The organism is Hydrogenophaga sp., assembly GCF_050182545.1.
GTDB lineage: Bacteria > Pseudomonadota > Gammaproteobacteria > Burkholderiales > Burkholderiaceae_C > Hydrogenophaga.
Map to the genome: position 1 here is coordinate 111687 of NZ_JBFXCD010000002.1, position 54553 is coordinate 166239.

At 67.0% G+C, this 54553-nt stretch carries 59 protein-coding genes and 1 tRNA gene (2 of these 60 only partly in view); 29 read left to right on the plus strand and 31 right to left on the minus strand.

Going from position 1 to position 54553, the window contains the following annotated elements:
• The 5 genes from AB7P10_RS02575 to AB7P10_RS02595 all read left to right on the plus strand — a co-directional run.
• Positions 1-359, plus strand: partial view of a DUF3034 family protein gene (locus tag AB7P10_RS02575; protein WP_428292281.1) — the 3' portion only. It extends 553 nt beyond the left edge of the window; 359 of the gene's 912 nt are visible here — the last part of the coding sequence; its start codon lies off the left edge, out of view; the stop codon is at positions 357-359.
• 20 nt (positions 360-379) lie between these two features.
• Complete coding sequence (locus tag AB7P10_RS02580; RefSeq protein ID WP_428292282.1) at positions 380-850, plus strand: group I truncated hemoglobin; 471 nt, start codon at positions 380-382, stop codon at positions 848-850.
• Between the two features lie 22 nt (positions 851-872).
• Positions 873-1532 (plus strand): cupredoxin domain-containing protein, encoded by a 660-nt coding sequence (locus AB7P10_RS02585; RefSeq protein ID WP_428292283.1) that lies wholly within the window; start codon positions 873-875, stop codon positions 1530-1532.
• Positions 1533-1636: 104 nt separating this feature from the next.
• Positions 1637-2236, plus strand: coding sequence for an RNA polymerase sigma factor (locus AB7P10_RS02590; protein ID WP_428292515.1), 600 nt, complete (start codon positions 1637-1639; stop codon positions 2234-2236).
• 10 nt (positions 2237-2246) lie between these two features.
• Positions 2247-3026, plus strand: a complete 780-nt coding sequence (locus AB7P10_RS02595) for an anti-sigma factor (RefSeq protein WP_428292284.1) — start codon at positions 2247-2249, stop codon at positions 3024-3026.
• A gap of 21 nt (positions 3027-3047) precedes the next feature.
• On the opposite strand, the gene queF is transcribed toward AB7P10_RS02595, so the two are convergent.
• From queF to yaaA, 3 genes are read right to left on the minus strand one after another with little or no spacing between them, the layout of a single operon-like run.
• Positions 3048-3893 (minus strand): NADPH-dependent 7-cyano-7-deazaguanine reductase QueF, encoded by an 846-nt coding sequence (queF, locus tag AB7P10_RS02600; RefSeq protein WP_428292285.1) that lies wholly within the window; start codon positions 3891-3893, stop codon positions 3048-3050.
• Complete coding sequence (locus tag AB7P10_RS02605) at positions 3890-4786, minus strand: 2OG-Fe(II) oxygenase (RefSeq protein ID WP_428292286.1); 897 nt, start codon at positions 4784-4786, stop codon at positions 3890-3892. The genes queF and AB7P10_RS02605 overlap by 4 nt, the downstream gene beginning before the upstream one ends.
• Positions 4783-5568: a peroxide stress protein YaaA gene (gene yaaA, locus AB7P10_RS02610; RefSeq protein ID WP_428292287.1), complete on the minus strand. Its 786-nt coding sequence runs from the start codon at positions 5566-5568 to the stop codon at positions 4783-4785. Before yaaA ends, AB7P10_RS02605 begins: the two co-directional genes overlap by 4 nt.
• A gap of 242 nt (positions 5569-5810) precedes the next feature.
• Between yaaA and AB7P10_RS02615 the strand changes: the two genes are divergently transcribed.
• The 4 genes from AB7P10_RS02615 to AB7P10_RS02630 all read left to right on the plus strand — a co-directional run bounded on the left by AB7P10_RS02615 (position 5811) and on the right by AB7P10_RS02630 (position 11351).
• Positions 5811-6425: a VOC family protein gene (locus tag AB7P10_RS02615; protein WP_428292288.1), complete on the plus strand. Its 615-nt coding sequence runs from the start codon at positions 5811-5813 to the stop codon at positions 6423-6425.
• A 13-nt stretch (positions 6426-6438) separates the two neighbouring features.
• A complete protein-coding gene (locus AB7P10_RS02620; RefSeq protein ID WP_428292289.1) occupies positions 6439-8172 on the plus strand; it encodes an FAD-dependent oxidoreductase in 1734 nt (577 codons plus the stop codon).
• Complete coding sequence (locus AB7P10_RS02625; RefSeq protein WP_428292290.1) at positions 8169-8366, plus strand: DUF2783 domain-containing protein; 198 nt, start codon at positions 8169-8171, stop codon at positions 8364-8366. Before AB7P10_RS02620 ends, AB7P10_RS02625 begins: the two co-directional genes overlap by 4 nt.
• An 81-nt stretch (positions 8367-8447) precedes the next feature.
• On the plus strand, positions 8448-11351 hold the full coding sequence (locus tag AB7P10_RS02630) for a valine--tRNA ligase (protein ID WP_428292291.1): 2904 nt from the start codon (positions 8448-8450) through the stop codon (positions 11349-11351).
• Between the two features lie 7 nt (positions 11352-11358).
• On the opposite strand, the gene AB7P10_RS02635 is transcribed toward AB7P10_RS02630, so the two are convergent.
• The 4 genes from AB7P10_RS02635 to cysM form a co-directional block, all read right to left on the minus strand.
• Positions 11359-12399, minus strand: coding sequence for an NAD(P)-dependent oxidoreductase (locus AB7P10_RS02635; RefSeq protein ID WP_428292292.1), 1041 nt, complete (start codon positions 12397-12399; stop codon positions 11359-11361).
• A 49-nt stretch (positions 12400-12448) separates the two neighbouring features.
• On the minus strand, positions 12449-12676 hold the full coding sequence (locus AB7P10_RS02640) for a sulfurtransferase TusA family protein (protein WP_428292293.1): 228 nt from the start codon (positions 12674-12676) through the stop codon (positions 12449-12451).
• Between the two features lie 90 nt (positions 12677-12766).
• Positions 12767-13327 (minus strand): NUDIX domain-containing protein, encoded by a 561-nt coding sequence (locus AB7P10_RS02645; protein WP_428292294.1) that lies wholly within the window; start codon positions 13325-13327, stop codon positions 12767-12769.
• A 14-nt stretch (positions 13328-13341) separates the two neighbouring features.
• A complete protein-coding gene (cysM, locus tag AB7P10_RS02650) occupies positions 13342-14244 on the minus strand; it encodes a cysteine synthase CysM (RefSeq protein WP_428292295.1) in 903 nt (300 codons plus the stop codon).
• A gap of 40 nt (positions 14245-14284) precedes the next feature.
• Here cysM and AB7P10_RS02655 point away from each other — a divergent pair.
• Both AB7P10_RS02655 and AB7P10_RS02660 read left to right on the plus strand, forming a co-directional pair.
• A tRNA-Leu gene (locus AB7P10_RS02655) sits at positions 14285-14369 on the plus strand.
• A 61-nt stretch (positions 14370-14430) separates the two neighbouring features.
• The gene (locus AB7P10_RS02660) at positions 14431-15408 is read left to right on the plus strand and encodes a calcium/sodium antiporter (RefSeq protein ID WP_428292296.1); all 978 of its coding nucleotides are present in this window, start codon (positions 14431-14433) and stop codon (positions 15406-15408) included.
• On the opposite strand, the gene AB7P10_RS02665 is transcribed toward AB7P10_RS02660, so the two are convergent.
• The gene (locus AB7P10_RS02665) at positions 15392-16318 is read right to left on the minus strand and encodes an SDR family oxidoreductase (protein WP_428292297.1); all 927 of its coding nucleotides are present in this window, start codon (positions 16316-16318) and stop codon (positions 15392-15394) included. The two genes, AB7P10_RS02660 and AB7P10_RS02665, sit on opposite strands and share 17 nt — an antisense overlap.
• Positions 16319-16401: 83 nt before the next feature.
• Between AB7P10_RS02665 and AB7P10_RS02670 the strand changes: the two genes are divergently transcribed.
• Both AB7P10_RS02670 and AB7P10_RS02675 read left to right on the plus strand, forming a co-directional pair.
• Positions 16402-17433 (plus strand): CDP-6-deoxy-delta-3,4-glucoseen reductase, encoded by a 1032-nt coding sequence (locus AB7P10_RS02670; protein ID WP_428292298.1) that lies wholly within the window; start codon positions 16402-16404, stop codon positions 17431-17433.
• 153 nt (positions 17434-17586) lie between these two features.
• On the plus strand, positions 17587-18567 hold the full coding sequence (locus tag AB7P10_RS02675) for a Bug family tripartite tricarboxylate transporter substrate binding protein (protein WP_428292299.1): 981 nt from the start codon (positions 17587-17589) through the stop codon (positions 18565-18567).
• A gap of 71 nt (positions 18568-18638) precedes the next feature.
• Here AB7P10_RS02675 and AB7P10_RS02680 read toward each other — a convergent pair whose 3' ends face one another.
• From AB7P10_RS02680 to AB7P10_RS02715, 8 genes are all read right to left on the minus strand, one after another.
• Positions 18639-20120, minus strand: coding sequence for a Do family serine endopeptidase (locus tag AB7P10_RS02680; RefSeq protein ID WP_428292300.1), 1482 nt, complete (start codon positions 20118-20120; stop codon positions 18639-18641).
• 69 nt (positions 20121-20189) lie between these two features.
• Positions 20190-21536 (minus strand): ATP-binding protein, encoded by a 1347-nt coding sequence (locus AB7P10_RS02685; RefSeq protein ID WP_428292301.1) that lies wholly within the window; start codon positions 21534-21536, stop codon positions 20190-20192.
• Positions 21533-22201, minus strand: coding sequence for a response regulator transcription factor (locus AB7P10_RS02690; protein ID WP_428292302.1), 669 nt, complete (start codon positions 22199-22201; stop codon positions 21533-21535). The genes AB7P10_RS02685 and AB7P10_RS02690 overlap by 4 nt, the downstream gene beginning before the upstream one ends.
• Positions 22202-22298: 97 nt before the next feature.
• The gene (locus AB7P10_RS02695) at positions 22299-22907 is read right to left on the minus strand and encodes an SCO family protein (protein ID WP_428292303.1); all 609 of its coding nucleotides are present in this window, start codon (positions 22905-22907) and stop codon (positions 22299-22301) included.
• 5 nt (positions 22908-22912) lie between these two features.
• On the minus strand, positions 22913-23818 hold the full coding sequence (gene cyoE / locus AB7P10_RS02700; protein WP_428292304.1) for a heme o synthase: 906 nt from the start codon (positions 23816-23818) through the stop codon (positions 22913-22915).
• Positions 23815-24984: a COX15/CtaA family protein gene (locus tag AB7P10_RS02705; RefSeq protein WP_428292305.1), complete on the minus strand. Its 1170-nt coding sequence runs from the start codon at positions 24982-24984 to the stop codon at positions 23815-23817. The genes cyoE and AB7P10_RS02705 overlap by 4 nt, the downstream gene beginning before the upstream one ends.
• Before the next feature lie 87 nt (positions 24985-25071).
• Positions 25072-25749: an SCO family protein gene (locus AB7P10_RS02710; protein WP_428292306.1), complete on the minus strand. Its 678-nt coding sequence runs from the start codon at positions 25747-25749 to the stop codon at positions 25072-25074.
• Positions 25733-26470 (minus strand): SURF1 family protein, encoded by a 738-nt coding sequence (locus AB7P10_RS02715; RefSeq protein WP_428292307.1) that lies wholly within the window; start codon positions 26468-26470, stop codon positions 25733-25735. Before AB7P10_RS02715 ends, AB7P10_RS02710 begins: the two co-directional genes overlap by 17 nt.
• A gap of 41 nt (positions 26471-26511) precedes the next feature.
• Here AB7P10_RS02715 and AB7P10_RS02720 point away from each other — a divergent pair, with 41 nt between their 5' ends.
• Positions 26512-26748 carry a twin transmembrane helix small protein gene (locus tag AB7P10_RS02720; RefSeq protein WP_428292308.1) on the plus strand — a complete coding sequence of 79 codons (237 nt, stop codon included), beginning with the start codon at positions 26512-26514 and terminating at the stop codon, positions 26746-26748.
• Positions 26749-26836: 88 nt separating this feature from the next.
• Here the strand turns inward: AB7P10_RS02720 and AB7P10_RS02725 are convergent, their stop codons facing one another.
• From AB7P10_RS02725 to AB7P10_RS02760, 8 genes are all read right to left on the minus strand, one after another.
• Entirely contained in the window at positions 26837-27718 is an 882-nt protein-coding gene (locus AB7P10_RS02725) for a cytochrome c oxidase subunit 3 (protein ID WP_428292309.1), read from the minus strand.
• 69 nt (positions 27719-27787) lie between these two features.
• Entirely contained in the window at positions 27788-27994 is a 207-nt protein-coding gene (locus AB7P10_RS02730) for a DUF2970 domain-containing protein (protein ID WP_428292310.1), read from the minus strand.
• Positions 27991-28611, minus strand: a complete 621-nt coding sequence (locus tag AB7P10_RS02735; RefSeq protein ID WP_428292311.1) for a cytochrome c oxidase assembly protein — start codon at positions 28609-28611, stop codon at positions 27991-27993. Before AB7P10_RS02735 ends, AB7P10_RS02730 begins: the two co-directional genes overlap by 4 nt.
• A gap of 32 nt (positions 28612-28643) precedes the next feature.
• Positions 28644-28757: a cytochrome oxidase small assembly protein gene (locus AB7P10_RS02740; RefSeq protein WP_428292312.1), complete on the minus strand. Its 114-nt coding sequence runs from the start codon at positions 28755-28757 to the stop codon at positions 28644-28646.
• 25 nt (positions 28758-28782) lie between these two features.
• Positions 28783-30402, minus strand: coding sequence for a cytochrome c oxidase subunit I (gene ctaD, locus AB7P10_RS02745; RefSeq protein ID WP_428292313.1), 1620 nt, complete (start codon positions 30400-30402; stop codon positions 28783-28785).
• 41 nt (positions 30403-30443) lie between these two features.
• On the minus strand, positions 30444-31601 hold the full coding sequence (gene coxB, locus AB7P10_RS02750; protein WP_428292314.1) for a cytochrome c oxidase subunit II: 1158 nt from the start codon (positions 31599-31601) through the stop codon (positions 30444-30446).
• A 132-nt stretch (positions 31602-31733) separates the two neighbouring features.
• Positions 31734-32165, minus strand: coding sequence for a DUF2244 domain-containing protein (locus tag AB7P10_RS02755; protein ID WP_428292516.1), 432 nt, complete (start codon positions 32163-32165; stop codon positions 31734-31736).
• Positions 32166-32405: 240 nt separating this feature from the next.
• The gene (locus AB7P10_RS02760) at positions 32406-33290 is read right to left on the minus strand and encodes a biotin synthase (RefSeq protein ID WP_428292517.1); all 885 of its coding nucleotides are present in this window, start codon (positions 33288-33290) and stop codon (positions 32406-32408) included.
• Positions 33291-33525: 235 nt separating this feature from the next.
• Here AB7P10_RS02760 and AB7P10_RS02765 point away from each other — a divergent pair, with 235 nt between their 5' ends.
• The 3 genes from AB7P10_RS02765 (at position 33526) to AB7P10_RS02775 (ending at position 35089) form a co-directional block, all read left to right on the plus strand.
• Positions 33526-34110 carry a ComF family protein gene (locus tag AB7P10_RS02765; RefSeq protein ID WP_428292315.1) on the plus strand — a complete coding sequence of 195 codons (585 nt, stop codon included), beginning with the start codon at positions 33526-33528 and terminating at the stop codon, positions 34108-34110.
• A 33-nt stretch (positions 34111-34143) separates the two neighbouring features.
• On the plus strand, positions 34144-34617 hold the full coding sequence (gene trmL, locus AB7P10_RS02770) for a tRNA (uridine(34)/cytosine(34)/5-carboxymethylaminomethyluridine(34)-2'-O)-methyltransferase TrmL (RefSeq protein WP_428292316.1): 474 nt from the start codon (positions 34144-34146) through the stop codon (positions 34615-34617).
• Between the two features lie 148 nt (positions 34618-34765).
• Complete coding sequence (locus tag AB7P10_RS02775) at positions 34766-35089, plus strand: hypothetical protein (RefSeq protein ID WP_428292317.1); 324 nt, start codon at positions 34766-34768, stop codon at positions 35087-35089.
• Here AB7P10_RS02775 and AB7P10_RS02780 read toward each other — a convergent pair.
• From AB7P10_RS02780 to AB7P10_RS02790, 3 genes are all read right to left on the minus strand, one after another.
• Complete coding sequence (locus AB7P10_RS02780; RefSeq protein ID WP_428292318.1) at positions 35086-35541, minus strand: MaoC family dehydratase; 456 nt, start codon at positions 35539-35541, stop codon at positions 35086-35088. The genes AB7P10_RS02775 and AB7P10_RS02780 overlap by 4 nt on opposite strands.
• A gap of 63 nt (positions 35542-35604) precedes the next feature.
• The gene (locus AB7P10_RS02785) at positions 35605-36222 is read right to left on the minus strand and encodes an AAA family ATPase (protein WP_428292319.1); all 618 of its coding nucleotides are present in this window, start codon (positions 36220-36222) and stop codon (positions 35605-35607) included.
• 64 nt (positions 36223-36286) lie between these two features.
• A complete protein-coding gene (locus tag AB7P10_RS02790) occupies positions 36287-37042 on the minus strand; it encodes a sulfite exporter TauE/SafE family protein (protein WP_428292320.1) in 756 nt (251 codons plus the stop codon).
• 17 nt (positions 37043-37059) lie between these two features.
• Between AB7P10_RS02790 and AB7P10_RS02795 the strand changes: the two genes are divergently transcribed.
• On the plus strand, positions 37060-37698 hold the full coding sequence (locus AB7P10_RS02795) for a trimeric intracellular cation channel family protein (protein WP_428292321.1): 639 nt from the start codon (positions 37060-37062) through the stop codon (positions 37696-37698).
• A gap of 6 nt (positions 37699-37704) precedes the next feature.
• On the opposite strand, the gene pcaF is transcribed toward AB7P10_RS02795, so the two are convergent.
• Positions 37705-38907, minus strand: coding sequence for a 3-oxoadipyl-CoA thiolase (gene pcaF / locus AB7P10_RS02800; protein ID WP_428292322.1), 1203 nt, complete (start codon positions 38905-38907; stop codon positions 37705-37707).
• Between the two features lie 81 nt (positions 38908-38988).
• Here pcaF and AB7P10_RS02805 point away from each other — a divergent pair, with 81 nt between their 5' ends.
• On the plus strand, positions 38989-39423 hold the full coding sequence (locus AB7P10_RS02805; RefSeq protein ID WP_428292323.1) for a DUF1841 family protein: 435 nt from the start codon (positions 38989-38991) through the stop codon (positions 39421-39423).
• Between the two features lie 56 nt (positions 39424-39479).
• On the opposite strand, the gene AB7P10_RS02810 is transcribed toward AB7P10_RS02805, so the two are convergent.
• A complete protein-coding gene (locus tag AB7P10_RS02810; RefSeq protein WP_428292324.1) occupies positions 39480-40148 on the minus strand; it encodes a c-type cytochrome in 669 nt (222 codons plus the stop codon).
• Positions 40149-40303: 155 nt separating this feature from the next.
• Here AB7P10_RS02810 and AB7P10_RS02815 point away from each other — a divergent pair, with 155 nt between their 5' ends.
• From AB7P10_RS02815 to AB7P10_RS02835, 5 genes are read left to right on the plus strand one after another with little or no spacing between them, the layout of a single operon-like run.
• Positions 40304-41146, plus strand: a complete 843-nt coding sequence (locus AB7P10_RS02815) for an AAA family ATPase (RefSeq protein WP_428292325.1) — start codon at positions 40304-40306, stop codon at positions 41144-41146.
• Positions 41147-41157: 11 nt separating this feature from the next.
• Entirely contained in the window at positions 41158-41751 is a 594-nt protein-coding gene (locus tag AB7P10_RS02820) for a GNAT family N-acetyltransferase (protein WP_428292326.1), read from the plus strand.
• Between the two features lie 18 nt (positions 41752-41769).
• Complete coding sequence (locus AB7P10_RS02825) at positions 41770-42957, plus strand: vWA domain-containing protein (protein WP_428292327.1); 1188 nt, start codon at positions 41770-41772, stop codon at positions 42955-42957.
• 7 nt (positions 42958-42964) lie between these two features.
• A complete protein-coding gene (locus AB7P10_RS02830) occupies positions 42965-44992 on the plus strand; it encodes an autotransporter assembly complex protein TamA (RefSeq protein ID WP_428292328.1) in 2028 nt (675 codons plus the stop codon).
• Positions 44993-44999: 7 nt separating this feature from the next.
• Positions 45000-49157: a translocation/assembly module TamB domain-containing protein gene (locus AB7P10_RS02835; protein ID WP_428292329.1), complete on the plus strand. Its 4158-nt coding sequence runs from the start codon at positions 45000-45002 to the stop codon at positions 49155-49157.
• Positions 49158-49277: 120 nt separating this feature from the next.
• Here AB7P10_RS02835 and AB7P10_RS02840 read toward each other — a convergent pair whose 3' ends face one another.
• Positions 49278-49922: an FMN-dependent NADH-azoreductase gene (locus tag AB7P10_RS02840; protein ID WP_428292330.1), complete on the minus strand. Its 645-nt coding sequence runs from the start codon at positions 49920-49922 to the stop codon at positions 49278-49280.
• Positions 49923-50043: 121 nt separating this feature from the next.
• On the opposite strand from AB7P10_RS02840, the gene AB7P10_RS02845 reads away from it, so the two are divergent.
• Positions 50044-50970, plus strand: coding sequence for a LysR family transcriptional regulator (locus AB7P10_RS02845; RefSeq protein WP_428292331.1), 927 nt, complete (start codon positions 50044-50046; stop codon positions 50968-50970).
• A 6-nt stretch (positions 50971-50976) separates the two neighbouring features.
• Here AB7P10_RS02845 and AB7P10_RS02850 read toward each other — a convergent pair whose 3' ends face one another.
• Positions 50977-51777, minus strand: a complete 801-nt coding sequence (locus tag AB7P10_RS02850) for an IclR family transcriptional regulator domain-containing protein (RefSeq protein WP_428292332.1) — start codon at positions 51775-51777, stop codon at positions 50977-50979.
• 77 nt (positions 51778-51854) lie between these two features.
• On the opposite strand from AB7P10_RS02850, the gene AB7P10_RS02855 reads away from it, so the two are divergent.
• The 4 genes in view from AB7P10_RS02855 to AB7P10_RS02870 are tightly spaced (at most 13 nt apart) and all read left to right on the plus strand, a layout consistent with a single transcriptional unit that may run on beyond the window.
• Entirely contained in the window at positions 51855-52826 is a 972-nt protein-coding gene (locus AB7P10_RS02855) for a Bug family tripartite tricarboxylate transporter substrate binding protein (RefSeq protein ID WP_428292333.1), read from the plus strand.
• Between the two features lie 13 nt (positions 52827-52839).
• Complete coding sequence (locus AB7P10_RS02860) at positions 52840-54072, plus strand: aromatic ring-hydroxylating dioxygenase subunit alpha (protein ID WP_428292334.1); 1233 nt, start codon at positions 52840-52842, stop codon at positions 54070-54072.
• 2 nt (positions 54073-54074) lie between these two features.
• Positions 54075-54539 (plus strand): aromatic-ring-hydroxylating dioxygenase subunit beta, encoded by a 465-nt coding sequence (locus AB7P10_RS02865; RefSeq protein WP_428292335.1) that lies wholly within the window; start codon positions 54075-54077, stop codon positions 54537-54539.
• Positions 54536-54553: the 5' portion of a PdxA family dehydrogenase gene (locus tag AB7P10_RS02870; protein ID WP_428292336.1), read on the plus strand. The gene runs 957 nt beyond the window's last position; only the first 18 of its 975 coding nucleotides appear in the window; its start codon is at positions 54536-54538; its stop codon lies beyond the right edge, outside the window. The genes AB7P10_RS02865 and AB7P10_RS02870 overlap by 4 nt, the downstream gene beginning before the upstream one ends.

Consider the following 54553-nt stretch of genomic DNA (forward strand, 5'->3'; position numbering starts at 1 on the left):
CGCTGCGCGCCACGCAGGCCAACCAGGGCGGCCTGCTGGGCTTTGGCGCACGTCTCGGCGGCGCCCGCAACGGCCACGAGCTCCAGCCCGAAATTTCGGTGGCGTATCTCATCAGCAGCAGGCTGGCGGTGGGTGTCGAATACCGCGCCATGCCCAACAAGCTGCAACGCGCTGGCGCGGCCGCGGGCCTGGGCGATGGCCTGCGCGCCGACGACTGGATGGACATCTTCATCGCCTGGGCGCCGACCAGGAACGTCTCCCTGACCGCTGCCTATGTGGACCTGGGCCGCATCGTGCCCGCCACCACCCAGCGGCGCAAACAAACCGGCGTCTACCTCTCGGCCCAGGTCGCGTTCTGAACTCCCCAACAGGCTCCACCATGAAACACCTCATCACCGCCACCGCCCTCACCCTGATCGCGCTCTCCAGTGGCGCCCTGCTGGCCCAGACCCCTGCGCCCAGTGCCGCCAGCGCCCACCCCGTCACACCCGCCCCCGGTCTGTATCAGGCCTTCGGCGAGCAGGCTGGCATCCGCAGCCTCATGGACGACTTCGTGCAACGCCTGCGCGCCGACGCCCGCATCGGTGACCAGTTCAAGGACACCAACCTCGCCAACCTGGCGACATCGCTCGGCGACCAGCTCTGTCAGCTCTCGGGTGGCCCCTGTATCTACAAGGGACCGGACATGAAGACCGCGCACCAGGACCGCGACATCACCAAGGCGCATTTCAACGCCCTCGTGGAAGTCCTGCAGCAGAGCATGGAGGCGCGGGGCATTCCCTTCACGCGGCAAAACCAGATGCTGGCGCTACTCGCTCCCATGCACCGCGACACCATCACCGTGCGCTGAGGCCACCACAGGACGCACCCGCATGACCCGACACTTCGCCCTTGCCGCCCTGCTGGCGTCGTCCTTGATGGCGCCGCTGGCCGTGCATGCCGCCACCGTGCAGCTGACCGTGCTCGCTCGCGACGGGCAGCCGCTCGTCGACGCCGTGGTGGTGGTCGAACCGATTTCGGGCATTGCACCTGTCGCACCCGCGCCCGTGCACGCCACGATCCAGCAGCTCAAGATGCAGTTCGTACCCGGTACCAGCGTGTTGCCGGTGGGTTCGCGCGTGAGTTTCGTCAACCTCGACAGCTGGGACCACCATGTGCGGGGCGTGCCCGCTGGTCTGAGCGGTCTCAACGCGGCACCGGACGCGGGCTTCGAACTGCGGCTGGACGGCAAAGCCACCAGCAAGGACGCGGCGGTGGCCGATGTGACACTGACCAGGGCCGGCGCCGTGCAACTGGGCTGCCACCTGCACAGTTCCATGCGCGGCTTCATCTTTGTGACCGACTCGCCGTGGGCGGTCAAGACCGACGCGCAAGGCATGGCGATGCTGCAGGACGTGCCCGAAGGCGCGGCACGCCTGCGCGTGTGGCACGGCGAACAGATCATCGAACCCGCGCCCGGCACGCTCACGGTCACCCGCGTCACGGCGCTGACCGTGCCCACCCAGGTCCAGCCGCGCCGGAGGCGGCCATGAAACACCCTGTTCGACAAGCCGACGACCGCGCCCGGGTGGCGCGCGGTTCGGCCACGCTGCACCTGGTGTGGAGCCGCGCCACGCAGGGCCGTGCCCAGGCAGACATGGCGGGTCTGCCGCACAATGCCGCCATGACACACAGCCCAGACGACGCCCTCATCGCCCTGATCGACCGCGTGGCACAACGCGATGAGGCAGCCCTGAAGGCGCTGTACGACCTGGTGTCCTCCAAGCTCTACGGGCTCTCGCTGCGCGTGGTGGGCAAGCACGAGTGGGCCGAGGATGTGTTGCAGGAGACCTTCCTGCAGATCTGGCGCGCGGCAGGTGACTACCGCGCCAGTCTGAGCCCGCCCATGGCCTGGCTGGGCCTCATCGTGCGCAGCCGCTCGCTGGACTGCCTTCGCCGGCGAAGCGCCGAGCGCGCCCACCTCACGGACGAGATCGACGACGCCATGGCCGACACGATGGAGGGCCAATCGCCCAACCCCATGGACGTGAGCCTGGCCAGCCAGCAGGCCTGGGCATTGCACCAGTGCCTGGGAAAGCTGGAGAACCGCCAGCGCGAGGTGGTCAGCCTGGCCTATCTGCGCGACCTCAGCCACAGCGAACTGGCTGAACAACTCAAACTGCCGCTGGGCACCGTCAAGACCTGGATCCGCCGCGGGCTGGAGCAGTTGCGCACCTGCATGGCGCGCTTCGCGTGAAGACATCGTCATGAACCTGATTCAACACCCCGAACTGCTGGACAAACTTGCCGCCGCCCACGCCCTGGGCACGCTGCGCGGCGGCGCGCGCCGCCGCTTCGAAGCCCTGGCGCGCGAGCAGGCGCCAGTGCGCGCGGCCGCGCTGGTGTGGCAAAGCCGCGTGGCCAGCATGAACGAACTGCAGACCGCGAGCGAGCCTGCCCCCGCCGTCTGGACGCGCATTGAGAACCTGGTGCGCGCCGACAGCGAGCAGCAGGCCATGGCCGCCGCGCGCGTGACGCCGACCGCACCGCGGGCCGGAGGCTGGTGGCGCAGCCTGCCACTGTGGCGCGGCACAACGGCCGCGGGCGCACTGGCCACCCTGCTGGCCGTGGTCACCGCCGTCGGCCTGCGCGACGACCTCGGCACCCGCATTGGCGAACTGCAGGCGCAGCTGGAGGCCACGCCCCAGGTGGAGTACGTGGCCGTGCTCAACGACGAGCAGGCCAGCGCTTCCATGCTGGTGACCTTCGACCCGAAGAACCGCAAGCTGACGCTTCAGCGCGTGGGGGGTTTCCAGGAAGCGGGCGACAAGTCGCTGCAGCTCTGGGCGTTGCCACCCTCGGGTGGTCCGCGCTCGCTGGGTGTGCTCGGTCAGGACCGTGTGCTGCAGCTCGCGGCGGGCGAGGCCGACGTGCGCGAGGTGCCGGCGCTGGCGATCAGCCTGGAACCCAAGGGCGGCGTGCCCAGCGAACGCGGCCCGACCGGGCCGGTGCTGTTCAAGGGCGCTCTGATCCAGAAAATGCTGTGAACCCGGCGCCCGCGCGGGCGTTCACTGCCGCGCGGTGCGCACGTTGCCTGGCGGCGATTGTGGATGGCTGCTGCGCCAGGGGTTGATGTCCAGCCCGCCCCGGCGCGTGTAGCGCGCGTACACCGCGAGCTTGGCGGGCTTGCAGCGCTGCCAGATGTCCATGTAGATGCGCTCGACGCACTGTTCGTGGAATTCGTTGTGGTTGCGGAAACTCACGATGTATTGCAGCAGGCCTGCCTGGTGGATCTGCGGGCCGCTGTAGGCGATCTGCACGCTGCCCCAGTCGGGCTGGCCTGTGACGAGGCAGTTGCTCTTGAGCAGGTGGCTCACCAGGGTCTCCTCGACCGGCTTTTCATCGAAGGCCGCCGTGAGCAACTCGGGTGCGGGCTGGTAGCGCGTGCATTCGACATCAAGCCGATCCAGCAGCAGGCCGCTGAGTTCGTGCACCGGCTCGCGGTCGAATTGATCGGGCAGCAGCAACCTCACGCCCGCGCTGGCGCGCACCGGGCCACCCTGCCAGATGGCCGCGCTCACGTCGTCGCGGATGCGCTCGCGCACCGCGTCGGCGCTGGCAAACGGCGTGTTGTTGAAGCTGTTGAGGTAGAGCTTGAACGATTTGCTCTCGACGATGTGCGTGCTCTCGGCGGGCACCGTGATGTGCGCCAGCGCCACCTGTGGCTTGCCGCGCGGGTTGAGCCAACTAAGCTCGAAGGCGGTCCACAGGTCCGCGCCCAGGAAGGGCACGCTGCCGGTGATGCCGATCTCGCGCCGCTTGGTTTCGCGCGGGAGGGGAAACAGCAGCGAGGCGTCGTACTGGTCGATGTAGGCCGAGGTCTTGCCCAGCTGGGACAATTCGGGCGTGTTCACACGAACTCCCGTTCTCTGAGCCACTTGGTGGCGACCCACTTCTCGCCCTCGATCACCGGTGCTCCGCCGTGCAGCGTGCGGGTCGAAGGGTGGGCGCGGTCGTAGCTGAAGAACACGGCGTTGCCGCGCACGGGGGCCACCTCCAGGCCCACGTCGGGGAAGGTGGTGCCACCGCCGCGCGCGGGTTCGTTGAGATACATCACCAGCGTGGCCACGCGCTGGCCACCCCGCTTGAGGATGGTCGGCGTGCCGGGCTCGGCGGGATCGAAGTAGTCGTAATGCGGCTTGTACTCGGCGCCCGGTTTGTAGTTCAGCACCTGAAAGCCTTCGCCGTTTTCCAGCGGCCAGTTCAGCAAGCGCGCGATGCGTGCCTCGACGCGGGCCACCTCGGGCGTCTGCCCGCGCGTGAAGAACATGCCGCTGCTGGTGCGGTCGGGGTTGAGTTCCTCGCCACCGGTCTTGGTCTCCACCGTGAGCGAGCGCGCCAGATGCGGGCGCGCGGACGCGATCAATGCCTCGCACTCCTCGGCACTCAGCAGGTTGCCCAGCACCACCACGCGCGGATGGTTCATTGTGGCGATCACGTCCACCATCCGGTCACCCGCGTCGATCTGGCGTGGCGCGCGGCTCAGGTCCAGGTCGGGCACCGGCACCGCCGCTTCAGCAAGCGTCTCGGCCACCGCAGGGCTCAGCGCTGTGGGCGCCGCCTGCACCGGTTGGGCGGCGGCCTGATGGCGCAGGTGCTCGCGCAGCGTGCTCTCCAGCGCGGCCACGGCCACGGGCTCCTGCCAGCCGGACGCCAGCATGGACGCCAGCACGACCTCTGGTGTGAAGCCGGCGGACGCCTGCTCAATGATCCAGCGGCGCAATTCGGGGGTGACGTTCTGGCTCATGGTGTGTTTGAGGCCTGTTCGCGGCGGAACACCAGCCGGTCGGGCGACGACGCGGCGGGGACGAATCGGTAGCCCTCGAGGTCGAAGCCCTTGAGCTGTTCGGGGGTGGTGGCGCGGTGCGTGACAGCGTAGCGCACCATGAGGCCGCGCGCACGCTTGGCCATGAAGCTGATGACCTTGTAGCCATCGGCCTTGCGCTCCTCGAAGGCGCAGGTGACCACGCGCGGCAGCAGCGCCTTGCGGTCCACGGCCTTGAAGTACTCCTCGCTCGCGAGGTTGATCACCACCGGGCTCAGGTCGGCTTTTGCGCGCTTGTTGAGGTACTCGGCAATCTGGCTGCCCCAGAATTCGTAAAGGTTTTTACCGGCCGCGGTTTTCAGCCTCGTGCCCATTTCGAGCCGGTAGGGCTGCATGCGGTCGAGCGGCCGCAGCACGCCATACAAGCCGCTGAGGATGCACAGGTGCTGCTGCAACCAGTCGAGATCGCCTTCACCCAGGGTCTTCGCGTCCAGCCCGCCATACACGTCACCGTCGAAAGCCAGCACCGCCTGTCGGGAATTCTTCTCCGTGAACCGGGGCCGCCAAGCCTGGTAGCGCGCGACGTTCAGGCCCGAGAGCGCGTCCGACAGGTTCATCAGCTCGGCGATCTGCCTGGGCGATTTCTGGCGCAGCACCTCGATAAGCGCAGCCGACTGCTTCACGAACAGGGGTTGCGTGTGGGTGTCGACGTGGCGCGGCGTCTCGTAGTCGAGCGCCTTGGCGGGCGAGATCAGGAAAAGCATCTTGAAGTGGCAACTGAGCAGGGGCGGGACATCCCCACAAGGCAGGGATTCCCGGGGAAGGCTTTCGATTATCGCCAACGCTCAGGAACGCCGCTGGGCCCGGCCTGACGTCGACAGCCCTGGGGGAAAGCATCAAACTGGAGTGCGCAGCAGGCCTATTGAATTACGATAAGAGAAATGCGTTGCATAATGGTGAACGTCCACCGCCAACGCCTGCATCCGACGACTTTCAGGAGACCGACATGCCGACCCCCACCCAATTGCCCGCCCCGGCCCCCATCCAGCAGTTGCACCACTACGCCTACCGCGCCAGGGACGCGGAAGAAACACGCCGGTTCTACGAAGACATCCTCGGCCTGCCGCTGTACCACATCATCCAGAGCGACCATGTGCCCAGCACGGGGGAATACTGCCCCTACACGCACTTCTTCTTCCGCCTGCAGGATGGCTCCTTCATCGCGTTCTTCGACCTCGGCGACGACGAGGCCGCGCTGCCCAGCCCCAACACGCCGAAATGGGTGAACCACATCAGCTTCCGCGTGAACACCGAGCAGGAGCTGGAGAACACCAAGGCGCGGCTGGAGGCCAGCGGCATCGAGGTGCTGGGCGTGACCGATCACCACATCTTCAAGAGCATCTATTTCTTCGACCCGAACGGCATTCGCCTCGAACTCACGGCCCAGCTGGCCGACGAGTTCGAGATGCTTGAAGAAAGCAAGACCGCGCACGCACGCCTGGCCGAATGGACCGCGCGCAAGGAGGTGTGGCGCCGCGAGCGCGCCGAGGGCAAAGACACCGCGCCCCTCAAGCCGCAGCGCAACGACCGCCCCGAAGTGGTGGCGCGCTCACAGTCCTGAGCGGAGCCGTCACATGCCCTTTTCGGCCTATCGCGACACCGCCCTCACGAACAACTACGAGTTCACCAGTGGCGCCGGCTATGTGCTGCCGGAATACGCCTTCGTTCCACCGCCCGAACTGCAGGAAGGAACCCGCGTGCGCCACCCCATCGTCATCGTGGGCGGTGGCATCACCGGCCTCACGCTGGCGTGCTCACTGGCCCGACTGGGCGTGCGCGCCGTGCTGATCGACGAGGACAACACCGTCGGCGTGAAGGGCGCGTCCTCCCGCGGCATCTGCTACACGCAGAAGTCGCTGGAGATCTTCGAGCGGCTGGGCATTTTCGAACGCATCGCGGCCAAAGGCACGCAGTGGAGCGTGGGGCGCACCTTCGCAGGCGAAGACGAGGTCTACAGCTTCGACCTGCGACAGCAGGGCAACTTCCATCTTTCCAGCCAGCCGCCCTTCATCAACATCCAGCAGTTCTACATCGAGGCCTTTCTGGTCGACCGCATCCAGGAACTGGGCGGTGTGGAGTTGCGCTGGCAGAACCGGTTGACCGCGTTCGAGCAGAACGCCGACTTCGCCACGCTCACGGTCGAGACCCCCGCTGGCAGCTATTCGCTGGAGGCCGAGCACGTGATCGACGCCACGGGATCGAACAGCCCCTTGCGCAAATGGCTGAACGTGCCTTTCGACTCGCGCCGCGGCGACGACCGCTGGTGCATTGCCGACGTGCGCTTCACCACCCAGCCGCCAGCGGAGCGCCACACCTGGATCGAGGCCCCCTTCAACGAAAACCGCGCGGTCTGGCAGCATCTGATGGCCGACGATGTCTGGCGCATCGACTACCAGATGGCGCCCAACGCCGACCCGGCCTACGTGAGCCGCGAAGACGTGGTGCGCGAGCGCCTGGCACGCCAGTTCGGCAAGGAGGTGGAGGTGGAGATCGTCTGGGTCGGCCCTTACGCCTACCGCAGCGAATGCGTGCACGCCATGCGCCACGGTCGGGTGTTCCTGATGGGCGATTCGGCCAAGGTGGTCAGCCCCTTCGGCGCGCGCGGCGGCAACACCGGCGTGGCAGACGCAGACAACCTGGCCTGGAAACTCGCCGCGGTGCAACGGGGCAAGGCCGATGCGGCCCTGCTGCGCAGCTACGACGAGGAGCGCCTGGAGGCGGCGCAGCAGAATGTGTGCGTGACCAACCGCACCGCGCGCTTTCTGCGCCCGGCCGACGGCAGCGAGCGCCTGTTCCGCCAGGCGGCCATCGGCCTGGCGCGTCAGTACCCGTTCGCGCGCAGCTTCATCAACACCGGTCGCATGGCCGTCGCCAACCCCTACAGCCGCTCCTCGGCATGCGTCTATGCGCCGGGCAGCGCGGCGGGCCAGTCGGTGCAGAACGTGCAATTCCAGTGGGCCGATGGCGGTCGCGGCCAGGTCAATGACCTGCTGACCTGGGCCGGTGGCGACTTGCTGCTGCTGGTGTTCGGCGACTTGCCGGCCGCGGCGCTGCAACGCCTGCGCCGCCTTGGACTGGACGCGCCGGTGCGCAGCGTGCAGGTACTGGGCACCGATGCGCCCGCGCAGGCGATCGAACACGTCCGCGACCCCCGGGGCCACCTGCGGGGTGCGTGCCACGTGTCGGGCCACACCTGGGCGCTGGTGCGCCCCGACGGCTACCTCGCCGCCAGTGGCGAAACCATCAACGCCCAACTGGTCGCGGCCATCGAGCGCTCGCTCGGCCTGCGCGGAGACAAACAACCATGAAACTCACGCCCCACCTCCAGGACGCCGATGCCTTCTACGAGCAGTTGCTCGATGCCCATGCCGGACTGAGCCGCGAGGATGCCGAGCTGTTCAACGCACGGCTGATCCTGTTGCTGGCCAATCAGATCGGTGACGCGCGGGTGCTGGCCGACTGCATCGCCGCCGCCCGCGAGCTGCCGGTCGCGGCCACCTGAGGAGGTGGTCGAATAAAATCGACGACTTCCCTGCCCCCTTGACGGCATCCTGCGGGATGCCGTTTCCATTTTTGGCATCCCATGACCGACACCCTGCACCAGCCCGGCCTGCAATCCCTGGCGAAATCCTTTGAACCCGCCCCGCTTGAAGCCCATTGGGGCCCGGAATGGGAACGCCGGGGCTATGGTGCGGCGGGATTCCGCGGCACGGGAGTGCCCCAGGCCGGCGCGCCCTCGTTTGCGATCCAGCTGCCGCCACCGAACGTCACTGGCACCCTGCACATGGGGCACGCGTTCAACCAGACCATCATGGACAGCCTCACGCGCTACCACCGCATGGCGGGCGCGAACACGGTCTGGGTGCCCGGCACCGACCACGCGGGCATCGCCACGCAGATCGTCGTGGAGCGGCAACTGCAGGGCCAGGGCATCAGCCGCCACGACATGGGCCCGACGCCGGCAGAGGCGCGCAAGAACTTTGTCGCCAAGGTCTGGGAGTGGAAGGAGCAGAGCGGCAACACCATCACCACGCAGATGCGTCGCATGGGTGACAGCGTGGACTGGGGCCGCGAGTACTTCACCATGGACGAAAAGCTCTCGACCGTGGTCACCGAAACCTTTGTGCGCCTGTATGAACAGGGCCTGATCTACCGGGGCAAGCGCCTGGTGAACTGGGACCCGGTGCTCAAGACCGCCGTGTCCGACCTGGAGGTGGAGAGCGAGGAGGAGGACGGCTTCCTCTGGCACATCGCCTACCCGTTGACCGACGGCAGCGGCTCGCTCACCGTGGCCACCACACGGCCCGAGACCATGCTGGGTGACGTGGCGGTGATGGTGCACCCGGAAGACGAGCGCTACACCCACCTGATCGGCAAAACCGTGAAGCTGCCGCTGTGCGAACGCGACATCCCGGTGATTGCCGATGCCTACGTCGACCGCGCATTCGGCACCGGCGTCGTCAAGGTCACGCCCGCGCACGACACCAACGACTATGCGGTGGGCCAGCGCCATCAGTTGCCGATCATCGGTGTGCTCACGCTGGACGCCGCCATCAACGACAACGCGCCAGCGAAGTACCGGGGCATGGACCGTTTCGTCGCGCGCAAGGCCGTGGTGGCCGACCTCGAAGCCGCGGGCCTGCTCGTGGAAACGAAAAAGCACAAGCTCATGGTGCCGCGCTGCGCGCGCACGGGCCAGGTGGTCGAACCCATGCTGACCGACCAGTGGTTCGTGGCCATGCAGTCCAGGGGCAACGAGAAGAACACCAGCGGCACCTCCATCGCCGACAAGGCCATTGCGGCCGTGCAGTCGGGCGAGGTGAGGTTCGTCCCGGAAAACTGGGTCAACACCTATAACCAGTGGATGAACAACATCCAGGACTGGTGTATCAGCCGCCAGCTCTGGTGGGGCCACCAGATACCCGCCTGGTACGACGAATCGGGCAACGTGATCGTGGCGCGCAACGAGGCCGAAGCCCAGGCGAAGGCGCCGGGCAAAGCGCTCACGCGCGACCCCGACGTGCTCGACACGTGGTATTCCTCTGCCCTGGTGCCGTTCAGCACCATGGGCTGGCCCAGCCAGAAGGACGGCGCCACCGAGGACTACACCCTCTACCTGCCCAGCAGCGTGCTCGTGACCGGCTACGACATCATCTTCTTCTGGGTCGCCCGGATGATCATGATGACGACGCACTTCACCGGGCGCGTGCCGTTCAGGCACGTCTACATCCACGGCCTGGTGCGCGACGCGCAGGGCCACAAGATGAGCAAGAGCGAGGGCAACGTGCTTGACCCGGTGGACCTGATCGACGGCATCGCGCTCGCGCCCCTGCTGGAGAAGCGCACCACCGGCCTGCGCAAACCCGAGACCGCGCCCAAGGTGCGCAAGCAGACCGAGAAGGAATTTCCGGAAGGCATTCCCGCCTATGGCGCAGATGCACTGCGCTTCACCTTTGCCGCGCTGGCCTCGCTGGGCCGCAGCATCAATTTCGACAGCAAGCGCTGCGAGGGCTACCGCAACTTCTGCAACAAGCTCTGGAACGCCACGCGCTTTGTGCTGATGAACTGCGAGGGCCACGACTGCGGGCTGCAGGAACACACCAAGGCCGAATGCGCCGTGGGCCAACCTTTCCACGACTACCTGAGCTTCAGCCAGGCCGACCGCTGGATCAGCTCGGTGCTGCAGAAGGTCGAGGCCGAGGTGGCCAAGGGCTTTGCAGAGTACCGGCTGGACAACGTGGCCAACGCCATCTACGACTTCGTCTGGAACGAGTTCTGCGACTGGTACCTGGAAATCGCCAAGGTGCAGATCCAGACCGGCGACGCCTCGCAACAGCGGGCCACGCGCCGCACGCTGATCCGCACACTCGAGGCCATCCTGCGCCTGGCGCACCCGGTCATTCCGTTCATCACCGAGGAGCTCTGGCAGAAGGTTGCACCCGTGGCCGGGCTGCCCGGCGAGTCGGTCAGCATCGCGCGCTACCCCGAGAGCCAGCCCAACAAGATCGACGAAGCAGCGATCGCGCACGTCGGCAAGCTGAAGTCGCTGGTCGACGCCTGCCGCACCCTGCGCGGCGAGATGAGCGTTTCACCGGCCACGCGCCTGCCGCTGTATGTGACGGGTGACACGGCCTTCATGCGCGCTGCGGGCCCGGTGCTGCAGGCCCTGGCCAAGCTGGGCGAGGTGCGGGTGTTCGAGGACGAGGCCGTGTGGGCCGCTGCCGCCCAGAGCGCACCGGTGGCGGTGGTGGGAGAAGCCCGCCTGTGCCTGTTCATGGAAATCGACGTGGCCGCCGAAAAGACACGCCTGGGCAAGGAAGCCACGCGCCTGGAGGGCGAGATCACCAAGGCCAACGGCAAACTGTCCAACGAGGCCTTCGTGGCCAAGGCGCCGCCGGCGGTGATCGATCAGGAGAAGAAGCGCGTGGCCGACTTCAGCGCAACGCTCGCCAGGGTGCGCGAGCAACTGGCCCGCTTGAGCGCCTGAGCGGCGCTCAGTTCCGGTGCATCGCGATCGAACTCCACTGCGATGGCGACACCGCCTGCGGATCGCTGGTTTCCTGGTAGTCGAGGTTGTCCAGCACCGAGAAATCGCTCACGCGGGATTCGCCCTGCGTGGCGGCCGGCGACAGGGTCTCGTGCATGCGGTGCGCCACGTACCAGCTCGCGCGCAACTTGGCTTCACGCGTGTGCGAACCCAGGCGCGGCGTGAGGTGCAAGTTGGGAATGCCGTGCAGCGGCGTGCCTTCGGCCGCGAATTGGGGGTTGGCACCGTCCAGCAGGCAGGCGTCGATGCGACCGTCGCACAAGGCCAGAGCCAGGGCCTCGGCGTCGAACAGTGAGCTTCGGCTCACGCCCACCCAGAGCTGTCCAGGCTTGCAGTGATTGAGCATGCGCTCGTTGATCCAGCCGCGAAAGCGCGAGGCGTACACCATCTGCAGCGAGATCGCATCGGAATGCGCCAGCAGGTCCTGCAGCGTGACGGGCTCGACCTTGAGCTTGTCCCAGATGTCGGCGGCATGGTGCACGGCGGGGTCGTAGCCCAGCAGGCGCACGCCCAGGCTGCGCAGCATGGGCGCCAGCGTGTGGGCCACCGGCGCGAGGCCCAGCAGGCCCACCGTGCTGCCAGAGAGTTCGCGCCCCATGCGCACCTGTGAAATCTTGCGCCCAAGCAGCGCGCTGATCATGCCGCGCCGGTACAGCATCAGCAGGCCGTAGAGCAGGTACTCGGCGTTGGAGCGCACGGTGGCACTGCGCGCCTGCAGCACGCGCACGTTGCGCCGCGCGCAAGCATCGAGATCGGTGTTGTCGCTGGAAATCTGCATGCGCGCCACGATCTCGAGCTTGGGCGCGAAATCCAGGAATTCGCCCGACACCACCACGTGTGGGGGCAGCACGATGGCACGGCTCTTGTAGGTACTCTTGCGCAGCTCGGCGGGGTCGTCGGCGAGTTCGGGGCGAAAACTCACTTCATGCCGCTCCTGCAGCCAGGCCAGCGCCTCGGGCACAAGGGGATCGAGCAGCAAGACTTCCATGGTGGGCAGGGCGTGGAGGTGAGAGATTCCTGGATGCGCCTGCCTGGAATCAGCGGCGCTTGAGCACAGAGATGTGGTCGCCGCCCACGGTCTCCTGGTGCATCAGCACATTCCCCGTCTGTTTGGCAAAGGCCTGGAAATCGCGCACGGAGCCGGCGTCCGTCGAGATCACCTTCAACGTCTGGCCACTGTGCATGTCGGCCAGGGCCTTCTTCGCCTTGAGGATCGGCAGTGGGCAATTCAGGCCGCGGGCGTCGAGTTCTTTGTCGGCAGTCATGGTACGAGGGTGTTCCTGGGTAATCCGCATTCTAAGCGTCGGTTCGCGCCGACGCGGACTGGAAACGGCACGGGCTTGCGCCCGATGCCGCTAGCCGGCACCCCGCGCCGGACCCGCGGCGGGTTTCTGTGGCAAATCTTCCATGAAGACCGGCTCGTGCCCCTGCTGCCGCAGCCATTGCGCCAGCGCCATCCCCGTGCCGGCCCGCCAGCAGCGCAGCTGTTCGGGCCGCAATAGCTTGTAGTCCACCAGTTCGGGGGAAAGACGCACCTCGCCATGCGCGCGCGCGTGGTAAGTGATGATGACCTGGTTCATGCGCTGAAAGTCGTGCACACCCACCAACGCGAGCGCGTCCACCGTCAGCGACGTTTCTTCCGCGATCTCGCGGCGGATGCCGTCTTCCGGCGTTTCGCCCGCCTCCATGAAGCCGGTGATGAGCCCGTACATCTTGCCCGGCCAGGCGGCGTTGCGCGCCAGCATGACCAGGCCGTCCACCTCGACAATCGCCGCCAGCACCGGGGTGGGGTTGTTCCAGTGCGTGAATTCGCAGGCTGGACAGCGCAGGCGCTGCACCAGGCCACTGTCTTCTTCCTGTGCGATCTGGGCCAGCGGCGTGGCGCATGCTGGACAGAACCGGAACTCGGCACTCATGGTCGTTCGGTCCGTCAGGCCGGGAACACGCCGGTGGACAGGTAGCGGTCGCCCCGGTCGCAAACCACGAAGACGATGGTGGCGTTCTCCACCGTGCGCGCGATCTGCTGCGCCACCCAGCATGCGCCAGCGGCCGAGATGCCGGCGAAGATGCCCTCCTCGCGCGCGAGCTGGCGGCACATGGCCTCGGCGTCACCCTGGCTGACGTACACGAGTTCGTCCACCCGGCTCGGATCGTAGATCCGGGGCAGGTACTCGGTAGGCCACTTGCGGATACCGGGAATGCGCGAGCCTTCGCTGGGCTGGGCACCGATGATGCGCACGGCAGGGTTCTGTTCCTTCAGATAGCGCGAGACACCGGTGATGGTGCCGGTGGTGCCCATCGCGCTCACGAAGTGCGTGATGCGCCCACCGGTCTGCTGCCAGATCTCGGGACCGGTGGTCTCGTAGTGCACGCGCGGGTTGTCCTCGTTGGCAAACTGGTCGAGCACGCGGCCCTTGCCCTCGGCCTGCATCTTCTCGGCCAGGTCGCGCGCCGACTCCATGCCGCCGCTCTTGGGCGTGAGAATGAGTTCCGCACCAAAGGCCTTCATCGTCTGGGCGCGCTCGATGGACAGGTCCTCCGGCATGATCAGCACCATGCGGTAACCCTTGATGGCCGCGGCCATGGCCAGCGCGATGCCGGTGTTGCCCGATGTGGCCTCGATCAACGTGTCCCCCGGCCTGATGTCGCCGCGCTCCTCGGCGCGCCGGATCATCGAGACCGCAGGACGGTCTTTCACCGAGCCGGCCGGGTTGTTGCCTTCGAGCTTGCCCAGAATCACATTGCCGCGCGGCCCGTTGTCCGCCGCGCCAATCCGTTGCAGCGCCACCAGGGGCGTGTTGCCGATGGCGTCCTCAATCGTCGGGTAGTTCATGCCCAGCACTGTGCCATAATTTCCGACTTCGTTCTTCCAAGCCCGGGTGGTGAAATTGGTAGACGCGCCGGACTCAAAATCCGGTTCCGAAAGGAGTGTCGGTTCGATTCCGACCCCGGGCACCAGATACGCCAAGGCCATGCAGCATGCGTTGCATGGCCTTTTTCATTCAGGAGGCGCCACGCCATGCTCATGCCCGTTCTCGCGCTGTTGGGTGGACTGATCCTGCTGGTCTGGAGCGCCGACCGGTTTGTTGAAGGCGCCTCCACCACCGCGGGGCACTTTCAGGTGCCACCGCTGCTGGTGGGCATGGTGATCGTCGGTTTCGGCACCTCGGCACCCGAGATGGTGGTGTCCACGCTGGCCGCCTCGCAGGGCACCCCAGGGCTGGCGCTGGGCAACGCCTGGGGTTCCAACATCGTCAACATCGCGCTGATCCTGGGTGTGACGGCAATGGTCGCGCCGATCGCGGTGAAATCCGTCATCCTGCGCAAGGAACTCCCCCTGGTGACAGCCGTGACGCTGCTGGCCGGCTGGCTGGCCTGGGATGGCGAGTTGGGTCATGCAGACGCCTGGCTGTTGCTCGGGGTGTTTGCCGCCGTGACCGCCTGGTCAATCATCGAAGGCCTGCGCGGCAGCGACGATGCGCTGGCCACGGAGACCGCCGCCGAGCTGCAGGCGCATGCCATGCCGCTGCCGCGCTCGCTGATGTGGGTGGCCGTCGGGCTGGTGGTGCTCGTCGGCAGCTCGCAGTTGCTGGTATGGGGCGCGGTGCAGATCGCGCAGTCGCTCGGCGTGAGCGATCTGGTCATCGGCCTGACGGTGGTGGCCATCGGCACCTCGCTGCCCGAGCTCGCCTCGTGCGTGGCCGCGGCGCGCAAGGGCGAGCACGACATCGCGCTGGGCAACGTGCTGGGCTCCAACCTGTTCAATTCGCTCGCGGTGGTCGGTATCGCGGGTGCCATTTCGCCAGTGGCCATCGAGCCCGAGGTGCTGACACGGGACTTCCCCGTGATGCTGGGCCTGACCATCATCCTGTTCGCCATGGGCTGGGGCTTTCGCGGCCGCAAGGGGCGCATCAACCGCTTCGAGGCGCTGGCCCTGCTGGCGGTGTACGTGGGCTACACCGGCTGGCTGTTCACGACGCTCAAACCGGCGGCCTGAGGCCATCGGCCACCGTGGGGTGGCACAGGCGCAGGCGCAGCTCTTCCTTCATGCGCTGGTTGCGCAACCGGCGCGACTCGCTCATGAAGCTCAACAGCATCAGCGGCAGGGAGTCGCCCGCGGCATCGCGCGCCACGCGCGGCGGACGAGGCAACCCATAGAGGTCGGCCGCGAGGTCGAAGTAGTCACCCATTTTGAGCTCGGTGTCGTCCACCACGTTCACATTGCGCTGTGGCCGCCCACGCCACAGCGCCAGCGCGCAGGCGCGCGCCAGGTCGTTGGCGTGGATGTGGTTGGTGTAGACGTCGTCCTCCGCGCGCAGCACCGGCGTGCCGCGAATGAGCCGTTCGCGCGGCGTGCCGCCTTCGCGATCGGGGGCGTAGATGCCCGGGATGCGCAGCGCGGTGGTGCGCACGCCGGTGGCGCGGCCCAGCCAGTGCAGCATGGCCTCGGCATCGACCCGGCGCCAGGCGCGCGGCGTGAGTGGCTGAACTGGCGTGGCCTCGTCGGTCCATCGCCCCTCCCGGTCACCATAGACACCGGTCGTGGAACCGTACACCAGCGCCTGCGGCATCGAGCGCTGCGCGAGCGCGCGCGCCAGTGCGCGGGTGCGGGGGTCGAGCCGCCAGTCAGCGAGCTCACCCGACGGGGGCGGCGCCAGGTGCAGCACGCGCGTGGCCAGGCCCGCAAGGCGGCGAAGGCTGCGCGGGTCGTCCAGGTTGCCCTGCAGGGGCGTGATGCCCTGTGCACGCAGCAGCGGCGCGCGCTCCGGGTTGGAAGTCAGCGCCAGCAGGCGCACGCGCTGACCGCTGCCCAGGGCCCGTGCGGCACGCAGACCCACGTCACCACAACCCACGATAAGAACCCGTTCACGCCGAAAGCGTGCGGGCAAAGCGCCAAGAAGGCTCATGCGGAATCCGGATTTGAGACAATGGCCGGTTGCTGCGTGCGCGGGTGCGCGCGCGCCGGCCCTTTCTTTTCAACCTTGCCAGTATGACATTCACGATCACCGTCGAGCCCAGTGGGCGCACCTTCACCGCCGAGCCCGACGAGGCCATGCTCGCCGCCGGCATCCGCCAGGGCATTGGACTGCCGTATGGCTGCAAGGACGGCGCCTGCGGCTCCTGCAAATGCAAGCTGGTATCGGGCCGCGTGGTGCATGGCCCGCACCAGCCCAAGGCATTGAATGCCGAGGAAGAAGCCGCCGGCTATGTGCTCACCTGTTGCGGCGTGGCGCACAGCGACGTGGTGCTCGAATCGCGCCAGGTCACCGAAGCCGGTGCCTTCCCGATCAAGAAGATGCCTGTGCGCGTGAGCACACTGGAACGCGCCTCGCACGACGTGATCGTGCTGCGCCTGCAGCTGCCCGCCAGCGACACCTTCCAGTACCACGCCGGCCAGTATGTCGAATTCCTGCTGCGCGATGGCGATCGCCGCAGCTACTCGATGGCCAACGCCCCGCACACCCAGGCCACGCAGCCCTCGCTGGAACTGCACCTGCGCCACATGCCCGGCGGCAAGTTCACCGACCATGTCTTCAGTGCCATGAAGGAGAAGGACATCCTGCGCATCGAGGGCCCTTACGGCAGCTTCTTCCTGCGCGAGGACAGCGACAAGCCCATCGTGCTGCTCGCCTCGGGCACCGGCTTCGCGCCCATCAAGGCGGTGATCGAACACATGCAGCACAAGGGCATCAACCGCCCCGCCACGCTGTACTGGGGTGGTCGGCGCCCGTCCGATCTGTACCAGCGCGAGTGGATCGAGGCCCGCCTGGCCGAGATGCCCAACCTGCGCTACGTGCCCGTGGTCTCCGACGCCTTGCCCGAGGACGCCTGGACGGGCCGCACCGGCTTCGTGCACCAGGCGGTGCTGCAGGACTTCCCCGACCTCTCGGGCCACGAGGTCTATGCCTGCGGCGCCCCCATCGTGGTCGAATCGGCCCACCGCGACTATGTCGCCCTGGCCGGTTTGCCCGACGAGGCCTTCTTCGCCGACTCCTTCACCAGCGCCGCCGATAAGCTGTGATCACCCCCGTTGCTTGCTCACTGCGTGTAGCCGCATCCCCCCTCCAGGGGGCAGCACCAGAGGCCCGGCAAAGCCGGCTCCTCGGTGCTTCTGGACGGCGCCCGCTCTAGCGCCCGGACACATTCTCAACACACCTACATTGGAGACCACCCCATGCTGAACCGCCGCCAACTGATCGCTTCTTCCGCCCTGGCCCCGGTCGGCCTCGCCCTGCCCGGCGTGGCCCTGGCCCAGGCAACGAACACCACGCGCATCGTCGTCCCCTTCGCCGCTGGCGGCCCCATCGACGTGACCGCGCGCATCCTGGCCGACGCGGTCAAGGGCACGCTGGGCACGGTGATCGTGGAAAACCGGCCCGGCGCGGGCGGCAACATCGGCGTGAGCCAGGTCGCCAAGTCCGCGCCCGATGGCCTCACGCTGGGCATTGCCACCACCGCCTCGCATGGCATCAACCCCTGGCTGTTCAGCAAGCTGCCCTACGACCCGAACAAGGACTTTGCCCCCATCACCCAGATGCTGCGCGTGCCCAATGTGCTGGTGATGAACGCCGAGACCGCCGCGCGCCTGAACATCAACAGCCTGGTCGACCTGATCGCCTATGGCAAGGCCAACCCCGGCAAGCTCAACTACGGTTCGGGCGGCAACGGCAGCGCGGGCCACCTCGCGGGCGAGCTGTTCAAGAACCAGGCCGGCATCTTCGCGGTGCACATCCCCTACAACGGCGGCAACCCGGCACAGCTGGGCCTGCTCTCGGGCCAGGTCGATTTCAACTTCGACAACCTCGCCACCGCCGCGGCCAACATCCGTTCGGGCAAGCTCAAGGCGCTCGCGGTCACCACCCCCCAGCGCAGCAGCGTGGTGCCCGACGTGCCCACGGTCGCGGCGACCCTGCCCGGCTTCGAGATCGACACCTGGTGGGGCCTGGTCGCGCCCGCCGGTACGCCGCCCGAGACGGTGCGCAAACTCAACACGGCGTTCACCGATGCGCTGAAGTCGCCTGAGGTCAAGAGCCGTTTCGCGCAACTGCTTGCCGAACCGGCGCCCAACACGCCCGAACAGTTCGACGCGTTCATGAAGAGCGAGCGCGCCAAGTACGAACGCATGGTCAAGCTCTCGGGGGCCAAGGTGGACTGAGCGCCTCCAACCATTGAACAAAAAAGAGCCCCGCCATGGCGGGGCTCTTCTTGTTGGGCGAGATGCCGGCTTCAGCCCAGGCGCACGGGCACGAAGATCTGGTCGCCATCGCGCTGGATCAGCAGGGCCAGTGATTTGCCGGACTTGTCCAGCAGCGTGCGCACCTGCTCGACGCTGTCCACCTTGGCACCATTGACGGCGAGCAACACGTCGCCCTGTTGCACGCCGGCCAGCGCGGCGGGGCCTTGCGCGTCCTCCACCACGAGGCCACCGTCCGCCACGCCGACCGCGCGCCGCTCTTGCGGCGCCAGCGGGCGCAGCGCCAGGCCAAGGCGCCCCTGGTCAGTGGCCTTGTCGCCATCGGCCGTCTTCACCATCCTGGCCGCGGCATCGCCCAACTGTGCCGACAGCGTCACAGCCTTGCCCTGGCGCCAGACATTCAGCCGCACCTTGTCGCCGGGCAAGGCCTGACCGATGTAAGCCGGCAAATCGCCCGAGCCGACGATGGCATGCCCGTCGACCTCGCGAATCACGTCACCCACCTTCAGGCCGGCCTTGTCGGCCGGGCCACCGGGCTCCACGCTGGAGACCAGCGCACCCGCCGGCTTGTCCAGACGGAAGGATTCGGCCAGCGTCTGATTGACCTCCTGCACCGACACACCCAGGCGCGCGTGCCGGGCCTCGCCATGGGCCACGATCTGGTCTTTGACCTTGAGCACGGTCTCCATCGGTATCGCGAACGACAGGCCCTGGTAACCGCCGGTGCGGCTGTAGATCTGCGAGTTGATGCCCACCACCTCGCCACGCGTGTTGAACAACGGGCCACCCGAGTTGCCCGGGTTGACTGCCACGTCGGTCTGGATGAAAGGCACGAAGCTGTCGTCCGGCAACGAGCGGCCCTTGGCGCTGACCACGCCGGCGGTCACGCTGTTCTCGAAGCCGAAGGGCGAGCCGATGGCCAGCACCCATTCGCCCACGTTCAGGTCGCGCGCGCTGCCCAGGGGCACCACCGGCAGGTCTTTCGCGTCGATGCGCAGCACGGCCACGTCGGTTCGGGGGTCGGAACCCAGCACCTTGGCCACGAACTCGCGCCGGTCGGTGAGCTTGACGGTGACGCGCTGCGCGTTGCGCACCACGTGCGCATTGGTCAGCACGAGGCCATCGTCGCTGATGATGAAGCCCGACCCCTGCCCACGCGCCGGCATCTCGCGTCCGCCACCGGGCGCGCCCGGTACCTGGAAGCGCTTGAAGAACTCGAAAAACGGATCGTCTGGGTCGATGCCGGGCAATCGGTTCGCGGCCGCCTGCTGCTCTTCGTCCGGGCTGCTCTTGCCGACCACGCTGATGTTGACCACGGCGGCGCCATGGCGTTGCGCGATCTGGGCAAAGTCGGGCAATGGGGTGCCCGACTGCGTGGACGTCTGCTGGATCGCAACCGGCGCGGCCGCCGTGGCGAGGCTGCCGGACACCAGGCCGACGCTGGCGCCGCCGACGATGCCCGCGGCCGCCAGGGACAGCACCAGACGCGATGCGGTGAGGGACAGGGTTTTCATGAGAGCTCCTTTTTCAACAGGGATGGTTGAAACACACCCTCACTGTGAACCCCCAGAGTTAGACGGTGCTTAAGACGGCAGTGCCGGCAGCCGCAGCGCGATGCGCAGGCCCCCGAGCCGCTGAGAGCGCCCCAGTTCCAGCGCGGCGCCGTGCGCCTGCGCAATGGCGCTCGCAATGGCCAGGCCCAGTCCGCTGCCGGTGGCGGTCGAACCCGGGACGCGGTAGAAGCGGTCGAGCACACGCGCACGGTCGGCCTCAGCAATACCCGGCCCACTGTCTTCCACCGACAGCACGAGCGCGCCCGCGTCACGTTGCACCGCCACGTCCACCGTGCCGCCCTCGGGGGTGTACTTCAGCGCGTTGTCCACCAGGTTGGCGAGCAGGATGCGCAGCGACTCGTCGTGTCCGGCCACGCGGCCCGGGTCGGCACGCCCCAGGCCGAGGTCGATCCGCTTCGCCGACGCCTGTACGGCGGCGTCGGCCACCACCTGCGCGGCGAGAGCCGCCAGCTCGACAGGCTGCGGCCGCGCCTGTGCGGCATCGGGGAGGGCCTGTTGCCGCGCGAGCACCAGCAGTTGCTCGACGAGGCGCGTGGCACGGTCGATGCCGGCCAGCAGACGATCCACCGCCAGCGAGCGCGTGGCGTCGTCCCGGGCGCGCTGCAAGCCTTGCGCCTGCAGCCTCAGGGCGGCCAGCGGAGAACGCAACTCGTGCGCCGCCTCCGCCACGAAGTGCTTCTGCGCGTCGAAGGCCTGGCGCACGCGCCCGAACAACAGGTTGAGCTCGTGCACCAGCGGGCGGATCTCGTCGGGCAGGCCCTGCTCGCTCACCTCGGCCAGTTCATCGGCACCGCGCGCGGCCACCTGGCGACGCACGCGCGCCACCGGCGCGAGCGAGGCGCTCACCACGCCCCAGGCCACCAGCATCAGCAGCGGTGCGATCCAGGCGATCGGCAGCACGGTGCGCCAGGCCAGCGCGCGCGCCATGGCCTGGCGCGGCCGCATGTCCTGCGCGACCTGGATCACCTGGGCGCGCGAGCGCATCGAGTACACCCGGAACGGCCGACCATCGACGTCGATGTTGGAGAACCCTAGCACCGCGCGCTGCGGCAAATCAGCGCTGTTGCCGGACTGGAACACGCGCAGGCCGTCACTGGTCCAGACCTGCACAAAGAAGTCAACATCCCCCAGCGGCAAGGGCTCCTCGCCCAGGGGCGACGGCAGGCCGGGCAATGGCACGCCCACGCGCAGGGCCTGCGCCATCTGTTCCATGTGGTAGTCGAAGATGCCGTCGGCCTCTGCGCGTGCCTGGCGGTACACCACCAGCGCCTGAACACCGGCAGCGAGCACGATGGCCAGCAGCAGCAGCCCGATCAGGCGTGTGCGCAGCGAACCCAGGGACAGCAGCCGCATCATGCGCCCGCCACCCTGGGCACCATGTAGCCCACGCCACGCACGTTCTGGATCAGGCCGGCGCCGAGCTTCTTGCGCACGCCGTGGATGTAGACCTCGACCGCGTTGCTGCTCACGTCGTCCTTCCAGCCGTAGAGCTTTTCCTCGAGCTGCGCGCGCGAGAGCACACGCCCCGGGCGCGCGATCAGCGGCTCGAGCACGGCCCATTCGCGCGCCGACAGCACCACCGGTTCACCCTGGACCGTGACCTCGCGTGTGGCGGTGTTGATGCTCACCCCCATGTGTTCATACGTTGGTTCGGCGCGCCCTGACGCGCGGCGCAGCAGGGCCCGGATGCGCGCGAGCAGTTCGTCCAGGTCGTAGGGTTTGAGGATGTAGTCGTCCGCACCCGCATCCAGCCCCTGGACGCGCTGCTGCACCGCGTCGCGCGCGGTGGTCACCAGCACGGGCACGCGGTCCTTGCGGGCACGCAGTTCCTTGAGCACTTCCAGTCCATCGCGGCGCGGCAGGCCCAAGTCGAGCAGGATCAGGTCGTAGCTGTGGGCGCGCGCGGCGGTCGCCGCCATCTCGCCGTCGCGCACCCAGTCCACGGCGTAGTGCTCGGCGCGCAGCAGGTCCAGCACGGCCTCGCCGATCATGGTGTCGTCCTCGACCAGCAACAGCCTCATGGTGCACGTTCTCCTGGCCCGCGTGCCGGGCATCCTGCATTCATCTTGCAGGGGTTCGCTTAGGCGGGACTTAGTGCCTGCCGGCCCACCGCAGGCCTTACCCCTCGGCCAGCAACCGCTTGAGATCGCCCGCGAGCGCGGCCGGTCCCGTGCCGTAGCGGTGGTACAGACGAATGCGGCCCTGCGGGTCGTACACGTAGCTGCCAGCGGAATGGTCCATGGTGTAGCTGGTCGGCGTGGGGCCATCGACCTTCTTGTAGTAGACCTTGTAGCTCTTGGCCAGCGCGGGCAACGCATCGGGCGCGGCGTACAGGGCCAGAAAACTGGGGTCGAAGCTCGCCATGTACTGCTTCATGATCTCGGGCGTGTCGCGCTCGGGGTCGACGCTGATGAACAGACCCTGCAGGCGCTCGCCATCGGGCCCCAGCAGGCGCTTGGCTTCGGCCAGTTCGCTCATGGAGGTGGGACACACATCGGGGCACTGGGTGAAGCCGAAGAACACCACCACCACCTTGCCCTTGAAGTCGGCCAGCGTGCGCGGCTGGCCGTTGTGGTCGGTGAGCGAGAAGGCGGTGGCGTAGTCGGCGCCGGTGATGTCGATGCCCGAGAACGGTTCGACCTTCTCGGAACAACCCAGCATCAGCAGGGTGGCGGAGCCGAACGCGGCAGCCAACAGGGCACGGCGGGTGGGTGGAGTGTGGAGCATGGCGGTCACAGATAGTGGTCGATCAGCAGCGCCGCGAAAAGCGCGGCCAGGTGAATCAGCGAGAAGCGGAAGGTCTTGCGCGCCAGGGCGTCGGAATAGTTGCGCCACAGCGCGATGGCATAGCCGCAGAAGCCGATGCTCAAAGCGACCGCCGCCACCAGGTAGATCCAGCCGCTCATGCGCATCACGAATGGCATGAGGCAGGCCGCGAACAGCACGAACGTGTAGAGCACGATCTGCAGGCGCGTGAATTCGGAACCATGCGTGACCGGCAACATGGGCAGGCCGGACTTGCGGTAGTCCTCCACCCGGTACAGCGCCAGTGCCCAGAAATGCGGCGGCGTCCAGAGAAAGATGATCAGGAACAGGATCAACGCCTCGGGCGCGACCACCCCGGTCATCGCAGCCCAGCCCAGCACCGGCGGCATGGCGCCAGAGGCGCCGCCGATCACGATGTTCTGCGGCGTGAGCGGCTTGAGGATCACGGTGTAGACCACCGCATAACCGACGAAGGTGGCGAAGGTCAGCCACATGGTCAGGGGGTTGACCAGGAAGTACAGCACCGCCGAGCCAGCGCCGCAGAGCACGGCAGAGAAAGTGAGCGTCTTCGCGTTGGTAAGCTGGCCCTTGGCCGTGGGACGCCAGGCGGTGCGCTTCATCTTTGCGTCGATCTGCTGCTCGACCACGCAGTTGAACGCCGCTGCCGCCCCCGCCACCAGCCAGATGCCAAAGCAGGCGGTGGCCGCGAGCCTGACTTGCTCCCAGCTGGGCACCCCCGGCACGGCCAGCACCATGCCGATCAGGGCGCAGAACACGATGAGCTGGATCACCCGCGGCTTGGTCAGCGCGTGGTACTGGCGCCAGACCGAAGGCATGGTCGCGGCTACGGAAGGGGTGGACGCGGTGCTCATCGGATCGGCATGGACAAGGGCAAAGGGGAAGACACAGGCGCAGCCGCACCCGCCGGACGGGCGCGGCGCGTGCCGGTCAGCGCACCGGTGAGCACGATCACCAGCGCGGCCGCGCCGCCGGTATGGCCCACGGCAGCCAGAAGCGGCCAGTCGAGCACCACGTTGCTCAGACCGCTCGCAAACTGCCAGGCGGCCAGCACCAGCAACGCGCGCGCAACCGGGCGCATGCCCATCACGCGCCACAGGCGCCAGGCGAGCCACAGCATCGCGGCCAGCACCGCGTAGGCCATGAGACGGTGCACGTAGTGGATGGCAGTGAGTGCCGGGAAGGTGATGGCCTCGCCCACGTGGTTGCGGCCGAGCTCGCGCCAGAGCGTGAAGCCTTCGCGCATTTCCATGGGTGGCCACCAACTGCCTTGGCAGGTGGGAAAGTCGCGGCAGGCCAGCACGGCGTAGTTGGTGCTGACCCAGCCCCCCAGCGCGATCTGCAGCCACAGCAAGGCAAATACGCCCACCAGGGTCCAGCGCAGGCGACCGGGCAGTTTCACGGGGCCCGGATGGCCTGGCGCCGCCAGCGCGTACCCACTGGACTGGGCGCGCAGCAGGGCCAGCAGGCCCAGCCCGCCGAGCAGGTGCAGGGTGACGATGGCGGGGAACAGCTTCATCGTGACCGTGAGCGCACCGAAAGCCCCCTGCACGCAGACCCACACGAGAGTGACCAGCGGCCACAGGTACGACACGCTCAACCGTTTGCGCTCAACCCAGCTCACCAGGGCGAGAACGAGGATCAGCACACCCACCGCCGTGGCGAGGTAGCGGTGGATCATCTCGATCCAGGCCTTGGAGAAAGTGACCGGGCCAGAGGGCATGGCGCTTTGCGCCTCCGCAATCGCCTCACTCGCGCCCACCGGGCTGGCGCTGCCATAGCAGCCCGGCCAGTCCGGGCATCCCAGCCCCGAGTCCGTCAGGCGCGTGAAGGCGCCGAACAACACCAGGTCGAAGGTGAGGAACAACGTGACCAGGGTGAGCACCCGCAAGCGCTGGGCGGGTGGCGCGTGGCGGTTGCGCAACCAGACCCAGGCCAGCGGCCCGAGCGCGATCACCACGCCCAGGAGCATGAGGCGCGCCACGGGGGCCAAGTCGTACAAGGGTTGAGTGGTGTCCATGTCAGGCCCTTCGCAGAACCGCTCCTGGGCGGGCCCGCCACCCCGTGAGGGGCCGCGACGACAAGGAATACGAAGCCTGGGAATGCCTCACTTCACGCGCCCCTCTTTGTCCCAGAAGGCGGAGGCGCGCAGCAGCCTGTCCAGGTCGCGCTTGGCCTGCTTGGGGTCGATGTTCGCGGGGAACCGCATCATCCAGTTGCCCAATGGGTCGACCACATACAAATGGTCTTCAATTTTCCGGCCTGGCGCGGGCTGCAACCAGGCGGCGAGCGCTTGCGCGTCCACATGCAGCACCTGCGCGGCTGCCGTGGCCTGCTTGAGCGGCTCGGACAAAGCGGTTTCGCCCGTGCGCAGCCAGACCCAGTCCAGCCGCTCCTTCTCGCGGCCCAGCGTTTCGCGCAGCTGGCGCTGCAAGTACAGGTGCTGCTGGCAGGCGTCGCTGCAGGCGCTGTCGGCCACGCTGATCAGCAGCCACTGGTCCTTGAGCGCGCTCAACGGCACGGCGCGCCCTTGAGCGTCGATGCCGGTCCAGGTCGGCAACGGGCGTTGCGGGTCAATCAGCTCGCCGTAGTTGCGGCGCCCCTCGGGGCGGATCACGTAGTACGTGAAATAGGACGCGATGACCGGAGCGGCGCAGACCAGCATCAGGCCCAGCATCTTCCAGCGGCCGGCACGCGTGCTGGCCACAGCGTCCGCGCTCGCTCGGTCGAGCCGCGGCAGGCTGTGCACGGTCAGGGTCAGAGGTTCATCAGGCGTCTGTGCCATGGTTGCTGCGCTTTCGGCGGGGGGAAATGAATTGGAACCAGACGTAGAGACCAGCGGTGAGAGCGCAAAGGGCGAACCACTGGAATGCATAACCATGGTGCTTGCTTGCGCCCAGGGCCACCAGCGGCCACTCGCGCAACAGGCCATCAGAGGCATCACCGGTTTGCTGCACCGAAACGTCCAGCAGCGCCAGACCGGTTTCCCGCGCAAACGCCGTGAGGTCGATATTTTGCCGGATCGGGCCCGAACCCACGTCACCCAGCTCGAATAGCTTGCCCGGTGGAGGGGCCAGGCGACCCTGGATGCGCACCGTGCCTGAGGGGGTGGCGATCAGGGGCACACGGCTGCGGTCGGAAAAATCCCGCGCCACCCAGCCGCGCTGCACCAGCACCGCGCGATTGCTCCCTTCCAGCCGAAGTGGCGTCACCAGAAAAAAACCGGCACGCGCGTTCATCTGGCGGTTGTCGAGAAAGACGCTCGCGCCCGGCACCCACTCGCCCACCAGATTAACGGGGCGATGCACGCCCGCCTCGCGGTCTGTGGCCTGCAGGAGCTCGGCCACGCCCCAGGGCGCCAAGCCGCTGCGCTGATCGATTTGAGCCTGCAAGGCCAGCTTCTGCGCCGCGCGATCGAGTTGCCACAAGCCGAGCGCAGCCGTCACCGCCATGGTCGATACCGTGGCGAAGGCGACGACCCAGAAGCGCAGGCGGGAACGATCCATGGGGTTAACACCGGTTGAGCGAGACACCGATAATCCGGGAGATGAAATATCTGGTCATCGTGGCGTTTGTTGCCATCATAGGAAGCCTGGGTGCCGCGCTCGTCTACATGATGCGCGGCGGCCAGGGAGAAGAATCCGAAGGCAGCGCGCCGCGCAGGAACCACATGGCCCGAGCGCTGGCTTTCCGGGTGGGTTTCTCCATCCTGCTCTTCGTGGTGGTACTCATCAGTTACCTGATGGGCTGGATCCAGCCAACGGGCTTGCCCCTGCGCGGCTGAAACGTCCGTCCTTGCAGCAAAAAAGCGCCGGAAGGCGCTTTTTCTTTGGCTGACTGGCAAGGGCGGAGTTCCCACCCTTGCGCGAACTTCACATCCAGTAAACCAGGATGTACAAGCCCAGCCAGACCACGTCCACGAAGTGCCAGTACCACGCCGCGCCCTCAAAACCGAAGTGGCGCTGGGCGGTGAAGTGACCCTTCTGCAGGCGCAAGGTGATGAACAGCAGCATCAGCATGCCGACGAACACGTGAAAACCGTGGAACCCGGTGAGCATGAAGAACGTGGAGCCGAACACGCCCGACGAGAGCTTGAGGTTCAGATCGGCATAGGCGTGGGCGTACTCGTAACCCTGCACACCCAGGAACAGAATGCCCAGCAGCACGGTGACCCACATGAAGCCGATGGTCCTGGCGCGGTTGCCCACCTGCAGCGCATGGTGAGCGATCGTCAGCGTGACACCCGAGGTGAGCAGCAGCGCGGTGTTGATCGTGGGCAGCCAGAAAGGTCCCATGGTCTGGAAGGGTTCGATCATGTCGGCCGGCGAGGCGGTCGCACCCGCCTGCACGCTCGGCCACACCGCGGTGAAATCGGGCCAGATCAGCGCGTTCTCGATGCTGCCAAGGGCAGGCACCGAGTGCGTGCGCGTCCACCATAGGGCGGTGAAAAACGCGCCGAAAAACATCACTTCGGAGAAGATGAACCAGCTCATGCTCCAGCGGAACGAGAGGTCGATCTTGCGGCCATACATGCCGGTCTCGCTCTCGTGCACCGACTCACTGAACCACTGGAACAGCACGAAAAGCCAGAAAGCGAGGCCGAAGGCGAGCGACCAGGCACCCCAGCCATGGCCGTTGATCCACTGACCGGCACCGAGGATGACGAAGAAAAGACCAATGGCCGCCATCACCGGGTGACGGGACGGCCCAGGGACGTAGTAGTAGGGCGTCGTGCCGTGGGATGCTGCTGACATGCTCACTCCTGTTGTGCTTTCGCTTGTATCAATGTCTGGAAATAAAAAAAACTCTACGCTCTGCTGACCTCAACCGGCCACCCAGTTCACCAGCAGGATCAGGCCGAGCACGAAAAGAAACGCCATGCCCACGCCCACGGCGATGAGGTGCAGCGGATTGAGCCTGGCGATGTCGTCCTGGTAGTCGGCGTTGCGCCTCACGCCCAGAAACCCCCAGAGCACCGCCCTCACGGTGCCAAGGAACGACCCCTTGCGGCGATGAACCGGCACACTCATACAGCCCCTCCCGGTTGCTTGACCGTCGCCGCCGGGCTGCTCGCCAGGGGCGCTTCGTCACGCGGCGCGGCCGGCACCTTGCCGCCCACCTCGAAGAAGGTATACGACAACGTGATCGTGCTCACGTCCTTCGACAGGCGCGGATCGATCACGAAGGCCACAGGCCATTCCTTCTTCTCTCCTGCCTGCAGCGTGTACTGTGTGAAGCAGAAGCACTCCAGCTTGTTGAAGTGCGCCGCCGCCTGCTGAGGCGCGTAGCTGGGAATGGCCTGCGCTGCCATCGTGCGGTTCTGGATGTTCTGGAACTCGTACATGACGGTAGTGAGTTCACCCGGATGCACCTGGAGCGAACGCACCGCCGGCTTGAAATGCCAGGGGCCGCGGCTGTTGACGTCGAACTCCACCGTGATGGTGCGGCTTCTGTCCACCTGCGTATTGGCAGGGAGTTTTTGCGCCGCACCCGGGATCTCGCGCTCGGTCAAAGCCAGCACGTTGATGCCGGTGACTTCGCAGATGGCCTTGTAGATCGGCACCAGCGCATAGCCGAAGGCGAACATGCCCAGCGCAATCACGCCGAGCTTGCCCACCATCTTGAAGTTCTCGCGCCGCAGTCCCACGGTTTTCCAGTCTGTAGTTGACAGGCAGGCCGTCAGCTGCCCAGGAACACCATCTTGCCAATGAAGCCAGCGAAGAAAACCAGCGCCACCGACGCCAGGATCAATGCCAGGCGCAGGTTGTTCTTCTTCTGTTCGGGGGTCTTCATCGGGTCAGCTCCATTCGCGTGCCGTTCAGCCAATCACCTTGGTGGCGGTGGCGTCCAGTTTGGGTGGGTTCTCAAAGGTGTGGAAAGGTGCCGGCGATGGCACTTCCCATTCCAGGCCTTCTGCGCCTTCCCAGGGCTTTTGAACGGCTTTTTCACCCTGGCCACGCATGGCGGGCACGACCACGGCCAGGAAGAAATACACCTGCGCCAGACCGAAGCCGAAGGCACCCACCGAGGCAATGGCGTTGAAGTCGGCGAACTGCATCGGGTAGTCTGCGTAGCGGCGCGGCATGCCGGCCAGGCCGAGGAAGTGCATCGGGAAGAAGGTGATGTTGAAGGAGATCATCGACCACCAGAAGTGAATCTTGCCCTTGGTCTCGCTGTACATCACGCCCGTCCACTTGGGCAGCCAGTAGTAGATGCCGGCGAACATGGCGAACAGCGAGCCCGCCACCAGCACGTAGTGGAAGTGCGCCACCACGTAGTAGGTGTCCTGCATCTGGATATCGATCGGCGCCACCGAGAGAATCAGGCCGGTGAAGCCACCGATGGTGAACACGAAGATGAAACCCACGGCCCACAGCATGGGTGTCTCGAAAGTCATCGAGCCCTTCCACATGGTCGCGATCCAGTTGAAGATCTTCACGCCCGTGGGCACGGCAATCAACATGGTCGAGTACATGAAGAACAGCTGGCCTGTCACCGGCATGCCGGTGGTGAACATGTGGTGCGCCCACACGACAAAGGACAGGATGGCGATGGAACCGGTGGCGTAGACCATGGAGGCGTAGCCAAACAGCTTCTTGCGCGCGAAGGCGGGCACGACCTGGCTCACGATGCCGAAAGCAGGCAGGATCATGATGTAGACCTCGGGGTGGCCGAAGAACCAGAAGATGTGCTGGTACATCACCGGGTCGCCGCCGCCGGCGGGATTGAAGAAGCTGGTACCGAAATGGCGGTCGGTCAGCGTCATGGTGATGGCGCCTGCCAGAACGGGCATCACAGCAATCAGCAGGTAGGCGGTGATCAGCCAGGTCCAGCAGAACATGGGCATCTTCATCAGCGTCATGCCGGGCGCGCGCATGTTGAGGATGGTCACGATGATGTTGATCGAACCCATGATCGACGACGCGCCCAGGATGTGCATCGCAAAAATGCCGGCATCCATCGAGGGCCCCATCTGCAACGTCAGCGGTGCGTACAGCGTCCAACCAGCGGCGGGTGCACCACCGGGCATGAAGAAGGACGCCACGAGCATGATGGCCGCCGGAATCATCAGCCAGAAGCTGAAGTTGTTCATGCGGGCGAACGCCATGTCGCCGGCGCCGATCTGCAGCGGGATCATCCAGTTCGCGAAGCCCACGAAGGCCGGCATGATGGCGCCGAACACCATGATCAGGCCGTGCATGGTGGTGAGCTGGTTGAACAGCCCGGGGTTGACCAGTTGGAGGCCGGGCTGGAACAGCTCGGCACGGATCAGCAGCGCGAGCACGCCACCCACCATGAGCATGGTGAAGGCGAACAGCAGGTACAGCGTGCCGATGTCCTTGTGGTTGGTGGCATAGACCCAGCGCCGCCAGCCCGTGGGGGCATGGTGGTCGTGATCGTGTCCGTGCGCGTCGTGGTGGTCAAGAACTGCACTCATCGTCGATTCCTTTGAGACTCAATGTTTTTCTGGCAACCGCGTCACTGGCGCGCGGCCTGCACTTCGGCGGGCTGCACGATCTGCTCGGTCGTGTTCGACCAGCTGTTCTTGGCAAAGGTCATGACCGCGGCCAGCTCGGTGTCCGAGAGCTGCTTCCAGGCCGGCATGGCACCACTACCCGCGCCGTTGAGCAATACGCTGATCATCTTGCCGTGGTCCTTGTCGGTCACGATGGCCGATCCGTCCAGCGGCTTGATCGGGCCAGCGCCCTTGCCATTGGCCTGGTGGCATGCAGCACAGTTTGCTGCGTACACCGACTCGCCGCGTTTGACCAGATCGGCCAGCGTCCAGACCTTGCTCGGGTCATCGGCCGCGGCGGCCATGGCCTTCTGCTGAGCCGTCACCCAGGCGGTGTATTCCTCGGCCGACACCACCTTCACGTGGATCGGCATGTAGGCGTGCTCCTTGCCACACAGCTCGGCGCACTGGCCATAGAAGTCGCCCGTCTTTTCCGCGCGGAACCAGGTGTCGCGTACGAATCCGGGGATTGCGTCCTGCTTGACGCCAAAGGCCGGCACCATCCAGGCGTGGATCACGTCGTTCGCCGTCGTGATGATGCGCACCTTCTTGTTCACGGGCACGACAAGGGGGTTGTCGACCTTGAGCAGGTAGTCGTCAGCAGCTTCGGGCTTGCCGCTGTTGGACATGACACGCTGGTTGTTGTCCAGTGTCGAGAGGAAGCCGATGCCCTCGCCCTCTCCCTTGATGTAGTCGTAGCCCCACTTCCACTGCATCCCCGTGGCCTTGATGGTCAGGTCACTGTTGGTGGTGTCCTTCTGTGCCACCAGAACTTTGGTCGCTGGCAGCGCCATGCCGATGACGATCAACAGGGGAACGATGGTCCAGCCCAGCTCGACCCAGATCGGCTCGGCCAGCTTCTCGGCCTTGTGCCCCACCGACTTGCGGTGCTTGAGGATGGAATAGAACATCACCCCGAAGACGATGACGAAGATCACCGCGCACAGGGCCATCATGAACCAGTGCAGCCAGTGCTGCTCTTCCGCGATCCGGGTAACAGGCGGGTGGAAGTTCAGCTGGTTGACGGCCGGTCCGCCAGCCAGGTCCTTGACCGTCTGCGCAGCGACCGTGGACCAGGCGCCCGCGCCCAGCGCCAGCGTGGTGCCCGTCGCACGGATCATGGCCCATCGGTTTCGCAGGGAATGCACCGTTTTCTTCGTCGTACTCACTTTAAGCGCCTCAAATATAAGTATTGATTTATATCAATGCCGATTAGAACAAATTTTCCGGGCTCACCCACCCAAAACCCACTGCTATGTACCACGCAACGCCTGACGAATCTCCCTGGCGAGCACCGGTCGCAAGTCGGAACGCAAGAACCACCCCACCCTCACAGACTGGCCGCCACCCCGGACCTCGATCAATTCACCGCTGTCGCCTGACGTCTCCACATTCACCCACTCGCGAGCGAACTCGCACCGCTTCGTCCGCCCCGCCGTTTCCAGCTCCACCACCAGCCGACCGGGCCGGAGGTGGATGCACTCGCGATCGGTCGCGTGCCGCGCATACGCCAGAAAGGCCGCACCCACGGCGACCAGTTCAAGCGCAGCGAAGAGCAGCACCAGCGTGGCGCCCAGTGACCAGCAAAAGCCGGCCACGGCGAGCGACACGACACACATGGAGGCATACAGCCATCCCAGTTGCGCGGGCGTGATCGAACAGTTGCGCTTCAACGACCACTCCATGCCGAGCTCGGACGGGGTCGCGAAACGGGAAACGTTGCTGGCAAGGTTCACCACCCACCACCGGATCCAACCGCGCCTGGCATGAATGCCCGCGCGATGACGCAGGGAAAATACCCTTGAAACCTGAAACGCCGACAATTGTAGCGGCGAGAGCGCCGTCTTCTCCCGGAAAAGCCGTCATATCCAACTCGGACAATGCGCTCGGGCGGGAGGCCGTCGCCGCGCCCGCCGGCACAGGGCTCAAGCCTTGCGGCCTCGCAACATGGTGCGCATGTCCTCCACGGCAACGGTGGCCGACGGTTTCATGGGGACCCGCGGCACCGGCTTGAATGCGTGTCCGTAGATGATCTCGAAGGTCAACAGGAGACGACCATCCGGCGCGCGCGGCAATCCGGCCTCGATCGCCTCACACAGCCGCTCCCGCCAAAGGCGCGAGCGGCATGCCGGAAAGCGGTGCGCGTGCAGATTGCGCCCCAGGCTGCGCAGCTCAGCCAGCAAAGGCTCGGCTCCGCTGTAGGACAGCGTGATGCGCTCCATGTCCATTACCGGTTCGGCGAAGCCCCCGTGCACCAGCATGTCTCCCCAGTCGTGCATGTCCGTGAAAGCGTGGGACGGTGCGGGCCACCCCTGCTGCGCGTAGACGGCGCGCAACTCGCGCAGGCTGTCCGGCCCCAGGCAGGAGAACATGAGGAATCCGTCGGTCTCGATGTGCGCGTTCCAGCGTCGGAGCAGGGCCTGCGGTTGCGCCTCCGTGTGCAGGACCATGTTGGCCCACAGCATGCGCACCCGCGTGGACGCGTCCGCTGCCTGCGGCCCCGAACTGCGCCGCCAGCTCAGTGGATTCCAGATCGCACCCTTGGCCTCGCGCGTCGCCTGAAGCGCTTGCGGCAGGCGCAGCGACGCGACGTGGCATGGCGCGTCCGGCCACAGGGCCCGCAACTGCTGGTGCGCCAGCAGCCCCCCGTTGACCGGCTCCCAGTGCATCCAGCTCGCAGGCGGCTCGCGAAACCACTTCAAGCGCTCCGCCATGCGCGATGCGACTTCCTCGTGCAACCACGGACTGGTGGCTGCGCTGCGCTGCTGCCAGCGCTGCGCAGCCACGATGTCCATGCCGGGCACGGCCATTTCAGGGTCGGGGAAAGTGTTCAAACTGACAGCCAGCTGCAGGAAAAGGAGGCAAGGCCGCTCGGACGCGACGCCCCAGTATATTGGCGCGATGTTCTCCGCCCTGAGCTCTCTGCCGCAGCGGTTGCCCGGCACCTGCCAGGTGTGTCGCGCCTGGCCTTCACGCCCTGTATGCGAGGCCTGCGTCACGCGATTTCACGGTGCACGCCACCGATGTCGTGAGTGCGCGGCGCCCATGCCCTGCGCCACGTCGCCCCGGTGCGGCGTGTGCCTGACGCGCCCGGAAGCCTCCGCGCTGCAGGCCTGCGCGGCCGCCGTGGACTACGCCTACCCGTGGGACGGTCTGATCGCGCGCTTCAAGTTTCAAGGCGAACCAGGCTGGGCCACACACTTCGCCCATCGCATGCTGCAGGCACCGCTGTCGACCACCCTGCTGTCGCAAAGCGACTTGCTGGTGCCGGTGCCCCTGACGGCGGCCCGGCTGGCTGATCGCGGCTACAACCAGGCGTGGGAACTGGCAAAGGCCCTCAAACGCCTGTGCGCGGTGGTGGTTGCCGCGCAGCCACTGGCCGACGCGCTGGTGCGCCTGATCGAGGTCCCCGACCAGCATGGCCTCCCGCGGGAGCAACGTCTGCGCAACCTGCATGGGGTGTTTGCCCCGCATCCCTTGCGAACGCCGCAACTGGCGGGCAAGCGGATTCTGTTGGTCGATGACGTAACCACCACCGGCGCCACGCTGCAGTCGGCCGCCCATGCGCTGCTGCAAGCCGGCGCCGCAGAGGTCAGCGCGCTGGTCTTCGCCTGCACACCACCACGCTAAGCTCGCCGCGCCCCTTCCCGCCTTTTTTCCGCCATGTTCCACATCGTTCTCGTCGAACCCGAAATCCCGCCCAACACCGGCAACATCATCCGCCTGAGCGCCAACACCGGTTGCACCTTGCACCTGATCGAACCCCTGGGCTTCTCCTTGGACGACAAGCACATGCGCCGCGCCGGTCTGGACTACCACGAATACGCGACCTTGCGTCGCCACGCCAACTGGGCCGACTTCCTGAACCACGAGGCGCCGGATGCGGCGCGCATGTTCGCCTTCACCACCCGCGGCAGCGGCAGCGTGTTTGACAACCAATTCCGCGCAGGCGACTGGCTGGTGTTCGGCGCCGAAACCCGCGGACTGCCCGAGTCCGTCCGAGAGTCGTTCCCCGCAGGCCAACGCCTGCGGCTGCCCATGGTGCAAGGCCAGCGCAGCCTCAATCTGTCGAACGCGGTCGCAGTCAGTGTGTTTGAGGCCTGGCGCCAGATCGGGTTTGTCATGCCCCTTCCGTGATGCAGATCACGCGGATGGCAGGTGGTGCGGACCAAGCCTTGCGCGCAACGCGCAACATAGCGGCATCGGCCTGATCCGGCGTGCCAGCGACCACAAGTGTCGGCATCCGGCCAGGCTCCGCCACCCCATCGGCTGCCCGGAGACCGCATTGATCACTGCCATCGCACGGATGTTTCAGGTGCACCTTGCGCCCCAGAGGCGCCCGAATCGCCATGCCAGCATCAAGGACCTGGCCAACATCCGGCATCAACTGCAACGCAGCATCGTGGACTGCACGAGCGATTCCTCGTACCGCCTGCGCAAGAAAATCGATCAGGCCCGCACACCCCAGGAACTCTGGCTCCTGCGCAACGATGCGTACCAGGTGATATCGCAGCAGCACAACCAGACCGTTGCGGTCCAGCGCATCAACGGCCTGATTCCGTCCTTCGAAGGCTGGCTCGAGCCAAAGCAGCTCGTTCGCATCGGCTAGGGATACCGGCGCACCAGCGACTCGGCGAAGCACACGGGCTTGTCGCTGCCCTCGCGCTCAACCACCACGGCCCAGGTCATCTGCGCACCGCCTTGCTCAATGGGTTCGCAGGCCTGCAGTGTCATGCGAGCGCGCAGGCGGCTTCCCACCGGAACCGGCGCGGTGAAGCGCACGCGGTTCAGGCCGTAATTCACGCCCATGCGCGAGCCACGAATGTCAAAGGCCGACTCGAAAAACACCGGCAGCAGCGACAGCGTGAGAAATCCATGGGCGATGGGCGCACCGAACGGGCCCGCTGCGGCACGCTCCACATCCACATGGATCCACTGGTGGTCGCCCGTGGCCTCGGCAAAGCGGTTGACCTGTTCCTGGGTGACAGTGACCCAGTCGCTGACAGCCACTTCCTGGCCCACACAGGCCGCGAGATCGGCCAGGGTTTCAAAAGTTTTCATGACGCGCACTGTATCGCCCACCTCCGGCGGTGCGTGTCGGAACGGGGACAGGACAACCAGAAATCAGCTGTCGAGCCAGTCGCAGATGCCCTGCCACTGGTTCAGGTCCTTTTCCACCCTGCCGGGCGCCACGTCGAACAGCGTCAGCCCACGCGCGGCAAGGTGCACGTAGTTCTGGGTATCGCGCAGCGCTCCCAGGACCGGCAAGCCCAGGCCAGTCACGAACTCGCGCAGTTTGTCGGCCGAGATGGTGCGCATGTCCACACGCATGCCCACGATACCGACCTGCAGCTTGTCCGCGCGACGCGACTCGGCCAGCTCGTCGAGAAAGGCGCGCGTGGCATAGATGTCGAAGATGCTGGGTTGCAACGGCACCAGCACCTTGTCCGCGATCTTGAGCACGTCCTTGAAGCGCCAGCCGTGCAAGCCGGCAGGCGTGTCGAGCACCACGTGGGTGACGTCCTTCGGCGGGCGCGCAATGAGATCCTGGGACACATCCCAGGTCTGGATCGGACGCGCCTGCGGCGGCCGCAGCTTGAGCCACAGGGCGGACGATTGCTGTCGATCGGCATCGCCCAGCATGACCGAATGGCCCTTGCGGGCAAAGTAGCCGGCGACGTTGGTCGACAGCGTGGACTTGCCCACGCCTCCTTTGGGATTGGCAACCACCACGATGGGCATGTGAAGCTCCTTTGCGTGCGGACGCCCCACGCGGCCAGCGCGGTGGGGAAGGGGGTATCGGGCCCTATGTTATCGCCACCGCGTCCCACACCAGTTTGCAGCCCGTGAGGAACATGCCGGCGTAGATCAGTCGGTAGAACAGCCTGGGCTTGATGCGATGGGCAATCCGCACCCCCAGCCAGACGCCCAGCGGCGCGAGCGGCAGCAACGCGAGCGAGGTCGTCATGTTGCGCAGGTCCAGCAGTCCCAGCCATGCGTAGGGAATCCATTTGGCCAGGTTGATGAAGAAGAAGAAGAACGCCAGCGTGCCGGTGAACACCACCGGCGACAGGCGCAGGGGAATCACGTAGGCGTTGATCGGCGGCCCCCCCGCGTGCGCGATGAAACTGGTGAAACCCGAGGTGACCGTGAGCAGTGCCCCCACCCATTTCGGCGGAGGCGCGCTGTCCGGTCGCGGGGGAAACAGCAGGCGCTGCGCCAGGAACAGCAACGTGAACACCCCCACAATGCCCGCCACCACACGGGCATCGAGCACCTTGAACAGCAGCGCCCCCACCACAATGCCCAGCAGACCCGACGGCAGCAGGAACAACAGCAGGCGCCGGTCCACATCCTTGCGAAAGGCCGCCATGCCCAGCAGGTCCATGAGCAACAGCACCGGCATGAGGATGGCCGCAGCCTGCGGCACCGTGACCGCCAGCGCCATCATGGGCACCGCCAGCGAACCAAAGCCTGCGCCGAAGCCGCTCTTGCTGATGCCGAGCAACAGCACGGCAGGCACCGCCACGGCGTAAAAGAACGGGTCGGTGATCAGGGGCATGAAGCGACAATCCGGAGATGCAAAACGTTCAAGTCTGGGGCGAGACGGTGCGCCTGCTCGTCGAACTCGCGGCGACCGCCGCCTTCGCGCTCTCGGGCATTCTCATGGGGGCACGCGTTCGCCTGGACGCGGTGGGCGTGGCGGTGGTGGGCTTTCTGGCTGCGTTTGGAGGCGGCACGCTGCGCGATCTGCTGCTCGACCAGCGGCCGTTCTTCTGGGTGCGTCATGTGGAAATGCTGTGGGGAGTGCTCGCGCTGTGCGTTCTGGCGATGCTGTTCCTGCGCAAGCGGCACGTCGGGCTCACCGAACGCGCCATCCAGTGGCCCGATGCGCTGGGCCTGGGCCTGTTCACCGCCACAGGTGTGCACCAGGCCCTGCTGCTGGACATGCCGGCACTCGTGGCCGTGCTCATGGGCCTGATCACCGGCGTGTTCGGCGGCGTGTTGCGCGACGTCGTGTGCAACCAGATCCCCACGGCATTCCGCGACCATCGGCCGTACGCGCTGTGCGCCTTCGCGGGAGGCTGGTTGTACGTCGCCCTGTGGCAGGTACAGGCCCCAGGGTGGCTGGCCCTGATGACCTGCGTGCTGTTCACCGCCGGTCTGCGCGCCCTGGCGCTGTGGCGCAACTGGCAGCTGCCGGCCTGGAAGTTCTGAAGGCACTCACACCCGTTCGAGCACCAGCGCGATGCCCTGCCCCACGCCGATGCACATGGTGCACAGCGCGTAACGCCCGCCGGTGGCATGCAGCCGGTTGACCGCCGTGGTCGCAAGCCGCGCACCGCTGGCGCCCAGGGGATGACCCAGCGCGATCGCGCCGCCCCAGGCGTTGACGCGCTCGTCGTCATCCTTCAGCCCCAGCATGCGCAGCACCGCCAGCCCCTGCGCGGCAAATGCCTCGTTGAGCTCGATCACGTCCATTTGCTCCAGTTTCAGACCGGTCAGCGCCAGCACTTTTTGCGTCGCCGGTGCCGGGCCGATGCCCATGACGCGCGGCGCCACACCAGCCGTGGCCATGCCCACGATGCGTGCCCTGGGTGTCAGGCCGTTCTTCGCCGCCGCCGCCTCGTCGGCCAGCAGCAGCGCGCAGGCGCCGTCGTTCACGCCACTGGCATTGCCTGCGGTCACCGTGCCATCGGGTTTGACCACGCCTTTGAGTCTTGCCAGCGCTTCGAGGCTGGTTTCGCGCGGATGTTCGTCCGTGTCCACGATCAGCGGATCGCCCTTCTTCTGCGGCACGCTCACCGCGCAGATCTCGCGGGCCAGGTGCCCCGCCTTGATCGCCGCGACGGCCTTCAACTGGCTCGACAATGCCATGCGGTCCTGCGCCTCGCGCTCGATCTTGTAATCGGTCGCCACGTTCTCCGCCGTCTCGGGCATCGAGTCGACACCGTACTGGGCCTTCATGAGCTTGTTGACGAAGCGCCAGCCAATGGTGGTGTCGTACACCGCATTGGCGCGGCTGAAGGCGCTTTCCGCCTTGGGCATGACGAAGGGTGCCCGGCTCATGCTTTCCACGCCACCGGCGATCATCAGACCCGCTTCGCCGGCCTTGATGGCGCGCGCGGCCGTTCCCACCGCGTCCAGGCCGGAACCACACAGGCGGTTGATGGTGGCGCCGGGCACCTCCATGGGCAGGCCGGCGAGCAGGCCGGCCATGCGCGCGACGTTGCGGTTGTCTTCGCCGGCCTGGTTGGCGCAACCATAAATGACGTCGGCCACGGCCGCCCAGTCCACGCCGGGGTTGCGCTGCATCAGCGCCTTGAGCGGGATGGCGCCGAGGTCGTCGGTGCGTACGCTGGAGAGGGCGCCGCCGTAGCGGCCGATGGGGGTGCGAATGGCGTCGCAGATGAAAGCCTGGTTCATTTCGGTGTTCTCCTCGGGACAACCTGCGACTGTAACCAAGCCGAAGCCAGGGGCGTGCGGCATGCGGGACAATCCCCCACCATGTTCAGCCCTACCCAAGCCGACGTCCGGCGCTTCTTCTGCGCCGTGCATGCCAAGCGCCTGCAGCAGCAACCCATGGAGGCCATCGAGACGCTGGCGGGCCAGTGGATCGCCGAGCACCCCGAATACCACGCCGAACTGGCGGATGTCGACGCCGCGCTGACGCGGCTGGGTGAGGAAGATGCCGCGCGCGACAACCCCTTCCTGCACCTGTCCATGCACCTGTCGGTGAGCGAGCAGTGCAGCATCGACCAGCCCCCGGGCATCCGTCAGGCGGTGGAGCTGCTGGCCGCGCGGCGCGGCGACCTGCACACCGCGCACCACGAGGTCATGGAATGCCTGGGCACCATGTTGTGGGAGAGCCAGCGCGCGGGGCGTCCACCGGACGGCCAGGCCTACATCGACGCGGTGCGCCGCCGGGCCACCAAGGACTGAAGTGGCATGAAAAAAGCCGCTCAGGGAGCGGCTTTTTTCCCAGTGGCGGGTTCAGCTCACTTGAAACGCGACTGCGGCACGATCTTGAGCTCGCCTTCCACCGTGGACAGGTACTTGGCAATCTCGCGCATCTCGTTGTGGGTGAACTGCTTGGCGATGCCGGCCATGATGCCGTTGGAGCGACCGATCATGCCATTGCCCTCGACCGTGTAGGCCTTGAGGGCGAAGAACAGGTAGTCGGCGTGCTGCCCGCCGATCTTGGGGTAGCTCGGGTCGATCGGCTTGCTGAAGTTCGCGCCATGGCAGGACGCACAGGCGCCCTTCTCGATCAGCGCGGCAGCGGCGGTGCTGGCGCTGCGGGGCGTCTCGGGCGCAATGGAGTCGGCATGCGAGGCATAGAAGGCGCCCAGATCGGCCATGTCCTGCTCGCTCAGCGAACCCGCGATGCCGCGCATGGTCGGGTGCTTGCGATCGCCCTTCTTGTAGGCATTCAGGGCGGACACGATGTACTTGTCCGACTGACCGGAGATCATCGGCACCTTGTGGATCTCGGGGAAGCTGTTCTGGTAACCCGGAATGCCATGGCAGCCGATGCACATCTCGGCCTTCTTCTGGCCGGCCTGCACATCACCCGTCACACCCTGGGCATGCGCGGCCACGGCAACCGCTGAAAACGTCGCAGCGGCGACAAGGGTACGGACGATCGTGGGCAACATTTGGATCATTTTGCAAGCACAATGAATGAGGCGGCTGGAGAAAATCAACCGCCGATTATATAGACTGGGCAAGCCCGCGCGCCCGCGGCAGACTGGCCCTTGCGCCAGCCCCACCCTGTATTCCCCGCGCCACATTCCGCCCCAACCTTCCCGCAAGGCTTTCCATGAAATTCCAAGGCTCTGACAACTACGTCGCCACGCAAGACCTGATGCTGGCGGTGAACGCCGCCATCACGCTCAAGCGCCCCCTGCTCGTCAAGGGCGAACCCGGCACCGGCAAGACCATGCTGGCGGAGGAAGTGGCCCAGGCGCTGGACATGCCGCTGCTGCAGTGGCACATCAAAAGCACCACCAAGGCGCAACAAGGCCTGTACGAATACGACGCCGTGAGCCGTCTGCGCGATTCCCAGCTGGGCGACGAGCGCGTCAAGGACATCCACAACTACATCGTCAAAGGTGTTCTATGGCAGGCCTTCACGGCCGAACAGCCGGTGGCACTGCTGATCGACGAGATCGACAAGGCCGACATCGAGTTTCCCAACGACCTGCTGCGCGAGCTCGACCGCATGGAGTTCTATTGCTACGAAACGCACGAGATGATCCGCGCCAAGCACCGCCCGCTGGTCTTCATCACCTCCAACAACGAGAAGGAGCTGCCCGACGCGTTCCTGCGCCGCTGCTTCTTCCACTACATCAGGTTCCCTGATGCGGAGACCATGCAGCGCATCGTGGATGTGCACTTCCCCAAGCTCAAGAAGGACCTGCTGGCCGCGGCCATGAAGACCTTCTACGACGTGCGCAACCTGCCCGGCCTGAAGAAAAAGCCCAGCACCAGCGAACTGCTGGACTGGCTCAAGCTGCTCATGGCCGAAGACATTCCGCTCGAAGCGCTGCAAAGCGCCGACAGCAAGGTCAGCATCCCGCCGCTGGTGGGCGCGCTGCTCAAGAACGAGCAGGACACCACGCTGTTCGAAAAACTCGTCTTCATGAACCAGCGAAACCGCTGAACGGACGCGCCATGGCCTTCGTCGAAGCCGTCACCCTGCGCAACAACGGCATCGCCCTGGTGCCGCTGTCGCTTGAGCACGAAGACGGCCTGCGCGCCGCCGCGGCCGACGGCGAGTTGTGGAAGCTGCGCATCACCTCGGTGCCCGAACCGCACGAGACGCACGGCTACATCGAAACCGCGCTGAAAATGCGCGACGAAGGCCACCGATTTGCGTTTGCGGTGACCGACGAGGCGACCGGCCGGGTGCTCGGCAGCACCAGTTACCACGACATCCTGCCGGCGGTGAAACGGGTGGAGATCGGCTACACCTGGTACGCCGCAAGCGTGCAACGCACCCACGTCAACACCACCTGCAAGCTGCTCATGATGGGGCACGCTTTCGACACGCTGGGCTGCCACGTGGTGGGCTGGCGCACCGACAACTACAACTTCGCATCCCAGAAGGCCATTGAGCGCTTGGGCGCGAAAAAGGACGGTGTCATCCGCGGCCACGCGCTGCGCCGCGACGGCACCATCCGCGACACGGTGATGTACAGCATGCGCTCGGGCGAATGGCCCGAGGCCAAGGCGCAGTTGCTTTACCTGCGTGGCTTGCACAACTGAACCCGGGAGATCACGACCATGTTGATCGACTTCTTCTACACCCTGCGCTCGGCCAAGCTGCCGGTCTCGGTCAAGGAATACCTGGTGCTGCTCGAGGCCATGCAGGCCGACGTGGTGGGACCCCGCAATCCCGAGGCCTGTTCCATGGACGACTTCTACTTCCTGGCGCGCACCGCGCTGGTGAAGGACGAGAAGCACTACGACAAGTTCGACCGCGCCTTCGCCGCCTACTTCAAGGGCGTCGAGATGATCGCCGACTTCACCAAGCCCATTCCGGCCGACTGGCTGCGCCGGGAGATGGAGCGCATCCTGTCCGAGGAGCAGAAAGCCAACGCGCCGAAGATGGACTGGGACGAGCTCATGGAGACGCTGCGCAAGCGGCTGGAAGAGCAAAAGGAACGCCACGAGGGCGGCAGCAAGTGGATCGGCACCGGTGGCACATCACCCTTCGGCAACAGCGGGCAGAACCCGCAGGGTGTGCGCATCGGCGGCAAGGGCGGCAACAAGAGCGGCGTGAAGGTCTGGGAGCAGCGCGCCTACCGCGACTACGACGACACCCAGGAACTGGGCACGCGCAACATCAAGGTTGCCCTGCGCCGCCTGCGCAAATTCGCGCGCGAGGGCAACGACCTCGAACTCGACCTGCCCGACACGATCCGCTCCACAGCGGCCAACGCCGGCTACCTGGACATCAAGATGATTCCGGAGCGGCACAACAACGTGAAGGTGCTGCTGCTCATGGACGTGGGCGGCACCATGGACGAGCACATCCAGCGTGTCGAGGAATTGTTCTCCGCCGTCAAGAGCGAATTCAAGCATCTGGAGTTCTATTACTTCCACAACTGCGTCTACGACTTCATGTGGAAGAACAACCGGCGCCGCTATGCGGAGAAGTTCCCGACCTGGGACATCATCCGCAAGTACAACAAGGACTACAAGCTCATCTTCGTTGGCGACGCGACCATGAGTCCGTATGAGATCCTGCAGCCCGGCGGCAGCGTCGAGTACAACAACGAAGAAGCTGGCGCCGAATGGCTGCAGCGGCTCACGCATGCATTTCCCAGGTACGCGTGGATCAATCCGGAACCTCAAGGGGTGTGGCAGTATCGACAGAGCATCAGCGTGATCCAGCAGCTGATGGGCCAGCGCATGTACCCGCTGACCCTCAAGGGGCTGGAAGACACGATGCGACTGCTCTCGAAATAACCGCCGCATGAGATTTCCCTTCCCGGGCCACACCGCCCTGGTGTGGCCAATGTGCCTGTGCGCGGCGCTGCTGTGGCCACTCGCCGCGCACGCCCAGGGCACAACCGCGCCCTCCAGCGCGTCCGCGACGAGCGCGGACGACACCCCGGAAGATGGCACGGACACGCGCCGGTCCCGGACGCGCGCGCCCGCGGGCCCCCGTTTCGACATCCACATGCAGGCACCCGAAGCCATCGGTGACTTCCTCCTGCGCCACATGGAGGTGCAGCGCTACCGCGAATTGCGCAACCTCGACGCCAACGAGCTCGGCCGCCTGCTCGCGCTCGCGCCGGCCGACGTGCGCCAGCTGCTGGCCACGCTGGGCCATTTCTCGCCCACGGTCGAGGTGATCCCACCTCCCGGTCTGGGCGAGGCCGCGGCCGAGGACGCGAACAACAATGGCGGAGCCCGCGCCGCGCCACAGCCACTGGGCACGATCACGGTGCGCGTCGATCCCGGCCCGCTCACGCAAGTGGCCCTGGTCAACGTGTCCTTCGTGGGGGACATCGCCAACGCGCCCGAGGCCGCTGCGCAGCGCGCCGAGATACAGCGCGAAGCCGCTCTGATCCAGGGTCTGCCCTTTTCGCAGGCCGACTGGGACCGCACCAAGACCGCCGCGCTGCGCCGCCTGATCGCACAGCGCTATCCCTCGGGCCGGGTGCAGAACAGTCTGGCCGACATCGACGCCGAGACGCACGAGGCGCGGCTCTACATCGAGCTGGACTCCGGCAAGGCCATGCGCATGGGCGAGGTGAAGGTCCTGGGCGCCGAGCGCTACGACCCCATCACCGCCGAGCGGCTGGTGCGCCTCTCCGGCCTGACCCCGGGCAGCGACTACGACATCAACAAGCTGCAGGAAGCGCAGCGGCGCGTGGCCGAAAGCGGCTACTACGACTCTGTGTTCGTCTATGTCGAGCCCACCACCGATGGCGATACCCTGCCGGTGATGGTGCAACTGCGCGAGAGCAAGCGGCAGAAGGTGGTGATCGGTATCGGCGGCAGCACCGACAACGGCGCGCGCCTGTCGCTGGAGCACACCCACAACAGCGTGCCAGGCATTGGCTGGCGCGCGCTGAGCAAGCTGCAGCTCGAGCGCGACGACCAGCTCGCCAGCACCGACTGGAGTTCCATCCCCGACGACGACGGCTGGCGCAAGGTGGTCGGCTTGCAGCTGGCCGAGCAGCTCAACGACCTCACCACCACCACCAGCCAGCGCCTGCGCGTGGGCCGCACGCAGCTCGGCACCGAGTACGACCGCAGCTTCTACCTGCAATACGACCGCGCCCGAGTGGTCAACAGCCTGGTCCCCGACCCGGTCGCCGAAACACCGGAATCCTCCATCAGCGCCAACTACGCCTGGACGCGGCGCCGTTTCGACGACCTGATCTTTCCCCAACGCGGCTATGGCCTGGCGGTGGAGCTGGGCCTGGGTTACACGCTGGGCACCGACCGCCAGCCCTTCGGCCGCACGCAGGCGCGCTGGCTCACGTACTGGCCGCTGGGCGCGATCGCGCGCACCGCAGACCCCGTGCCCGGCCAGGCGCGCGACGTCTCCGCCCTTGCCCAGCGGCGCACGCAACTCGGCCGTCTTGCCCTGCGCGTCGAGGGCGGCGCCGTGGTGGCGCGCGACACCGCCCCGGTGCCCGAAACGCAGCTGTTCTTCACCGGTGGCGACAACACCGTGCGCGGTTACGGTCTGCGCGACATCGGCGTGCCACGCGACGACGGCAGCATTGGCCCGGGCCGCTACAAGGCGGTGGTGAGCCTGGAGTGGCAGCGCCCGATCTGGAACAGCGACCAGCGCTCCAACTGGGAACAGGTGCTCTTCATCGACGGCGGCGCCATTGCCAACCGGCCGGCCGACCTCGACCCGGTCTGGGGCGTGGGCACCGGCCTGCGCTACAACAGCCCGGTCGGCCCGCTGCAGCTGGACCTGGCCTATGGCCTGGAGACCCGGCGCTGGCGCCTGCACCTCAACGTCGGCTTCACTTTCTGACCCTGGCATGGGAACCGATCCGGACACCATCGCCCCCCCGCCCTCGCGCCTCGGCCGCGTGGTGCGCTGGGTCGCTGGCGGCCTGGGCGCGCTGGTGCTGGTGGCGCTGCTCGCCTTCGGGCTCTGGGCGGCGTCGCCAGGCTCGCTCGCCCAGGCCATCGGCTGGGGCCAGCGGTACATGGCGAAACAGGGCCCCCAGGTCGGTACCCTGGAGGCCACCGGCGTGCAGGGCAGCCTGCTGTCGGGCGGAGAGATCGGGCGGCTGCAGTGGCGGCGCGACGGCCTCACCGTGCAGCTCACCGACACCCGCCTCGGCCTGAGCGCGTGGTTCTGGCTCGACGCCCTGCTGGGCCGGGGTGTGCGCTTCTCGCAACTCGACATCGCACGCCTGAGCATTGACGACCAGCGCCCGCCCCGTCCAGCCACCCCACCCGAGCCGCTGCAGCCCATCGCGCTGCCGCTGCCCGTCACCCTGCCCTGGTCCATCGACGAACTGGTGCTGAATAGTGGGGAACAACCCCTCGGCCTCGCGGCCCTCAAAGGCCTGTACCAATACCGACCGGCCGACAGCCGCTGGAACCTCGGCGTGGCCGATGCCCACCAGCTGGACCTGGACAACCTGCAGGTCGCGGGCGGGCGCTACCAGCTCAAGGCCCTGCTGGGCGCGCAGGCGCCCATGCCCCTGCGGGTGGACGCGCAGGGCGTGGTCCAGGCCAGCGTGCCCGGCAGCGGCGAGCCCATCGCGCTGGAGGCCCTGGCCAGGATCACCGGCAGCCTCGCCACGCTGGACGCCACGCTCGACGCCAGTGCCAGCCTGAAGGCCCTCGGTGGTGCAGCGCCTGGCGATGCGCCCACGCTCGATGCAACGGCCCGCCTGCGGCCCTGGAAGAGCCAGCCGGTCGAATCGGCCGACGCCACCCTGGACCGCATCGACCTCGCCGCGCTCTGGCCCCAGGCGCCGGTGACGCAGCTCAGCGGCACGCTGCACGCCCGCCCCGAGGGCGAAGCCTGGCGCGCCGAGCTGCGCCTGACCAACGCCGGCAGCGGCCCGGCCGATCAAAAGCGCCTGCCCCTGGACCAGCTCGACGCCGATCTCGAACAGCGCGGCGCGCGCTGGACGCTCTCGAAGCTCGATGCGCGGCTGGGCAGCGGCCGCCTGCAGGGAGAAGGCTGGCGCGAACCTGCCAGCGGCGCGCAGGCCTCGCCGCTGGGCCAGTGGCAGGGCGAGTTCAAGGCCAGTGGCATCAACCCCGCGCAGATCTGGAGCGGCATCGCGCCGGCCGCGCTCGACGGCACCGTCTCTGCACGCACGGTCGACGCCGGCACCGCGAGCGCCGCCATCGACTTCGTTGCCCTCGTCGAACCCTCGGGCACGCAGCCACGGGCCAGTGCCCTGGCCGGCCTGCGCCTGCGCGAGCTCGACCTGAAAGGCCTCTGGCGACCCACCGCCGCCGACAACCCCGCGCAAGGCGTGCTCGAACTGCGCGAAGCCCGCCTGGCCGCGGCCGACGCGACGCTGGAGGGCCAGGGCACGTTCGACACGCTGGCGCGCAGTTTTGACGGGCGCATGGCGCTCCAGCTGCCTGGCGCGCAGCTCGACTGGAAAGGCCAGGCCGCGCATGCGCAAGGCCAGGGCGCGCTCGACCTGAACCTGACCGACGGCAGCCGCGTGCTGGCCTGGGTGCGTGGCCTGCAGACCCTGCCGGTGATCGGCCCTGCCGTGCGCAGCGCGCTGGATGGCCAGCCCAGCCTGCAAGCCGAAGGCAGTGGGCGGCTGGGCCTGGCGTGGCAGGGAGGCCTGGGCGCGTTCGGGTACCCGGCGCCCGCCACGGGCGCTGCAGGCTCCGCCGCGCCGCCACGGCTGCAGATCGACCTGAGCGCGCCGCAGCTGCGCCTCGCGCGCGAAGGCGCGGCCCGCACCCCAGACAGCAGCGCTGCGCCCCAGCAGACCATCGCCCTCAGCGCGCTGCGCCTGCGCGCCGAAGGCTCGCCCAACCGCCTGACGCTCAATCTCGCTGGCCAGGCCGAACAAGGACCCTGGCGCGCCACGCTCGACACCGAAGGGGTCTTGCAGATGGGAGGTGGGCGCCAGCCCGACATCGATACCGGTCGCCTGGAACTCAGTCGGCTGACGCTGCGCGCGGTCGACAGCGCGCGCACCGACCGCACGGTGGAATGGACCCTGGAGCACGCCGCCCCACTCGCGGTGCAATGGCAGGGCGCGCGTGGCAGCCAGGCATTGCAGCTGCGGGCCGACCCAGGCCAGTTGCGGCTGCAACCGGTGTTCCGCCGCAAGGCCACGCCGGCAACGGCCACGGCCCCCACGGCCACCACCGCGGCAGCGGCGGCCATCCCCAACGTCACGCAACCGATGACGCTGGCGTGGGAGCGCCTGACCTGGAACGCCGGCGCGCTGGACACGCGCGGCCAGCTCACCGGCCTGCCGCTGTCGTGGGTGGACGCGCTGGCCACCGCCGAGGGCGCGCGCAACGGTCCGCTGAGCCAGTCCGGCCTGGGCGGTGACGTCGTGTTTGATGGCAGCTGGGATTTGACGTTGCCCGCCGACGCCGGCACGCCGCCGCGACTCTCCGCCCAGCTGCAGCGCCGCAGCGGCGACCTCTCCGTGCAGACCGACGGGGCGTTTGACGCCAACAGCAGCACCGGCCTGCGCCTGCAGACGGGCATCCGCGAGGCGCGCCTGAACCTGGACACCCAGGGCAGCACGGTGCGCGCCGTGCTGCGCTGGGACAGCGAACGCCTGGGTGAAGCCAGCGCCGACCTGAGCACCTCGCTCAGCCCGCCCGATGCCGACACGCCCGCCTGGCACTGGCCCGAAGAGGCCCCCTTGCGCGGCAGCATCAAGGCCAGCCTGCCGCAGGTCGGGCTGTGGTCGGCGCTGGCGCCGCCCGGCTGGCGCATGCGCGGCTCGCTCGCCGCCGATCTCACCTTAGCCGGCACACGCGCGGCGCCCTTGTTCAACGGCAGCCTGCGCGCCGATGACCTGGCCCTGCGCTCGCTCGTCAACGGCATCTCGTTCTCGCGCGGTCAGCTGCGCGCCACGCTCGCGGGCGAACGCATCACCATCGAGCGCTTCTACCTGGAGGGCCGGGGCGGCGCGGACAACGGTGGCTCGCTGCTGGCCAGCGGCAGCACCGAATGGCGCACCGTCACCGTGGACGGCGTGCAGCGGCGACAGCCCTACATCAGCCTGCAGGCCACCGCCACCCGGCTGCGGGTCTCCACCCGCGCCGACCGGCGCCTCACACTCTCAGGACAGTTGCAGGCCGAGCTCGCAGGCCCGGCGCTGCAACTGCGGGGCCAGCTCACCGCCGACGAAGCCCTGTTCGCGCTGCCCGAGGACACCACGCCCAGCCTGGGCGACGACGTGGTCGTGCGCGGCACCGAGATTCCGCTGGAAGACCCGAACGCGTTCCGCGTGCAACCCGACGTGCTGGTCGATCTGGATCTGGGCGAGAACTTCGAGGTGCGCGGCCAGGGCCTTCAGACCCGCCTGAGCGGCAGTCTCAATGTGCGCACCACACCCGCCGCGCCCACGCCGCGCGTGATCGGCGAGGTGCGCACCGTGCGCGGCACTTACCGCGCCTATGGCCAGCAACTTGTCATCGAAACGGGGGTGCTGCGCTTCAACGGGCCCTACGACAACCCCACGCTGGACATCACCGCCGTACGCCCCAACACCACCCAGCGCGTGGGCGTGGTCATCAGCGGCTCCGCGCAGCTGCCGCGCGTGCGCCTGTTCTCCGACCCGGAACTGCCCGACAGCGAAAAACTCGCCTGGCTGGTGCTCGGCCGCCCAGCCAGTGGCGCCGGCGCCGAAGCCGCCGTGCTGCAGCAAGCGGCCATTGCGCTGCTGGCCAGCCGGGGCGGCGGCGGCGCGTTTGACGGTGGCCTGGCCGGCGCCTTCGGGCTGGACGAACTGAGCTTCGCCGGCAGCAGCACCAACGCCGACGGCACCACCTCGGCCGCCGCTGTCACGCTGGGCAAGCGCCTGTCCAACAAGCTGTACCTGAGCTACGAAAGCAGCCTCGCGGGCGCGGTGGGCACGGTGTCGATGTTCTACGACCTCTCGCGCCACTTCACGGTGCGCGCGCGAGCGGGAGACGAGAACGCGATCGATCTCATCTTCACCACGGCATTTGACTGACCCCCCGCGCCGCGCCGTTGGCGCGTCACCCCCCTTTCAGGGGGGCAACACCTGCGGCCCGGCACAGCCGGTTCCGCGGTGTTCTGGACCGGGGCGTCGCGCTCCGGATGTGTAGATGTTTCAGGCAGCCTGGGCTACGGCCGACTGGTTGGCGGCCTGGGCGGTCTGCTTGCGGATCTCGCTCTCGGCCGCGGCCAGCGCCTGGGCCTTGGGTTCGGGACCCATGGCCACGCCCTCTGCGCGCACGAAGCGCACGTCCGTGATGCCGAAGAAGCCCAGCACCGTCTGCAGGTAGGTCTCCTGGTGCTCCATGGCGCGACCGGCATCGCTGGCCGAGTACACGCCACCGCGCGTCAGCGCGACGATCACCGTCTTGCCGCCGGCCAGGCCCTTGGGCCCTTGTTCGGTGTAGGTGAAGGTGCGGCCGGCTTGCGCCACGCGGTCGATCCAGGCCTTGAGCTGGGTCGGGATGGTGAAGTTGTACAAGGGCGCGCCGATCACGACCACGTCGGCCGCCAGGAACTGGCTCACCAGCGCCTCGGACAGCGCGTTTTCCTGGCGCTGCGCCTCGGTGGCGGCGGCCTGGCCGGTGCGGAAACCCAGCGCATCGGCGCCCAGGTGGGGCACCACGCTGGCGGCCAGATCCAGGTGCTGCACCTGAGTGCCCGGGTGGGCGGCGACCCAGGCGGCCACGGTCTGCGCGGTCAGCTGGCGGGAAACGGACTGGTCGCCGGTGATGGCGGAATCGATGTGAAGCAGTTGCATGGAAATCTCCGGTAGGGGAAGCCACGCCGTGTGGCCATGGATAGATTGTGATTTCGCACCCAATCCCTGATAAGTAGGCAGAATTGCGACATATCGTTCCACCAACAGGACAATAACGCCCATGCAGGACCTCAACGACATGCTGTTCTTCGCCGAAGTCGCCGAGCGCGGCAGCTTCGCGGCCGCCGCCCGGAACCTGGGCCTGCCCAAGTCGCGCCTCTCTCGCCGGGTGGCGGAACTGGAAGCGCAGCTGGGCGTGCGCCTGCTGCAGCGCACCACGCGCAAGCTTTCCCTGACCGACGTGGGCGAGACCTACCTGCGCCATTGCCAGGCGCTGCGCGAATCGGCCCAGGCCGCCGCCGATGCCGTGGCCCACGTGCAGACCGAACCGCGCGGCACGATCCGGGTGGTCTGCCCGGTCACGCTGGCGCAGACGGTGCTGGGCGAGGTGATGCCGATTTACCTGGCGCGGCATCCCAAGGTGCGCGTCGAGATGGAGGTCAACAACCGCGTGGTGGACCTGGTGCAGGAAGGCGTGGACGTGGCCCTGCGCGTGCGCCTCACGCTGGAGGAAAGCGGCAGCCTGGTCATCAAGCGGCTCGATCAGGCGCGCTCCGTGCTCGTGGCCAGCCCGGCGCTGCTGGCACGCCAGGGCACGCCGTCCACGCTGGAGGAAGCGGGCCGGCTCGACAGCGTGGCGATGTCGGCCACGGACGGCCTGGTCAACATCCGCCTCACCAGCGCCGAAGGCCGCGAGGCCACCCTGCAATACGCCCCGCGCTACATCGCCGACGACCTGCTCACCCTCAAGTACGCGGTGCTCGGCGGCAGCGGCATGTGCTGGCTGCCCGACTACATGTGCGAGGACGAGCTGCGCGACGGCCGGCTGGTGCGCCTGCTGCCCGAATGGAGCACGCCGGTGGGCGTGGTGCACGCGGTGTTTCCCTCGCGCCGAGGCATGTCGCCGGCCGTGCGCTCCTTCCTCGACTTCCTGGGTGAGTACGTGCCGGTGTGCGGCAACCTGTTGCGCCGCTCGGTCACTGCGTAAGCACGCTCAGCCAGGGAAGAGGCGGGCCACCAGCGTGTCGCGCGCGCGCTTGAGCATGGGCAGGAAGGCGTCCCGGAACTCGTGCATGCCCATGCGCTCCACGCCCACGGCAATGCTCATGGCCGCCACCACCTGACCCTGCCGGTCGCGCACCGGTACCGCCATGGACCGCACGCCGACTTCCAGCTCGCCGTCGTTGGTTGCATAGCCTTCCTCGCGGCAACGCTGCACCAGCTCGACCACGCGCGGCACGCTGAAGATCGTCTGGCGCGTCAGTGCCACGCGGGGCATGGCGCGCAGGCGAGCCTGGGCTTCCTGCGGCGGCAGCCCGGCCAGCAACACGCGGCCCAGCGCCGAGCAATAGGCCGGCAGACGCGAGCCGATGCCCAGCCCCGCACTCAGGCTGCGCCGCGCCGTGGAGCGCCCCACAATGATCGCGTCGTTGTCCAGCAGCTGCCCCAGCGAGGCCGACTCGCGTGTGCGCTCGGACAAGGCATCCAGCAAGGGCTGCGCCAGCGAAGGCATGGGCCGAGAGGACAGGTAGGCATTGGCCACCAGCAGCGCGCGCGGCTGCATCCAGAAGCGCTTGCCATCGCTGTTCAGGTAGCCCAGTTGTTCCAGCGTGAGCAGGGAGCGCCGCGCGGAGGCCGGCGACATGCCGGTCAGGCGCGCCACCTCCGACAGCGTCAGGCGGCTGTGCTGCCGGCCAAAGCAGGTGAGCACGTCCAGCCCCTTCTGCAGGGACGTGACGAAATGGCGGTCAACCGCGTTGACCTCGGTCAACGCTGCAGGCGGATTCTTGCGCATAGCGCAAATCTAGCTTGTTCCAGCCCCTGTGTGTGGGGACACTTGCCTTCCCCATTGAGCCATCACGGAGACATCCCATGACCCATTCTTTCTCGCGCCGCCTTGGTGTGGCCCTCGCACTGGCCTCGTGTCTGTTCGGCAGCGCATTTGCCCAGTCAACCCCTTCGCTGCTGAAACTGATCGTCCCCTTCCCGGCCGGAGGCACCGCGGATGTGCTGCCGCGCATCCTCGCGGAAAAGCTGCGCACGCACTATGCGGCGGGCGTGGTGGTCGAGAACCGCACCGGCGCGGGCGGCAACATCGGCGCCGAAGTGGTGTTCCGCTCGGCACCCGATGGCAGCACCTTCCTGGCCTCTCCACCCGGACCGATCGCGATCAACCACCACCTGTACAAGAAGCTCGCCTTCGATCCCACCCAGTGGGTGCCCGTGACGGTGATGGCCACCGTGCCCAACGTCCTGGCGGTCAGCACCCGGCTGCCGGTGCAGAACGTGGCCGAATTCATCGCCTACCTGAAGGCGAATCCAGGCAAGGTGACCTATGCCTCGCAGGGCAATGGCTCCACCTCGCACCTGACGGCCAGCCTGTTCATGCAGCTGACGGGCACCGAGATGACCCACATCCCCTACCGTGGCACAGCCCCCGCGCTGGTCGATCTGGTCGGTGGCCAGGTCGATGTGTTCTTCGACAACCTGAGTTCGTCCGCGCAGTTCCACACAACCGGCAAACTGCGCATCCTGGCGATCGCGGACGCGGTGCGCTCGGCCGCCTTGCCCCAGGTGCCCACCTTCGAAGAATCGAAGGTGGCCGGCATGAACGCCGTCACCTTCTTTGCCGTGGTGGCGCCTCCCGGCACGCCCGCGGCCACCGCCACCGCCCTGCAGAAGCAGATTGCCGAAGCCTTGGCCATGCCCGACGTGAAGTCCCGCTTTGCCGAACAGGGCGCCGAGCCACGCGGCTGGTCGCCCGAGCAGACCGGCCGCTTCATCCAGGCCGAGTCCGACAAATGGAACAAAGTCATCAAGAGCGCCAACGTGACCCTGGAGTGAGAGAGAGCCCGTCATGCACGAACAGACCATCCACTGGCGCAGCGACGCGCTCACGCGCATTCCCTACGCGCTGTACAGCGACACGCAAGTTCCCGAACAGGAGCAGGAGAAGATCTTCCGCGGCAACACCTGGAACTATCTCTGCCTGGACGCGGACCTGCCCGAAGCGGGCAGCTACCGCACCACGTTCGTCGGCACCACGCCGGTGGTGGTGGTGCGCGACGGCGACGGCGAGGTCTACGCGTTCGAGAACCGCTGCGCGCACCGCGGCGCGCTGATCGCGCTGGAGAAATCGGGCAAGGCCGAGAACTTCCAGTGCGTCTACCACGCGTGGAGCTACAACCGACAGGGCGACCTGACCGGCGTTGCCTTTGAAAAAGGCGTGAAGGGCCAGGGCGGCATGCCGCCCGACTTCTGCAAGGAAGAGCATGGCCCGCGCAAGCTGCGCATCGCCGTGTATTGCGGCCTGGTGTTCGGCAGCTTCTCCGACGACGTGCCCGACATCGAGGAGTACCTGGGCGACGAGATCTGCCAGCGCATCGAGCGCGTGATGCACAAGCCGGTGCAGGTCATCGGTCGCTTCACGCAGGCCCTGCCCAACAACTGGAAGCTGTACGTCGAGAACGTCAAGGACAGCTACCACGCCAGCCTGCTGCACATGTTCTTCACCACCTTCGAGCTCAACCGCCTGTCACAGAAGGGCGGCGTCATCGTCGACGAATCGGGCGGCCACCACGTGAGCTATTCCATGATCGACACCACGGCGGAAAAGGACTCCTCCTACAGGGACCAGGCCCTGCGCTCGGACAACGACCGCTACCGCCTCAAGGACCCGTCCCTGCTGTCCGGCTTCAAGGAGTTCGACGACGGCGTGACGCTGCAGATCCTCTCGGTGTTTCCGGGCTTCGTGCTGCAGCAGATCCAGAACTGCCTGGCCGTGCGCCAGGTGCTGCCCAAGGGCGTGGACCGCACCGAGCTGAACTGGACCTACTTCGGCTACATCGACGACACCCCCGAACAGCGCAAGTTGCGCCTGAAACAGGCCAACCTGGTGGGGCCGGCCGGCTTCATCTCGATGGAAGACGGAGCCGTGGGCGGTTTCGTGCAGCGCGGCATTGCCGGCGCGAGCCAGCTCGAAGCAGTGCTGGAGATGGGCGGCGACGAATCCGGCTCCAGCGAGGGCCGCGCCACCGAAACCTCGGTGCGCGGCTTCTGGAAAGCCTACCGCCACCACATGGAGGGCTGAGCATGATCGACCTGCTGACCATCGCCGCCTTCAACGCCCGCTACGCCCACACCATCGACAGCGACGCGCTTGAAGCCTGGCCCGCGTTCTTCACCGAAGACTGCCACTACCGCATCACCCACGTCGAGAACGAGCAGGAAGGTCTGGCCGCCGGCATCGTCTACGCCGACTCGCGCGCCATGCTGGAAGACCGCATCGCCGCGCTGCGCGAGGCCAACATCTACGAACGCCAGCGCTACCGCCACCTGCTGGGCGTGCCCCTGGTGGAGTCTGCCGAGGGCGACACCGCGCGGGCACGCACCCCGTTCGTCGTGGTCCGCATCATGGCCACCGGCCAGAGCGAGGTGTTTGCCACCGGCGTGTACAGCGACCGGTTCGTGCGCAATGCCGGCAACGTGCTGCTGGCCGAGCGCGTGGCCATCTGCGACAGCACGGTGACCGACACCTTGATGGCGCTGCCGCTGTGATCACCTCGCAGACA

Coding starts and splice junctions, on each gene's coding strand:
- AB7P10_RS02580 (WP_428292282.1), top strand. CDS start 380: ATGAAACACCTCATCACCGCCACCGCCCTCACCCTGATCGCGCTCTCC.
- AB7P10_RS02585 (WP_428292283.1), top strand. CDS start 873: ATGACCCGACACTTCGCCCTTGCCGCCCTGCTGGCGTCGTCCTTGATG.
- AB7P10_RS02590 (WP_428292515.1), top strand. CDS start 1,637: ATGGCGGGTCTGCCGCACAATGCCGCCATGACACACAGCCCAGACGAC.
- AB7P10_RS02595 (WP_428292284.1), top strand. CDS start 2,247: ATGAACCTGATTCAACACCCCGAACTGCTGGACAAACTTGCCGCCGCC.
- AB7P10_RS02605 (WP_428292286.1), bottom strand. CDS start 4,786: ATGAGCCAGAACGTCACCCCCGAATTGCGCCGCTGGATCATTGAGCAG.
- yaaA (WP_428292287.1), bottom strand. CDS start 5,568: ATGCTTTTCCTGATCTCGCCCGCCAAGGCGCTCGACTACGAGACGCCG.
- AB7P10_RS02615 (WP_428292288.1), top strand. CDS start 5,811: ATGCCGACCCCCACCCAATTGCCCGCCCCGGCCCCCATCCAGCAGTTG.
- AB7P10_RS02620 (WP_428292289.1), top strand. CDS start 6,439: ATGCCCTTTTCGGCCTATCGCGACACCGCCCTCACGAACAACTACGAG.
- AB7P10_RS02625 (WP_428292290.1), top strand. CDS start 8,169: ATGAAACTCACGCCCCACCTCCAGGACGCCGATGCCTTCTACGAGCAG.
- AB7P10_RS02630 (WP_428292291.1), top strand. CDS start 8,448: ATGACCGACACCCTGCACCAGCCCGGCCTGCAATCCCTGGCGAAATCC.
- AB7P10_RS02635 (WP_428292292.1), bottom strand. CDS start 12,399: ATGGAAGTCTTGCTGCTCGATCCCCTTGTGCCCGAGGCGCTGGCCTGG.
- AB7P10_RS02640 (WP_428292293.1), bottom strand. CDS start 12,676: ATGACTGCCGACAAAGAACTCGACGCCCGCGGCCTGAATTGCCCACTG.
- AB7P10_RS02645 (WP_428292294.1), bottom strand. CDS start 13,327: ATGAGTGCCGAGTTCCGGTTCTGTCCAGCATGCGCCACGCCGCTGGCC.
- cysM (WP_428292295.1), bottom strand. CDS start 14,244: ATGAACTACCCGACGATTGAGGACGCCATCGGCAACACGCCCCTGGTG.
- AB7P10_RS02660 (WP_428292296.1), top strand. CDS start 14,431: ATGCTCATGCCCGTTCTCGCGCTGTTGGGTGGACTGATCCTGCTGGTC.
- AB7P10_RS02665 (WP_428292297.1), bottom strand. CDS start 16,318: ATGAGCCTTCTTGGCGCTTTGCCCGCACGCTTTCGGCGTGAACGGGTT.
- AB7P10_RS02670 (WP_428292298.1), top strand. CDS start 16,402: ATGACATTCACGATCACCGTCGAGCCCAGTGGGCGCACCTTCACCGCC.
- AB7P10_RS02675 (WP_428292299.1), top strand. CDS start 17,587: ATGCTGAACCGCCGCCAACTGATCGCTTCTTCCGCCCTGGCCCCGGTC.
- AB7P10_RS02680 (WP_428292300.1), bottom strand. CDS start 20,120: ATGAAAACCCTGTCCCTCACCGCATCGCGTCTGGTGCTGTCCCTGGCG.
- AB7P10_RS02685 (WP_428292301.1), bottom strand. CDS start 21,536: ATGATGCGGCTGCTGTCCCTGGGTTCGCTGCGCACACGCCTGATCGGG.
- AB7P10_RS02690 (WP_428292302.1), bottom strand. CDS start 22,201: ATGAGGCTGTTGCTGGTCGAGGACGACACCATGATCGGCGAGGCCGTG.
- AB7P10_RS02695 (WP_428292303.1), bottom strand. CDS start 22,907: ATGCTCCACACTCCACCCACCCGCCGTGCCCTGTTGGCTGCCGCGTTC.
- cyoE (WP_428292304.1), bottom strand. CDS start 23,818: ATGAGCACCGCGTCCACCCCTTCCGTAGCCGCGACCATGCCTTCGGTC.
- AB7P10_RS02705 (WP_428292305.1), bottom strand. CDS start 24,984: ATGGACACCACTCAACCCTTGTACGACTTGGCCCCCGTGGCGCGCCTC.
- AB7P10_RS02710 (WP_428292306.1), bottom strand. CDS start 25,749: ATGGCACAGACGCCTGATGAACCTCTGACCCTGACCGTGCACAGCCTG.
- AB7P10_RS02715 (WP_428292307.1), bottom strand. CDS start 26,470: ATGGATCGTTCCCGCCTGCGCTTCTGGGTCGTCGCCTTCGCCACGGTA.
- AB7P10_RS02720 (WP_428292308.1), top strand. CDS start 26,512: ATGAAATATCTGGTCATCGTGGCGTTTGTTGCCATCATAGGAAGCCTG.
- AB7P10_RS02725 (WP_428292309.1), bottom strand. CDS start 27,718: ATGTCAGCAGCATCCCACGGCACGACGCCCTACTACTACGTCCCTGGG.
- AB7P10_RS02730 (WP_428292310.1), bottom strand. CDS start 27,994: ATGAGTGTGCCGGTTCATCGCCGCAAGGGGTCGTTCCTTGGCACCGTG.
- AB7P10_RS02740 (WP_428292312.1), bottom strand. CDS start 28,757: ATGAAGACCCCCGAACAGAAGAAGAACAACCTGCGCCTGGCATTGATC.
- ctaD (WP_428292313.1), bottom strand. CDS start 30,402: ATGAGTGCAGTTCTTGACCACCACGACGCGCACGGACACGATCACGAC.
- coxB (WP_428292314.1), bottom strand. CDS start 31,601: ATGATCCGTGCGACGGGCACCACGCTGGCGCTGGGCGCGGGCGCCTGG.
- AB7P10_RS02755 (WP_428292516.1), bottom strand. CDS start 32,165: ATGGAGTGGTCGTTGAAGCGCAACTGTTCGATCACGCCCGCGCAACTG.
- AB7P10_RS02760 (WP_428292517.1), bottom strand. CDS start 33,290: ATGGCCGTGCCCGGCATGGACATCGTGGCTGCGCAGCGCTGGCAGCAG.
- AB7P10_RS02765 (WP_428292315.1), top strand. CDS start 33,526: ATGCCCTGCGCCACGTCGCCCCGGTGCGGCGTGTGCCTGACGCGCCCG.
- trmL (WP_428292316.1), top strand. CDS start 34,144: ATGTTCCACATCGTTCTCGTCGAACCCGAAATCCCGCCCAACACCGGC.
- AB7P10_RS02780 (WP_428292318.1), bottom strand. CDS start 35,541: ATGAAAACTTTTGAAACCCTGGCCGATCTCGCGGCCTGTGTGGGCCAG.
- AB7P10_RS02785 (WP_428292319.1), bottom strand. CDS start 36,222: ATGCCCATCGTGGTGGTTGCCAATCCCAAAGGAGGCGTGGGCAAGTCC.
- AB7P10_RS02790 (WP_428292320.1), bottom strand. CDS start 37,042: ATGCCCCTGATCACCGACCCGTTCTTTTACGCCGTGGCGGTGCCTGCC.
- AB7P10_RS02795 (WP_428292321.1), top strand. CDS start 37,060: ATGCAAAACGTTCAAGTCTGGGGCGAGACGGTGCGCCTGCTCGTCGAA.
- pcaF (WP_428292322.1), bottom strand. CDS start 38,907: ATGAACCAGGCTTTCATCTGCGACGCCATTCGCACCCCCATCGGCCGC.
- AB7P10_RS02805 (WP_428292323.1), top strand. CDS start 38,989: ATGTTCAGCCCTACCCAAGCCGACGTCCGGCGCTTCTTCTGCGCCGTG.
- AB7P10_RS02810 (WP_428292324.1), bottom strand. CDS start 40,148: ATGATCCAAATGTTGCCCACGATCGTCCGTACCCTTGTCGCCGCTGCG.
- AB7P10_RS02815 (WP_428292325.1), top strand. CDS start 40,304: ATGAAATTCCAAGGCTCTGACAACTACGTCGCCACGCAAGACCTGATG.
- AB7P10_RS02820 (WP_428292326.1), top strand. CDS start 41,158: ATGGCCTTCGTCGAAGCCGTCACCCTGCGCAACAACGGCATCGCCCTG.
- AB7P10_RS02825 (WP_428292327.1), top strand. CDS start 41,770: ATGTTGATCGACTTCTTCTACACCCTGCGCTCGGCCAAGCTGCCGGTC.
- AB7P10_RS02830 (WP_428292328.1), top strand. CDS start 42,965: ATGAGATTTCCCTTCCCGGGCCACACCGCCCTGGTGTGGCCAATGTGC.
- AB7P10_RS02835 (WP_428292329.1), top strand. CDS start 45,000: ATGGGAACCGATCCGGACACCATCGCCCCCCCGCCCTCGCGCCTCGGC.
- AB7P10_RS02840 (WP_428292330.1), bottom strand. CDS start 49,922: ATGCAACTGCTTCACATCGATTCCGCCATCACCGGCGACCAGTCCGTT.
- AB7P10_RS02845 (WP_428292331.1), top strand. CDS start 50,044: ATGCAGGACCTCAACGACATGCTGTTCTTCGCCGAAGTCGCCGAGCGC.
- AB7P10_RS02850 (WP_428292332.1), bottom strand. CDS start 51,777: ATGCGCAAGAATCCGCCTGCAGCGTTGACCGAGGTCAACGCGGTTGAC.
- AB7P10_RS02855 (WP_428292333.1), top strand. CDS start 51,855: ATGACCCATTCTTTCTCGCGCCGCCTTGGTGTGGCCCTCGCACTGGCC.
- AB7P10_RS02860 (WP_428292334.1), top strand. CDS start 52,840: ATGCACGAACAGACCATCCACTGGCGCAGCGACGCGCTCACGCGCATT.
- AB7P10_RS02865 (WP_428292335.1), top strand. CDS start 54,075: ATGATCGACCTGCTGACCATCGCCGCCTTCAACGCCCGCTACGCCCAC.